49 protein-coding genes and 1 tRNA gene (1 of these 50 cut by a window edge) are annotated in these 56,761 nt (G+C 65.6%); 22 read left to right on the top strand and 28 right to left on the bottom strand.

Annotation, left to right across the window (positions count from 1 at the left end; genetic code table 11):
• The 3 genes in view from DSD28_RS06300 to cysN are tightly spaced (at most 46 nt apart) and all read left to right on the top strand, a layout consistent with a single transcriptional unit that may run on beyond the window.
• Positions 1–379: the 3' portion of a phosphoadenylyl-sulfate reductase gene (locus tag DSD28_RS06300; protein ID WP_119255530.1), read on the top strand. It extends 374 nt beyond the left edge of the window; 379 of the gene's 753 nt are visible here — the last part of the coding sequence; the start codon falls outside the window, past its left edge; it ends in the stop codon at positions 377–379.
• A 46-nt stretch (positions 380–425) separates the two neighbouring features.
• Positions 426–1,379: a sulfate adenylyltransferase subunit CysD gene (cysD, locus tag DSD28_RS06295; protein ID WP_119255529.1), complete on the top strand. Its 954-nt coding sequence runs from the start codon at positions 426–428 to the stop codon at positions 1,377–1,379.
• A 1-nt stretch (position 1,380) separates the two neighbouring features.
• A complete protein-coding gene (gene cysN / locus DSD28_RS06290) occupies positions 1,381–2,868 on the top strand; it encodes a sulfate adenylyltransferase subunit CysN (RefSeq protein WP_119255528.1) in 1,488 nt (495 codons plus the stop codon).
• Positions 2,869–3,179: 311 nt separating this feature from the next.
• Here cysN and DSD28_RS06285 read toward each other — a convergent pair whose 3' ends face one another.
• Positions 3,180–3,686, bottom strand: a complete 507-nt coding sequence (locus tag DSD28_RS06285; RefSeq protein WP_119255527.1) for an MgtC/SapB family protein — start codon at positions 3,684–3,686, stop codon at positions 3,180–3,182.
• Between the two features lie 159 nt (positions 3,687–3,845).
• Between DSD28_RS06285 and DSD28_RS06280 the strand changes: the two genes are divergently transcribed.
• Positions 3,846–3,922, top strand: a tRNA-Pro gene (locus DSD28_RS06280).
• 530 nt (positions 3,923–4,452) lie between these two features.
• On the opposite strand, the gene DSD28_RS06275 is transcribed toward DSD28_RS06280, so the two are convergent.
• The 11 genes from DSD28_RS06275 to DSD28_RS06225 form a co-directional block, all read right to left on the bottom strand.
• Complete coding sequence (locus DSD28_RS06275) at positions 4,453–5,001, bottom strand: phosphatase PAP2 family protein (RefSeq protein WP_119255930.1); 549 nt, start codon at positions 4,999–5,001, stop codon at positions 4,453–4,455.
• Positions 5,002–5,387: 386 nt separating this feature from the next.
• On the bottom strand, positions 5,388–6,392 hold the full coding sequence (gene doeB / locus DSD28_RS06270) for a N(2)-acetyl-L-2,4-diaminobutanoate deacetylase DoeB (RefSeq protein ID WP_119255526.1): 1,005 nt from the start codon (positions 6,390–6,392) through the stop codon (positions 5,388–5,390).
• 3 nt (positions 6,393–6,395) lie between these two features.
• Positions 6,396–7,577, bottom strand: coding sequence for an ectoine hydrolase DoeA (gene doeA / locus DSD28_RS06265; RefSeq protein WP_119255525.1), 1,182 nt, complete (start codon positions 7,575–7,577; stop codon positions 6,396–6,398).
• A gap of 34 nt (positions 7,578–7,611) precedes the next feature.
• The gene (gene eutC, locus DSD28_RS06260; protein ID WP_119255524.1) at positions 7,612–8,604 is read right to left on the bottom strand and encodes an ectoine utilization protein EutC; all 993 of its coding nucleotides are present in this window, start codon (positions 8,602–8,604) and stop codon (positions 7,612–7,614) included.
• On the bottom strand, positions 8,601–9,602 hold the full coding sequence (gene eutB / locus DSD28_RS06255; protein WP_119255523.1) for a hydroxyectoine utilization dehydratase EutB: 1,002 nt from the start codon (positions 9,600–9,602) through the stop codon (positions 8,601–8,603). Before eutB ends, eutC begins: the two co-directional genes overlap by 4 nt.
• Positions 9,599–10,381, bottom strand: a complete 783-nt coding sequence (gene eutA / locus DSD28_RS06250) for an ectoine utilization protein EutA (RefSeq protein ID WP_119255522.1) — start codon at positions 10,379–10,381, stop codon at positions 9,599–9,601. Before eutA ends, eutB begins: the two co-directional genes overlap by 4 nt.
• Positions 10,381–11,043 carry an ectoine/hydroxyectoine ABC transporter permease subunit EhuD gene (ehuD, locus tag DSD28_RS06245; protein ID WP_119255521.1) on the bottom strand — a complete coding sequence of 221 codons (663 nt, stop codon included), beginning with the start codon at positions 11,041–11,043 and terminating at the stop codon, positions 10,381–10,383. The genes eutA and ehuD overlap by 1 nt, the downstream gene beginning before the upstream one ends.
• 2 nt (positions 11,044–11,045) lie before the next feature.
• Positions 11,046–11,705, bottom strand: coding sequence for an ectoine/hydroxyectoine ABC transporter permease subunit EhuC (gene ehuC / locus DSD28_RS06240; RefSeq protein ID WP_119255520.1), 660 nt, complete (start codon positions 11,703–11,705; stop codon positions 11,046–11,048).
• 199 nt (positions 11,706–11,904) lie between these two features.
• Positions 11,905–12,750 carry an ectoine/hydroxyectoine ABC transporter substrate-binding protein EhuB gene (ehuB, locus tag DSD28_RS06235; RefSeq protein WP_162911303.1) on the bottom strand — a complete coding sequence of 282 codons (846 nt, stop codon included), beginning with the start codon at positions 12,748–12,750 and terminating at the stop codon, positions 11,905–11,907.
• Between the two features lie 73 nt (positions 12,751–12,823).
• On the bottom strand, positions 12,824–13,609 hold the full coding sequence (gene ehuA / locus DSD28_RS06230) for an ectoine/hydroxyectoine ABC transporter ATP-binding protein EhuA (protein ID WP_119255518.1): 786 nt from the start codon (positions 13,607–13,609) through the stop codon (positions 12,824–12,826).
• A 122-nt stretch (positions 13,610–13,731) separates the two neighbouring features.
• Entirely contained in the window at positions 13,732–15,153 is a 1,422-nt protein-coding gene (locus DSD28_RS06225) for a PLP-dependent aminotransferase family protein (RefSeq protein WP_245424775.1), read from the bottom strand.
• A gap of 66 nt (positions 15,154–15,219) precedes the next feature.
• On the opposite strand from DSD28_RS06225, the gene DSD28_RS06220 reads away from it, so the two are divergent.
• The 3 genes from DSD28_RS06220 (at position 15,220) to DSD28_RS06210 (ending at position 18,707) form a co-directional block, all read left to right on the top strand.
• Positions 15,220–15,708 carry an Lrp/AsnC family transcriptional regulator gene (locus DSD28_RS06220; RefSeq protein WP_119255516.1) on the top strand — a complete coding sequence of 163 codons (489 nt, stop codon included), beginning with the start codon at positions 15,220–15,222 and terminating at the stop codon, positions 15,706–15,708.
• Positions 15,709–15,825: 117 nt separating this feature from the next.
• Entirely contained in the window at positions 15,826–17,322 is a 1,497-nt protein-coding gene (locus DSD28_RS06215) for an NAD-dependent succinate-semialdehyde dehydrogenase (protein WP_119255515.1), read from the top strand.
• Positions 17,323–17,333: 11 nt separating this feature from the next.
• A complete protein-coding gene (locus DSD28_RS06210; RefSeq protein WP_119255514.1) occupies positions 17,334–18,707 on the top strand; it encodes an aspartate aminotransferase family protein in 1,374 nt (457 codons plus the stop codon).
• A gap of 93 nt (positions 18,708–18,800) precedes the next feature.
• Here the strand turns inward: DSD28_RS06210 and DSD28_RS06205 are convergent, their stop codons facing one another.
• Together DSD28_RS06205 and DSD28_RS06200 are read right to left on the bottom strand one after the other, a co-directional pair.
• Positions 18,801–20,117, bottom strand: a complete 1,317-nt coding sequence (locus DSD28_RS06205) for an MFS transporter (protein ID WP_119255513.1) — start codon at positions 20,115–20,117, stop codon at positions 18,801–18,803.
• A 132-nt stretch (positions 20,118–20,249) separates the two neighbouring features.
• On the bottom strand, positions 20,250–21,173 hold the full coding sequence (locus tag DSD28_RS06200) for a LysR family transcriptional regulator (protein WP_119255512.1): 924 nt from the start codon (positions 21,171–21,173) through the stop codon (positions 20,250–20,252).
• 144 nt (positions 21,174–21,317) lie between these two features.
• Between DSD28_RS06200 and DSD28_RS06195 the strand changes: the two genes are divergently transcribed.
• The 3 genes from DSD28_RS06195 to DSD28_RS06185 all read left to right on the top strand — a co-directional run bounded on the left by DSD28_RS06195 (position 21,318) and on the right by DSD28_RS06185 (position 26,655).
• On the top strand, positions 21,318–22,112 hold the full coding sequence (locus tag DSD28_RS06195) for an alpha/beta hydrolase fold domain-containing protein (RefSeq protein ID WP_119255511.1): 795 nt from the start codon (positions 21,318–21,320) through the stop codon (positions 22,110–22,112).
• Between the two features lie 51 nt (positions 22,113–22,163).
• On the top strand, positions 22,164–23,354 hold the full coding sequence (locus DSD28_RS06190; protein ID WP_119255510.1) for an efflux RND transporter periplasmic adaptor subunit: 1,191 nt from the start codon (positions 22,164–22,166) through the stop codon (positions 23,352–23,354).
• A 115-nt stretch (positions 23,355–23,469) separates the two neighbouring features.
• Positions 23,470–26,655 (top strand): efflux RND transporter permease subunit, encoded by a 3,186-nt coding sequence (locus DSD28_RS06185; RefSeq protein ID WP_119255509.1) that lies wholly within the window; start codon positions 23,470–23,472, stop codon positions 26,653–26,655.
• Between the two features lie 99 nt (positions 26,656–26,754).
• Here the strand turns inward: DSD28_RS06185 and DSD28_RS06180 are convergent, their stop codons facing one another.
• The gene (locus DSD28_RS06180) at positions 26,755–27,918 is read right to left on the bottom strand and encodes an MFS transporter (RefSeq protein ID WP_119255508.1); all 1,164 of its coding nucleotides are present in this window, start codon (positions 27,916–27,918) and stop codon (positions 26,755–26,757) included.
• Positions 27,919–28,172: 254 nt separating this feature from the next.
• Here DSD28_RS06180 and DSD28_RS06175 point away from each other — a divergent pair, with 254 nt between their 5' ends.
• Positions 28,173–28,487 carry a twin-arginine translocation signal domain-containing protein gene (locus DSD28_RS06175; RefSeq protein WP_119255507.1) on the top strand — a complete coding sequence of 105 codons (315 nt, stop codon included), beginning with the start codon at positions 28,173–28,175 and terminating at the stop codon, positions 28,485–28,487.
• An 83-nt stretch (positions 28,488–28,570) separates the two neighbouring features.
• Here the strand turns inward: DSD28_RS06175 and DSD28_RS06170 are convergent, their stop codons facing one another.
• The 4 genes from DSD28_RS06170 to DSD28_RS06155 all read right to left on the bottom strand — a co-directional run bounded on the left by DSD28_RS06170 (position 28,571) and on the right by DSD28_RS06155 (position 33,347).
• Positions 28,571–29,458, bottom strand: coding sequence for a branched-chain amino acid ABC transporter permease (locus DSD28_RS06170; RefSeq protein WP_205536178.1), 888 nt, complete (start codon positions 29,456–29,458; stop codon positions 28,571–28,573).
• Between the two features lie 22 nt (positions 29,459–29,480).
• Positions 29,481–30,215: an ABC transporter ATP-binding protein gene (locus DSD28_RS06165; protein WP_119255506.1), complete on the bottom strand. Its 735-nt coding sequence runs from the start codon at positions 30,213–30,215 to the stop codon at positions 29,481–29,483.
• 87 nt (positions 30,216–30,302) lie between these two features.
• Positions 30,303–31,457: an ABC transporter substrate-binding protein gene (locus DSD28_RS06160; RefSeq protein WP_119255505.1), complete on the bottom strand. Its 1,155-nt coding sequence runs from the start codon at positions 31,455–31,457 to the stop codon at positions 30,303–30,305.
• A gap of 18 nt (positions 31,458–31,475) precedes the next feature.
• Positions 31,476–33,347, bottom strand: coding sequence for a branched-chain amino acid ABC transporter ATP-binding protein/permease (locus DSD28_RS06155; protein ID WP_119255504.1), 1,872 nt, complete (start codon positions 33,345–33,347; stop codon positions 31,476–31,478).
• A gap of 167 nt (positions 33,348–33,514) precedes the next feature.
• Between DSD28_RS06155 and DSD28_RS06150 the strand changes: the two genes are divergently transcribed.
• The 5 genes from DSD28_RS06150 to DSD28_RS06130 are packed head-to-tail and all read left to right on the top strand — an operon-like array spanning position 33,515 to position 38,595.
• On the top strand, positions 33,515–34,396 hold the full coding sequence (locus DSD28_RS06150; protein ID WP_119255503.1) for a MurR/RpiR family transcriptional regulator: 882 nt from the start codon (positions 33,515–33,517) through the stop codon (positions 34,394–34,396).
• Between the two features lie 24 nt (positions 34,397–34,420).
• Entirely contained in the window at positions 34,421–35,083 is a 663-nt protein-coding gene (locus tag DSD28_RS06145; RefSeq protein ID WP_205536177.1) for an isochorismatase family cysteine hydrolase, read from the top strand.
• Between the two features lie 22 nt (positions 35,084–35,105).
• Complete coding sequence (locus tag DSD28_RS06140; protein ID WP_119255502.1) at positions 35,106–36,452, top strand: glutamine synthetase family protein; 1,347 nt, start codon at positions 35,106–35,108, stop codon at positions 36,450–36,452.
• Between the two features lie 14 nt (positions 36,453–36,466).
• Positions 36,467–37,288 (top strand): N-formylglutamate amidohydrolase, encoded by an 822-nt coding sequence (locus DSD28_RS06135; protein WP_119255501.1) that lies wholly within the window; start codon positions 36,467–36,469, stop codon positions 37,286–37,288.
• Complete coding sequence (locus DSD28_RS06130; protein WP_119255500.1) at positions 37,285–38,595, top strand: aspartate aminotransferase family protein; 1,311 nt, start codon at positions 37,285–37,287, stop codon at positions 38,593–38,595. The genes DSD28_RS06135 and DSD28_RS06130 overlap by 4 nt, the downstream gene beginning before the upstream one ends.
• Before the next feature lie 77 nt (positions 38,596–38,672).
• Here DSD28_RS06130 and DSD28_RS06125 read toward each other — a convergent pair whose 3' ends face one another.
• The 5 genes from DSD28_RS06125 to DSD28_RS06105 form a co-directional block, all read right to left on the bottom strand.
• Positions 38,673–39,458 carry a transporter substrate-binding domain-containing protein gene (locus DSD28_RS06125; protein WP_432430843.1) on the bottom strand — a complete coding sequence of 262 codons (786 nt, stop codon included), beginning with the start codon at positions 39,456–39,458 and terminating at the stop codon, positions 38,673–38,675.
• A 59-nt stretch (positions 39,459–39,517) separates the two neighbouring features.
• A complete protein-coding gene (locus DSD28_RS06120) occupies positions 39,518–41,161 on the bottom strand; it encodes an ABC transporter ATP-binding protein (RefSeq protein WP_119255499.1) in 1,644 nt (547 codons plus the stop codon).
• Entirely contained in the window at positions 41,151–42,044 is an 894-nt protein-coding gene (locus DSD28_RS06115) for an ABC transporter permease (protein WP_245424767.1), read from the bottom strand. Before DSD28_RS06115 ends, DSD28_RS06120 begins: the two co-directional genes overlap by 11 nt.
• Positions 42,045–42,052: 8 nt before the next feature.
• Complete coding sequence (locus tag DSD28_RS06110) at positions 42,053–43,024, bottom strand: ABC transporter permease (RefSeq protein WP_205536188.1); 972 nt, start codon at positions 43,022–43,024, stop codon at positions 42,053–42,055.
• A 96-nt stretch (positions 43,025–43,120) separates the two neighbouring features.
• Positions 43,121–44,710 (bottom strand): ABC transporter substrate-binding protein, encoded by a 1,590-nt coding sequence (locus tag DSD28_RS06105; RefSeq protein ID WP_119255497.1) that lies wholly within the window; start codon positions 44,708–44,710, stop codon positions 43,121–43,123.
• A 280-nt stretch (positions 44,711–44,990) separates the two neighbouring features.
• On the opposite strand from DSD28_RS06105, the gene DSD28_RS06100 reads away from it, so the two are divergent.
• The 6 genes from DSD28_RS06100 (at position 44,991) to DSD28_RS06075 (ending at position 53,197) form a co-directional block, all read left to right on the top strand.
• A complete protein-coding gene (locus DSD28_RS06100; protein WP_119255496.1) occupies positions 44,991–45,638 on the top strand; it encodes a TetR family transcriptional regulator C-terminal domain-containing protein in 648 nt (215 codons plus the stop codon).
• Positions 45,639–45,729: 91 nt separating this feature from the next.
• Positions 45,730–47,130, top strand: coding sequence for an aminotransferase (locus DSD28_RS06095; protein WP_119255495.1), 1,401 nt, complete (start codon positions 45,730–45,732; stop codon positions 47,128–47,130).
• Positions 47,131–47,198: 68 nt separating this feature from the next.
• Positions 47,199–49,259 carry an NADH:flavin oxidoreductase gene (locus DSD28_RS06090; RefSeq protein ID WP_119255494.1) on the top strand — a complete coding sequence of 687 codons (2,061 nt, stop codon included), beginning with the start codon at positions 47,199–47,201 and terminating at the stop codon, positions 49,257–49,259.
• Positions 49,259–50,794 (top strand): FAD-dependent oxidoreductase, encoded by a 1,536-nt coding sequence (locus DSD28_RS06085; RefSeq protein ID WP_119255493.1) that lies wholly within the window; start codon positions 49,259–49,261, stop codon positions 50,792–50,794. Before DSD28_RS06090 ends, DSD28_RS06085 begins: the two co-directional genes overlap by 1 nt.
• The gene (locus tag DSD28_RS06080) at positions 50,785–51,744 is read left to right on the top strand and encodes an ornithine cyclodeaminase family protein (protein WP_119255492.1); all 960 of its coding nucleotides are present in this window, start codon (positions 50,785–50,787) and stop codon (positions 51,742–51,744) included. Before DSD28_RS06085 ends, DSD28_RS06080 begins: the two co-directional genes overlap by 10 nt.
• A 22-nt stretch (positions 51,745–51,766) precedes the next feature.
• The gene (locus DSD28_RS06075; protein ID WP_119255491.1) at positions 51,767–53,197 is read left to right on the top strand and encodes an aldehyde dehydrogenase family protein; all 1,431 of its coding nucleotides are present in this window, start codon (positions 51,767–51,769) and stop codon (positions 53,195–53,197) included.
• Between the two features lie 199 nt (positions 53,198–53,396).
• Here the strand turns inward: DSD28_RS06075 and DSD28_RS06070 are convergent, their stop codons facing one another.
• The 4 genes from DSD28_RS06070 to DSD28_RS06055 form a co-directional block, all read right to left on the bottom strand.
• Positions 53,397–54,170, bottom strand: coding sequence for an ABC transporter ATP-binding protein (locus DSD28_RS06070; RefSeq protein ID WP_119255490.1), 774 nt, complete (start codon positions 54,168–54,170; stop codon positions 53,397–53,399).
• A gap of 8 nt (positions 54,171–54,178) precedes the next feature.
• A complete protein-coding gene (locus DSD28_RS06065) occupies positions 54,179–55,045 on the bottom strand; it encodes an ABC transporter permease (RefSeq protein ID WP_119255489.1) in 867 nt (288 codons plus the stop codon).
• Positions 55,046–55,056: 11 nt separating this feature from the next.
• Positions 55,057–56,031, bottom strand: coding sequence for an ABC transporter substrate-binding protein (locus DSD28_RS06060; RefSeq protein ID WP_162911274.1), 975 nt, complete (start codon positions 56,029–56,031; stop codon positions 55,057–55,059).
• A gap of 229 nt (positions 56,032–56,260) precedes the next feature.
• Positions 56,261–56,761, bottom strand: a 501-nt coding sequence (locus tag DSD28_RS06055) for a pyridoxal-phosphate dependent enzyme (RefSeq protein WP_119254303.1), incomplete at its 5' end; no start/stop codon positions are given.

Raw genomic sequence — 56,761 nt, 5'->3', positions numbered from 1 at the left:
CAAGCTGAAGCCGCTTGCGCGCGCGCTCGAAGGGGCATCCTTCTGGATCACCGGCCTTCGCCGCGGCCAGTCCGGCAACCGGGCGGACACGCCCTTCGCCGAGCATGACGCCGAGCGCAACCTCATCAAGATCAACCCGCTGGCCGACTGGGACATCGAGCGCATCAAGGCCTATGTGGCCGACAATGCCGTGCCGGTGAACCCGATGCACGGTCGCGGCTACCCGTCCATCGGCTGCGAGCCGTGTACACGCGCCATCAAACCGGGCGAGCCCGAGCGCGCCGGCCGCTGGTGGTGGGAGAACGACGAGAAGCGCGAATGCGGCCTGCACGTCACCGAGGCCGCCGCCTCCACCATCCCGGCCCCCAGCGCGGCCTGACCCGAACAGCCCTCCCAAGGCATCCCTATCCGGAGTGAAGAGTTTAATGTCCGATATCCGTAACGAGGCGGAAGCAAAGCCGAACGCCACGCCGAAGCCGCCGCTCGATCCGCACCTGAAGGCGCTGGAAAACGAAGCGATCCACATCTTCCGCGAAGTCGCCGCCGAATTCGAGCGTCCCGTCATGCTCTATTCGATCGGCAAGGACTCATCCGTCCTGCTGCATCTCGCGCGAAAAGCCTTCTATCCCGGCCGCGTCCCCTTCCCGCTGCTGCATGTCAACACGGGCTGGAAATTCGCCGAGATGATCGAATTCCGCGACAATATCGTCAAGGAATACGATCTCGACCTTATCGAGCACGTCAACCCGCGCGGCGCGGCGGAGAATGTCACGCCGTTCTCCCACGGCTCGGCGCTCTACACCGACATCATGAAGACGGAATCGCTGCGCCAGGCGCTCGACGCCGGCAAGTACGACGCGGCCTTCGGCGGCGCTCGCCGCGACGAGGAGGCCTCGCGCGCCAAGGAGCGCATCTACTCCTTCCGCACGCCGGATCATCGCTGGGACCCGCGCAACCAGCGCCCGGAACTGTGGAACGTCTATAACGGCATGATCCGCCAGGGCGAGAGCGTGCGCGCCTTCCCGCTCTCCAACTGGACCGAGGTCGATATCTGGCGCTACATCCAGGCCGAGGATATCCCGATCGTGCCGCTCTATTTCGCGAAGAAGCGCCCCTATGTGGAGCGCGACGGCATGATGATCATGGCCGAGGATCCGCGCCTGGAACTGCTTCCCGGCGAGGTGAAGCAGGAAGGCGTCATCCGCTTCCGCACGCTCGGCTGCTTCCCGCTGACCGGCGCCATCCGCTCCAATGCCGAAACGCTCGACGACATCATCGCCGAGCTGGAGACGGCCACCGTCTCCGAACGCCAGGGCCGCGCGATCGACCGCGACCAGTCCGGCTCCATGGAAAAGAAGAAACGCGAAGGGTATTTCTGAGATGACCGTTTCCGCCACCGCAACCGCCGAAATCCTCCCCCTTGAGGAACCGGCCCATGGTCAGGCCCGCGCGATCCGCGATTCCCGCCCGCTTCGCCTCATCACCTGCGGCTCGGTCGACGACGGCAAGTCGACGCTGATCGGCCGCCTGCTCTGGGACACCAAAGCCGTCAAGGAAGACCAGGCCGCCACGCTCCATCGCGACAGCGGCAAGCAGAACGACCTCGGCCTGCCCGATTTCGCGCTGCTGCTCGACGGCCTGCAGGCCGAGCGCGAACAGGGCATCACCATCGACGTCGCCTATCGCTATTTCTCGACGGACCGCCGCTCCTTCATCGTCGCCGATACGCCCGGCCACGAGCAGTATACCCGCAACATGGCGACCGGCGCCTCCACGGCGGACCTTGCCGTGCTGCTGGTCGATGCCCGCGCCGGTATCCTCGAACAGACGCGCCGCCACGCGACCATCGCCTCGCTGATGGGCATCCGCCAGTTCGTTCTCGCGGTCAACAAGATCGACCTGACGAACTACGACCGCGCCCGCTTCATCGAGATCGTGCACGACTTCAAGGAATTCGCGCTCACGCTCGGCGTCAAGCAGATCACGGCCATCCCGATCTCGGCGCTGAAGGGCGAGAACGTCGTCTATGACGGCCGCGCCTCCATGCCCTGGTATGACGGTCCGACGCTGGTCGAGACGCTGGAAAAGGCCACCACCCGCTCCAACCAGACGGTCGGCTTCCGCCTGCCGGTGCAGCGCGTCTCGCGCCCGGGCGAAAGTTTCCGCGGCTATCAGGGCACGGTGGCCGGCGGCTCGGTGAAGCCGGGCGATTCGGTCGTCGTCCTGCCCTCGGGCATGGTCGCGAACGTCACCAAGATCGTCACCTTCGACCTAGTGCGTAACGCGGCCGTGGCGGGCGACGCCATCACGCTCGTGCTCGACCGTCAGGTGGACGTTTCGCGCGGCGACATGATCGTCGCCATCGACAGCCAGCCGATGACCGGCCGCGGCTTCGACGCACAGCTCGTCGCCCTGCAGCCCGACGGCATCGAGCCGGGCAAGCGCTACTGGCTGAAGAGCGGCTCGCGCCGCCAGCGCGTCACCGTCGAGCCGGTGAGCCAGCTCGACCTGAAGTCTTCCAAATGGAACGCGGCGGACAATCTGGGCATGAATGCCATCGGCAAGGTGCACCTCACCTTCGACGAACAGGCGATCTTCGATACCTACGAGCAGAACCGCACGACCGGCGCCTTCATCCTGATCGACCCCGACACCAACAACACGGTGGCCGGTGGCATGATCACGGGCCGCCGCTCGGAACTCGGCGGCATCCACAAGGACGACCAGCGCGTGCTGCTCTCGCTGCCCGCCGACCTTGCGGAGAAGATCATGGCGACCGAGCTTTTCGCGGATCGCCGCCACGACGTCGACGTGCGCCACACCAGCGCGGGACGCGCCGCGGAAGTGCTTGCCGATCTGGACGAATAGTCTTTTTTCCTGAAGCTTATTGGAAAGCGGCGCCCTTGCGGCGCCGCTTTTCGTTTGAACTACCGCCAAAGGAAAGGCACCCTTTGCCGGAAGCAAAGAGTGCCCATTGCAGGGTATTCCACTTCATCTTCGACAGATCAGAAGAAGAAATACCAAAGCAGGAGAACAATGAAGAGCGGAACGCCCATCAACCAGAGAATCAATGCCCGAGCCATCGGTATTTTCCTTTCCATCATTGTGTCGAGCCGATAACGTCGCGTCCATCATATTGTTCCATCGGCACATCGCGACAGAGAAACGGAAGGCATCACTCAGCTCTGCTTATCCTCCTCTTCCTTCGAGCTTCCCACACCGAGGCGTGTCTCGAATTTTCCAAGGATGAACAGTACGATGAAGCAGGCAAGCGTCGCGAAGAACCCGATGAACCAATAGCCGAGACCGACGGAAACGCCGACGGCACCGGCAAGCCACATACCCGCTCCGGTCGTCAGCCCTCTCACCTCGCCGCGCGAGAAGACGATCATGCCGGCGGCAAGGAAGGCGACACCCGCCGTGACGGCCTCGACGACCCGGAGCGGATCGATACGGACCTGTTCATCGGAAAAGCTCGCCATATGCACGCTTTCCAGCGCCAGAAGAGCAAAGACGCAGGCCGCGAGCGCAACGAGGATATGGGTGCGAAGACCCGCCGCATGATCACGGTATTCCCGCTCCGCACCGATGACCGCACCGAAAAGAATCGCCCCCACCATCCGGGCAAGGATGACCGGATAGGGCACTTGCGTGTTCGGAAAAAGGTCTGCAACGATCTGTTCCATGGCTCGGCAAACGTCACACCCCGCCTCCGGTTCCCGACATTTCGGGCGTTTCAAAAAGTTTTCCTCGGCGTTCCGGGACTTTCCCCAACATCGCGGATTTTTTTGATATTTTGCGCTTGTCGAAACCGAAAGCCTGTTCTATAGGAGCGCCACTGGTCACGGAGTGTAGCGCAGTCTGGTAGCGCACCACGTTCGGGACGTGGGGGTCGAGTGTTCGAATCACTCCACTCCGACCAGTTGAAATCCTTCCGAGCAAGGATTCACGGCCATCCCGGGGGCCGACAAAGCTTCTCGTGAAACTGATAAGTCGGACTTGCGTGAGGAAGTGTCATTACTCCTTAGTCGGTCCCTTCGGCCAGAATTACAGACATTCCGGGTTTTCGAACTTCCGATGGCGGTGAGACGACGTGTTTCTCCAACGTCCTGCGAGATCTTCCTTCAAGAGTTCCCACGCGGGATTGGACACATCACCCGCCGCAACATAGTCAAGGCCGAAAGCGATCTTTCGGCGTACTCCTCACCACCGAGACGAGCCAGCGCGGCTTCGTGCGTCCTCCGCGATATCAACATCCGCCCGCCAGACGCTCAGAACGAGCGCGGGAAAGGCCCCTCGACCAGCCGGGACAAGGAAGGGATCGGCTGGTGCGCTCAGCCAGTTCAGCCCGCCCGCAAGAGTCCAGGGTGTCGGCGGGTGCCATTCTTTTGCACGCTAGCGCTCTTCGAGCCCGGACAGGCTGTCTTCCCATTGCAGCACGAAGGGTTCTTCTCAGAGGACGCCGGTAATGAAGCGGTCCAAGGCCGCCTGCGGCTTGTAAAGGCTTTTGATGAGAAAAGCTGCCAGCACACCCGTCAACGCCCCGCCCATGACATCGCTCACATAACGCGTTCCGACATAGACGCGCGAAATGGAAATGAGAAGGGCGGCTGCGAGAAAGGCGAGACCGCGTCTCGGCATGCTGTGCAGCAGAAGGCCGGCGGCGATGGCGAAGGCCGCCGTTGCATGGTCGGAGGGAAAGGAGGGATCGCCGCTTGGCGCGATCAGCAGATGGGTGATGCAGGCATCATAGGGACGGATGCGATCAATGAACAGGAGGATGATCTGGTTGATGCCGAGGCCGAGCAGGAAGGCGAGGCCGGTGGCGACGAGGGCGTGGCGTGTCTTGAGCCGGTCCGGGCCGCTCCACCAGTTGGCGGCAACCACAAGGACGAGCAGCGGAACACCATAGGCAGAGACGCAGACCATGATCCAGTCGGGAAAAGCGTCGCCGGCCAACGCATTGATCCAGCCCGTCAGGGTGGCATCGATCTCATACATGGACAGGTCCTCTGCGATCATCCCGGCGACACGCAATCGCTGTCGTTCCTGACACCGGCCTGAAGAAGTAGAACTGAAGGGGCGCCCCCTCAGGCTTTCCGATGGAAATCTATTCCGTAGTCGGAGGTGCGGACCTGGACCTACGGCGTATCGTCCCCCAGTTGCGCAGATGGCCGCATGAAGATGCCCTTCCTTTGGTGGGAAACAGGCACGGCTAAACCGGGCGGCAGCTTTTGCAAGCGGATTGCCAAGGCACCAAACCAATGGTCGATGACAATCGATGCCCCGCGTGCAACCCGTCAAGCCCATTGCTTCGCTGCGGCAAGGCAGAAGGGCTGAAGCGGCCCTTGGCCATCACGGTCTGTTATATATCGTCGTGACAATGGCTATTCGGTAATCCCGCTGATTACACCGGCAAGCACGCTGACGCAGTCGCCGGATTTGACGAGGCCGGGGAAATGGCGGGCGGCGAGGATGCCGTCCATTTTCGCCCTGACTTCCAGCGGCTGCACGCCGGTGCGGCCGACGGGATAGATCCGGGCGACGACGTCGCCGTTTTTTACCGCTTCGCCTAGGTCGAAGAGCGGTTCGATAAGGCCGCCGTCCTCCGCGAAGGAGAAGCAGTTGCCGTCGGGCATGTCGAGCCAGGTGGTCTCGGAGGCGTCCGCCGTCCCCTTCAGGATGCCCGCCGCCTTCAGCACGTTCCGGATGCCCCGTTTGGCGATGCCGGCACTTTTCGCGGTCGCCGTGCCGCCGCCGCCGAGCTCGGTGGTGATGAAGATCTTCCCCATTTCCTCCGCCGCCGTATCGTACATGCCGACCGCGTCGATCTCCAGCATCTTCATCGACCAGGGCGCGCCGAAGGCGCTGACGAGCTCGAAGGCTTTTGCCTCCTGCGCCTTGTCCGGCAAGATATGAGCGGCGCAGAAGGGCAGGAAATCCAAAGTTTTGCCACCCGAATGGAAGTCCAGCACGATATCGGCGAGCGGCAGCAGAACGCGCTGGAAATAGTCGGCGATCTTCTGGGTCACCGTACCGTCGGGCGCGCCCGGAAAGCTGCGGTTCATGTTGCCCCTGTCGATCGGCGAGGTGCGCGTGCCGGCCAGGAAGGCCGGGTAATTCATCGCGGGCACGATGATAATCCTGCCGGTGACTTCCTCCGCCTTCAAGGACCGGGCGAGATCGAAAAGCGCGATCGGCCCCTCATATTCGTCGCCATGGTTGCCGCCGGTCAGAAGGGCGGTCGGGCCCTCCCCGTTCTTCACCACCGTTATCGGGATCATTACCGAACCCCAGGCGGAATCGTCCCGGCTGTAGGGCAGGCGCAGGAAACCGTGCTGCACGCCCCCGGCCGAAAAATCGACCGTGGGGCTGATGGGAGATGCGCGCATGGCTCAATCCTTCACGAGAAGCTTGCGCGGCACATTGGCCAGGCACTCGACGCCGGTTTCGGTGATCAGGATGCTTTCCGTCGTCTCGAAGCCCATGTCTTCGAGCCAGAGCCCCGTCATGAAGTGGAACGTCATGCCCGGCTTCAGCTCGCTGCGGTCGCCGGGGCGCAGGCTCATCGTGCGCTCGCCCCAGTCCGGCGGATAGGAAACGCCGATGCCGTAGCCCGTGCGATTGTCCTTCACGATTCCGTATTTCTTGAGCACCGCGAAGAAGGCATTGGCGATGTCCTCGCAAGTATTGCCCGGCTTCGCCACTGCAAGGCCCGCCTCCATGCCTTCCAGCGTCGCCTTTTCCGCATCAAGGAAAGCCTGCGTCGGCTTGCCGAGAAAGACGGTGCGCGACAGCGGCACATGGTAGCGGTGATAGCAGCCGGCGATCTCGAAGAAGGTACCCTCGCCCGACTGCATCGGCCGGTCGTCCCAGGTGAGATGCGGCGCGGAAGCCTCGACACCGGAGGGCAAGAGCGGCACGATGGCCGGATAGTCGCCGCCGATGCCATCGACGCCGCGCGTGCCGGCATCGTAGATTTCTGCCACGAGATCGCATTTGCGCATGCCGACCTCGATCTTGTCGAAGATGCGCTCATGCATCTTCTCGACGATCCGCGCGGCATTGCGCATGTAGCGGATTTCCGTCTCGCTCTTGACGGCGCGCTGCCAGTTGACGAGCGCGGTGGCATCGACGAAGCGGGCATTCGGCAGGTGCTTCTGCAGCGAGGCGAAGGCCGCCGCCGAGAACCAGTAATTGTCCATCTCCACGCCGATGGTCAGCTTGTCGAGACCGCGCTCGGCGAGTTTCGCCGACAGATAGTCCATCGGGTGGCGCTCGGTGGACTGCACGTAATGGTCCGGATAGCCGATGATGTTCTCGTGCTTCAGATAGGCGGTGAGCTTCGCGCCGTTGGCGTCCTGCCCGCGGCCGTACCAGATCGGCTCGCCCGTCGGCGGCACGACGACGCACTGGTGCACGTAGAAGGACCAGCCGTCATAGCCCGTCAGCCAGTTCATGTTCGACGGATCGCTGCAGATCAGCACGTCGATGCCCTTGGCTTCCATGGCCTTGCGGGTTTTTTGCAGACGCGCTTCATACTCCGGAAGCGTGAACTTCAGGTTCGCTTGTTTCATCGGTTTTTCCTCTATACCCGGCGAAAAGCCGGTCTCAACTCTCGAAGACCGTGCCGGCGCCCGCCCCTGCCGCACGGGCTGCGGCAAGGGTTGCGATGGCCGTGTCCTGAATGCCCGTGCCGGTCAGGTCCGCCACGGTGATCTCGTCGGGGCCGCTGCGGCCCCGCTTGCGCCCGGCGATGATCTCGCCGAGTTCGGGGAAAAGCGCGCCCTCCGTCACGAGGCCCGCTTCGATGGCGTGGTGCAGCTCGCCGAGCCGGCGCGTCTGCCTGAGGCTGTCGGCGACATAGAGGCCGGCGCCGGTGATGACGGCCGGCTCGATCTCGTTCTTGTGCTCGGCATCCGAGCCCATGGCGGTGACATGCTGGCCGGGCTGGAGCCATTCGGCCATGAGGACGGGCCTTTCCGAGGGCGTGGTGGTGACGACGATATCCGCCCCGTCGACCGCGGCCCGGCCATCCGCCACGGCGCGGACTGGAAAGCCGAGTTTCGCCGTCAGCTCCAGCGCCGCCGTTTCGGCCTTCGCCGCATCGCGCGCCCAGATGCGCGCCTCGCGGATCGGCCGGACGAGGCTCAAGGCTTCGAGCTGCAATTTCGCCTGCATGCCGGCGCCGAAAATGGCGGCGACCGAGGCGTCCGGGCGCGAGAGATGGCGGGCCGCGACGGCGCCAGCCGCGGCGGTGCGCACATCCGTCAGGTAACCGTTGTCGAGCAGCACGGCCTGCACGAGGCCGGTCTTGGTGGAGAACAGCACCATCAGCCCGTTGGTGCTCGGCAGGCCGATCTTCGGATTGTCGAAGAAGCCGGGGCTGATCTTGATCGCGAAACCGTCGAGGCCGGGCACATAGGCCGTCTTCACATCCACCTCGCCGTTCTGCTCGGGCATGTCGAGCCGCAGGATCGGCGGCATGGCAACGGCCTTGGTGGCAAGCGCATGGAAGGCGTCCTCCACGCAGGCGATGGCTTCGAGATCGAGCGGAACGATGCGCCGCAACTCCGCCTCGGTGAGTATCTTCATCGTCGTCACGCCGCGTCCTCCCGCAACAGTCCAGCCTCTCCATTGAGGACCCGCAGATGCTGGCCCATATCCACGTTGCGGCCGGAGAGAACGACCGCCACCGGCCCCTCCAGCCGACCGAGCCGGCCGGCCAGCAGCGCCGCGATGCCGACGGCGCCGGCCCCTTCGATCACCTCGCGCTCCTCCCCATAGGCATGCCGCATGCCGGCGGCGATCTCGGTTTCGGAGAGGAGGATCACGTCGTCCAGCAATGCGCGGCACATCGCGAACGTCACGGCGTTGTCGAGCCCGATGCCGCCGCCCAGAGAATCCGCAAGGCTCGCGACTTCCTCGACCTGTACCGGCCGCCCCGCATCGAGACTCGCCTTCATCGCGGCGCCCCGCTCCATGGTGAGGCCGATGACGCGGGTCCCGGGTGAACGCCCCTTCACCGCCGCGGCGACGCCTGCCGCCAGTCCGCCGCCCGAAAGCGGCACCAGCACCGTCGCCACGTCTGGCATGGCCTCGACGATTTCCAGCCCGAGCGTGCCCTGCCCCGCCACCACGGCCGCATCGTCGAAGGGCGGCACCATGACGAGGCCGTCCTCGGCGACCAGCCGGTCGACCTCCAACTGCGCCTCGTCCTGCGAGCGGCCGACGATGCGGACATTCGCGCCGAGCCGGCGGATTTCCGCGACCTTATTGTCGGGCACGAGCCGCGACATGCAGATCGTCGCGACCGACCCTTCCGCCTTGGCGGCATGGGCGAGCGCGCGGCCGTGATTGCCCGTCGAGGCGGCGACGACGCCCCGCGCCCGCTCTTCCGGCGAGAGCGACAGCACCGCGTTCGTCGCGCCGCGCAGCTTGAAGCTGCCGGTCGTCTGGTGATGTTCGAGCTTGAGGCCGACGGGCACGCCGAAACGCTCGGAGAGCGAAGCGGAGAGCGCAAACGGCGTGCGCCGGATCCGGCCTTCGATGCGCCGGGCCGCCTGTTCGATATCCGCCAGGGTCACGGGAAGGGCCGTCATGCTCCGCGTCCCGAATAGGCGAGCGTCATCAGCCGGCCGAGCTCCGGCCGCGGCGCCTGGTCGCCGCAGAGGCGCAGGCATGCCCAGGCCGTCGCCAGGTTGCTGGTGACGACCGGCTTGCCGATGACCGTTTCGATCTCGGCCGCGACGCCTGCCGCCCGCACAGCCGTGCAGGAAATGAACAGCGCATCGCTGTCCGGCGCCATCGCCTCCCTGGCGAAGGCGACGATCTCGGCCGGGGAAATGCGCGCCATCTCGCGGTCGTCGGTCAGGCCGAGGCAGGTGAAACGGGCGATGTCGAAGCCGAGCCCCAGGAAATAATCGGCCATCGGCCTGCTGGTTTCCAGCGTATAGGGCGTCAGCACGGAAATGCGCCTCGCATCGAGCGCCCTGAGGCCGGCAACCGCCGCGGCCGTGGGCGTGACGACGGCCGCCCGGGGTTTTGCGGCCCGCACGGCGGCCTCCACCTCTGCATCGCCGATGACGACGGAGGCGGAGGTGCAGGAATACATGACGACATCCAGCGGCTCGTCCGGCAGGATGAGCGCGGCGCCCGCCGTCAGCGAGGGCTGCATGGCACGCAGGTTTTCCGGCGTCACCGGATTGGCATAGGGGATGCGCGTCGCATAGACGCAGATCCGCTCGCTTGCCACCATGCGCTGGAAATCCACTTCCGTCGTGTGGTCGGTCGCAAGGATGATCAGGCCGACGCGCTTGGCCAGCGGCCGGTCGTCGAGCCCTGGTGCGCGCGAGGCGAGGGTGAGGTCGGGCGTCCGCATCAGCGTTCCTCCAGCCGGGCGTAACGTTCTTCCAGCCAGCGCAGGAAGACGACGGAGATGAGGCTCATGATCAGGAAGAACACGCCGACCAGCGTCATCGGCTCGATATAGCGGTAGCTGCTGTTGGCGACGCTTTTCGCCTGGTTCATCAGCTCCAGCACGGTGATGGCCGAGAGCAGCGGCGTCTCCTTGAACATGGCGATGAGATAATTGGCGAGCGCGGGGATCATCGGCGGGATCGCCTGCGGCAGGATGACATGGATCCAGGTCTGGCGCTGCGTGAGGTTCGTCGCCTTCGCCGCCTCCCACTGGCCGCGCGGCACGTTCTCGATGCCGGCGCGGTAGACCTCCGCGGCATAGGTGCCGTAATGCAGGCCGAGCCCGATGACGCCGGCCAGCAGCGCCGGCAGGCGGATGCCAATATCCGGCAGCACATAGAAGATGAAGTAGAGTTGTACGAGCAGCGGCGTGCCGCGGATGAACTCCACGATGAAGCCTGTCGTTCTTGCGACCGGCTTCGGCGCGGTCATGCGCAGGATGGCGAAGACGAGGCCGACCACGGCGGCGACGGCGGCCCCGAGCACGGTCGCAAGGATCGTGATCTTCAGGCCCTCCAGGAGGGTCGGCATGATCTGCCAGACGAAATTCCAGTCCCACTCCATCGTCAGGTCCTCACACCATCGAGGCCGCGGGTGACCCGGCGCTCCAGCCAGCGCATGCCGTAGGAAATGGCGAGCGCCATCAGGAAATAGAGCACGAGGATGGTGGCGAAGGGGATCAGCGTGCTGCCCGTCTGCGCGCGCACCACCTGCGCCTGGAAGGTCATGTCGGTGAGCGAGATCAGCGAGACGACGGCCGTGCCCTTCAGGAGCTCGATGGCATTGTTACCGAAGGTCGGCAGCATCAGGGGCAACGCCTGCGGCAGGATGACGTGGCGCATCGCCTGGCCCCGCGAAAGGTTGAGCGCGATGCAGGCCTCCCGCTGCTCGCGGCCGATCGCCTTGACGGCGCCGCGCACCACCTCCGCCCCATAGGCGCCGACATTCAGCCCGAGCGCCAGGACGCCCGCCTGCAGCGGCGAGAGCGTGACGCCCGCGAAAGGCAGGACGAAATAGACCCAGAAGAGCTGCACGAAGATCGAGGTGCCACGGAAGAACTCGATATAGGTCGTGGCGAGCGCCCTCACCGCCATGAAACGGCTGACACGGCCGAGGCCCGCGAGAAATGCCATGATGACGGCAAGCGCCGAGCCCATGACAGTGAGCTCAAGCGTCACGAGCGCGCCTTGCAGGATCAGCCCTATATAGCCGGACCAGTCGGTCATGGTGTGTTCCAAGTTAGCTTCAACCGGGCAAAGCCCCTCATCCGCCTGCCGGCACCTTCTCCCCGCAAGCGGAGCGAAGGGCGAACCGGCATCGTTTTCCAGATCGTCAACGACGATGGGAAACCGGAGCCGCAAATCCCTTCTCCCCGTTCACGGGGAGAAGGTCGCGGCAGCGGGATGAGGGGCGAACCTGCCTCCATCACTTCGCCGCGCAAAGCTTCTCGCGCGTCGTCGACATCGCCGCCTTGGCGGAGAAGCCGTAGGGCTCGATGATCTTGGCGAATTCACCGCTTTCCTTCAGCTTGGCGAGCTCCACGTCGAAGGCATCGCGCAGGGCCTCGTCGCCCTTCCTGAACGCCGCACCGTCGCAATAGACCGGAGCGCCCTCCACGGGGGCGACCACCTCGATCCCGGGATCGTTCGCCTTGGCGACGAGATCGTTGATGGACAGGACCGGCAGCGAATAGGCATCGATACGGCCGTCCTGCAGCATCTTCAGGCCGCTCTGGCCATCCGGCACGACGATGACGCGGTCACGCGGCACGCCGGCTTCGAGCGCCAGCTTCTCTTCCGTGCCGCCGCCCGGTGCGCCGATCTTCGCATCCGGATTGTCGGCGATGTCCTTGTAGCTTTTCAAGCCGAGCGGATTGCCCTTCTTCAGCGCGAAGGCCTCGGCATCGCACAGGACCGGCTCGGAATAGGCGACGGCGGCACAGCGCTCCGGCTTCATGAAAAGGCCGGCGGTGATGACATCGTGGCGGCCTGCCTGCAGGCCGGGGATCATCGCGCCGTATTCGGAAATGGAGGCGACGATATCGGCGACCCCGAGGCGCTTGAAGACCTCCCGCGCCACATCCGGAGCCGCCCCCGAAACCTTGCCGTCGGCGGCGACCGCCGTGAACGGCGGCTCGTTGGCGATGGCGACGCGGGCAAAGCCCTGCGCCTTGAGCTGCTCAAGCTTGCTGTCATCGGCGGAAGCCGGCGCGGCTACCGCAAGCGCCATCAGCGCGCTCGCGCCGGCAGCCATTTTCAAAAACGTCCTCATGCTCATTGTTGCGAACTCCTCTGGATGTCTCTGGTTGTTGTTTGAGGCCTTGTTCCCGAGCGGCGACGGCCACTCAGACGCGGTGCCCGGCCGCGATGATCTTGCGCAGGAAAGTCTGCGTGCGTTCCTGCCTGGGATTGCGGAAAATCTCGGCCGGCTTGCCTTCCTCGACGATCTTTCCGCGGTCGAAGAAGAGGACGCGGTCGGCGAAATCGTGGGCAAAACCCATTTCATGGGTGACGAGCAGCATGGTCATGTCCGTCTCGGCGGCAAGCTTGCGCATGACGTTCAGCACCTCCTCGACGAGCTCCGGGTCAAGCGCCGAGGTTACCTCGTCGAACAGCATGATCTTGGGGGAAAGCGCCAGGGCGCGGGCGATGGCGACGCGCTGCTTCTGTCCGCCGGACAGTTGGGCGGGCATGTTCTTCGCCTTGTCGGCAAGGCCCACCATGTCGAGAAGCTCCATCGCCCGCTTTTCCGCCGCCGCCTTTACCACCCCCTTCGTCAGCATCGGGGCAAGCGTGACATTGTCGAGCACGCATTTGTGCGGGAAGAGATTGAAGTGCTGGAAGACCATGCCGATCTTCTCGCGCATCCTGTGCAGGTGCCGGTCGTCGGCCGGCACGAGGCTGCCGTTCTTCGGCATGTGGTAAAGCTGGTCGCCGTCGACCTCGATATGGCCGCCGCTGATGCTCTCCAGCGTCATCAGGATGCGCAGGATCGTCGTCTTGCCGGAGCCGGACGGACCGATAAGGGCCAGCTTCTCGCCCGGCAGCACCTCCATCGACAATCCGTCGAGCACGGTCAAGGGACCGTAGCGCTTCGTGATGTTGTCGATGCGGATGATGGGTGCGGCCATGCATGTCTCTCCCTGTTGAGACAAGTGATGGCCTAACGATGCGCAGCGATCGAAATCATGTCAATCCGAATAATAATATCAGTACAATTATTCTTGAACCGCCCAATTGGCGGGCATTATTCTCAAATCGCGAGCAACAGCGCCTCGGGGTTTCCACTGGCCAACGAGGCCAGAATGCCGAGGCCGGTGCGAAGTTCCCGCTCGGTGGTGGAACCGAGCGAGATGCGCACGGCCGGATGCCAGTGCTGGTCGCATGTGCGGAAGGAGGAGCCGGGCGCGATGGCGACGCCGCGCAGGCGGGCCTGGGAGACGAACCCCTCCTCCGCATGCCCTTCCGGCAGCGGTAGCCAGACATGCAGGCTTTGCGGATGGGCATGGTAGGGCAGGCCGGCGAAGACCTCCTCCGCGATGGCATGGCGCACCGCCAGCGCACCACGCTGCCAGTTGACGAGATCCATCGCCGTGCCGTCGCCTACCCAGCGCGTGGCAATCTCGGCGATCGACGGCGTCGCCATCCAGTTGGAGACGAGATGCCGGTTGGCGACGGCGGCGACATAGCGGTCGGGCGCGGCGAGATAGCCGATGCGCAGGCCCGGCACCGTGATCTTGGTGAAGCTCGTGACGTAGAGCGTGCGCTCCGGTGCATAGGCGGCAATCGGCGCCGGCCGGCCTTCGACCAGCGGTCCAAGAATATCGTTCTCGATGATGGCGATGTCGTGCCGCCGCGCGACTTCCGCCAGCGCCTGTCGGCGCTCCGCGCTCATCAGCGTCGCTGTCGGATTGATGACCGAAGGCTGCAGGAAGACGGCGCGGATCACGCCCTTGCGGCAGGCCTCGTCGAGCGCCGCCGGGATCATGCCGTCATGGTCGATCGGCAGGCCTTCGAGATGCAGGCCGAGATAGGAGGACAGTGGCACCAGCGTATGGTGGCTGATCGCCTCCGTCGCAACGGTCGCGCCGGGCGGCGCCACGCTCATCAGCGCCACCGTCATGCCCGAGGTCGCGCCATTGGTGATGCTGATGTTCAGCGGCGAAATGTCGAGCCCGCAGCGCGCCAGCCATTCGGCGGCAACGACCCGATGGCGCGGGAACACCATGTTGGGCCGGAAGGAAAGCGCCGAGCTCGACGGCAGGTTTTCCGCCAGCCAGCCGAAGGCTTCGCGCATGCGCTCCAGATGAAGCTGCTCGCAGACCGGCTTGAGGATGGAGAGGTCGACCAGCTCGCCGAGGCGTTCCGGCAGATAGGGCGGCTCCGGCTCCTTCGGCCGGGTCTGCACGAAGGAGCCGCGCCCGATCTCGCCCGAGATGAGGCCGCGGCGGATCAGCTCGTCATAGGCGCGGCTGACGGTCTGCACGGAGAGTTTGAGGTCGTCGGCGAGTTTGCGATGCGGCAGAAGGCGTGTACCGTTCGGCAGCAATCCTTCCTGGATGGCGCGGGCGATCTGTTCAGCAAGGGAAAGATAGGCCGGCCGGCGCAATTGGGATATATCGGGTCGCCAATTTGTCATGATTTCAACAGTGCTCAAATTCAGTTCAATTGACAATGTCAAAATGCCTTTCCATTGTGTTTTTCTCCGCTTTGACATGATCCCCGCCCGGAGGGCGCCCCGATGAAACTCGACGCCATCGACCTGCGTATCCTGGAGGCCATCCAGGAGAACGGGCGCATCACCAAGCTGGCGCTGGCGGAGAAGGCAGGCCTCTCCCCCACACCCTGCTGGCTGCGCCTTCGAAAGCTGGAGAAGGCCGGTATCGTTTCGGGCTATCATGCCCGTGTCGCCGTGCGCCGCGTGGCGCCGGTCGCCAGCGTCATGATGGAGGTGACGCTCGCCAACCACCGCCAGGCGGATTTCGAGCGGTTCGAGCGCGCGGTGGCGGCAACGCCGGAGATCGTCGCCTGCTGGTCGGTCGGCGGCGGCGTCGATTACATCCTGAAGATCATGGCCGCCGATATCGACGCCTACCAGCGTCTCGTCGACGGCCTGCTCGACCGAGAACTCGGGATCGACCGCTACTTCACCTACATCGTCACCAAGACGGTGAAGGAGGAAACGGTGCTGCCGCTGGCAACGCTGCTGCCCGTTCAGGGCCCCGAATAGAGAGATTGTCTATGGCGGCGGATATCTTTGGTCAAAGTCTCTGCCCCCGACCCCGGCAATAGACAATCTGTCGTTCCGCCTCGGGCAGACTCCTCCCGACAACCCGAGGAGGCCGCCATGACCGCCGTATTTGCCCGCACGACATTTCACGATGCGCTTGCCCGCCTCGCCGATCCGCATCTGCTGCGCGAGCTCTCCTATGCCGGCGGCCGCTGGACCGCCGGCCGGGACGGCGCGAGCTTCAAGGTGACGGATCCCGCATCGAACGCCACGCTGGCCTGGGTTGCGGAACTCGACGCCGGGCAGACCACGGAGGCGATTTCCGCCGCCAGCGACGCCTTCCCCGCCTGGCGGGACCTGCTGCCGCAGCAGCGCGGCAAAATTCTGCGCCAATGGGGCGAGCTGATGCTCCAGCATCGCGAGGATCTTGCCTTGCTGATGACGCTGGAACAGGGCAAGCCGCTGGCCGAATCCCGCGGCGAGATCGACTATGCGGCATCCTTCGTCGAATGGTATGCCGAGGAAGGAAAGCGCCTCAACGCCGAGAGCGTCACCAGCCATCTGCCCGGCGCGGAGATGATCGTGCGTCGCGAGGCGCTCGGCGTCGTCGGCATCGTGACACCGTGGAACTTCCCCTCCGCGATGATCACCCGCAAGGCCGCCGCGGCACTCGCCGCCGGCTGCACGGTCATCGCCCATCCCTCCAGCGAAACGCCGCTCTCGGCCCTCGCCCTTGCCGAACTCGGCGAGCGGGCGGGCCTTCCCGCCGGTGTCTTCAATGTCGTGACCGGGGATGCCGCCACCATCGTCGGCCGCATGAATGCCGATCCCCGCATCCGCGCCATGAGCTTCACCGGCTCGACGGAGATCGGCAGGCTGATCGCCGGCCAGTGCGCATCCACCATGAAGCGGCTCGTCATGGAACTGGGCGGCCATGCGCCGCTGATCGTCTTCGCCGATGCCGATATCGACAAGGCCGCCGACATCGCCGTCAACGCCAAGTTCGCGACCTCCGGCCAAGATTGCCTCGCCGCCAACCGCATCTATGTCGAGCACCCCGTGCTCGCCGCCTTTACGAAGGCCTTCAAGGCGCGCATCGAGGCGCTGAAGGTCGCCGGCGGATTGGAGCCGGACGCCGAGATCGGCCCGCTGATGCATGAACGCGCCATCGCCAAGGTGGAAGAGCAGGTGGCCGATGCGGTCAAGCGCGGCGCAAGGCTTCTCACCGGCGGCAAGCGCCACAAGGCCGGACCGCTGTTCTTCCAGCCGACGCTGCTGACCGACGTGCCCGACGACGCCGTAATCATGCGCGAGGAGACCTTCGGGCCGGTGGCCGCCGTCACCGCCTTCGACAGCGAAGCGGAGGTGATCGCGCGGGCCAACGACACCGAATACGGCCTCGTCGCCTATGTCGTCACGGAAAACGGCGCGCGCCAGATGCGCCTTGCCCGCGCGCTGGAATACGGCATGGTGGCGGTCAACCGCGTGAAGATCACCGGCGGCCCGATCCCCTTCGGCGGCTGGAAGCAATCCGGCCTCGGCCGCGAGGGCTCGCGCCACGGCATGGAGGCCTTCACCGAGCTCAAATATCTCTGCATCGACACCGCTGCCTGAAAGGAAAGACCATGGCCGACAGACGCAACGAACTCACCGCCTGGGACCGCGACCACTTCTTCCATCCCTCCACACATATGGGCATGCATGCCCGCGGCGAGACGCCGACGCGCGTCATCGGCGGCGGCGAAGGCGTCTACATCACCGACACCGGCGGCAAGACCAGCCTCGACGCCTTTGCCGGCCTCTATTGCGTCAATGTCGGCTACGGCCGCCAGAAAATCGCCGACGCCATCGCGGAGCAGGCCAAGAACCTCGCCTACTATCACGCCTATGTCGGTCACGGCACGGAAGCCTCGATCACGCTGTCCAAGATGATCATCGACCGCGCGCCCGAGGGCATGAGCCGGGTCTATTTCGGCCTCTCGGGCTCGGATGCCAACGAGACCAACATCAAGCTCATCTGGTACTACAACAACATTCTCGGCCGGCCGGAGAAGAAGAAGATCATCTCGCGCTGGCGCGGTTATCACGGCTCCGGCGTCATGACCGGCTCGCTGACCGGCCTCCACCTCTTCCACAACGCCTTCGACCTGCCGCGCGCGCCGATCCTGCACACGGAAGCGCCCTATTTCTTCCGCCGGCCGGACCGCTCGATGGACGAGGAGCAGTTCTCGCAATATTGCGCCGACAAGCTGGAGGAAATGATCCTCGCCGAGGGCCCGGAAACGGTCGCCGCGTTCATCGGGGAACCGATCCTCGGCACCGGCGGCATCGTGCCGCCGCCGAAGGGTTACTGGCAGAAGATCCAGGCCGTGCTCGACAAATACGACATCCTGCTCGTCGCCGACGAGGTCGTCACCGGCTTCGGCCGCCTCGGCACGATGTTCGGCTCGGATCATTACGGCATGAAGCCGGCGCTCATCACCATCGCCAAGGGCCTCACCTCCGCCTATGCGCCGCTCTCTGGCACCATCGTCTCCGACAAGGTCTGGGAGGTGCTGGTCAAGGGATCCGACGAACTCGGCGCCATCGGCCATGGCTGGACCTATTCCGCCCATCCGATCTGCGCCGCCGCCGGCGTCGCCAATCTGGAGCTGATCGACGAGCTCGGCCTTGTGGAAAATGCCGGCGCGACGGGCGCCTATTTCCGTAGCGAGCTCGCCAAGGCCGTCGGCGACCACAGGAATGTCGGCGAAGTGCGCGGCGATGGCCTGATGGCTGCCGTGGAGTTCGTCGAGGACCGGGACGATCGCACCTTCTTCGATCCTTCGCGGAAGATCGGCCCGCAGGTGGCGAGCGCCCTCCTCGAACGCGGCGTCATCGGCCGCGCCATGCCGCAAGGCGACATCCTCGGCTTCGCCCCGCCGCTGTGCCTCACCCGCGAGGAGGCCGATATCGTGGTGAAGGCGACGGCCGACGCGGTGAAGGCCGTTCTCGGCTGAGTTATGAAATGGCGGGGCAGCCAAGCTGCTGCCCCGTCGCATCCTGCCTGAAACGCCGACGACCGCCCGCCCGCACTGCGGCAGGGTGTTGAATTAAGCGAGCGACGCCTGTCGCGTCTCCGCATCGATCAGGAAAGCCGCGACGGCGGCGACGGCGAGAAGGCCAGCGAAGATGCCGATGGCGAGTCCGAAGCCGCGCTCCACCACGAGCGCCATCAGCGAGGGCGCAAGGAGGCCGCCGAGCCGCGCGACGGCCCCCGCCATGCCCATGCCCGTCGCGCGGGATGCGGTCGGGTAGAGTTCGGGCGTGAAGGCATAGAGCGCGCCCCAGGTGCCGAGCAGCGCGAAGCTCATGAGCAGCAGCGAGGTGCCGATCAGCGTCGTCGTTCCCGCGACGACGAACAGCAGGCAGCCGAGCCCCGACAGCAGGCAGAAGCCGATGAGCGTCGGACGGCGCCCCCATTTCTCCACGCCGTAGGCGGCGAGCGCATAGCCGGGGATCTGGGCGAGCGCCAGGAAGACGAGGAAGCCGTAGCCCCGCACGAAGCCGAAGCCGTCGCCCGCAAGCTTCGGCGGCAGCCAGGTGAAGACGCCGTAATAAGAGACCGAAACGAGGAACCAGATCAGGAGGATCATCAGGCTGCGCTGGCGAAGCGGCGCGGAAAAGATGCCGGCCGCGCCGGAATCTGCCGGCACTGCCAGCGACACGTCCGTTCCGAGCGCCGCCTTGCCGTTGACGGCGAGGATCCGGCCGAGGACGGCCTTGGCCTCTTCCGTCTTTCCGAGACGCAGCAGATAGAGCGGCGATTCCGGCACCAGGAAACGCAGGCCGACGCCGAGAAGCGCCGGGACAGCCGTCACCGCGAAGATGTAGCGCCAGCCGTCGGAAAGGCCGGCGAGGCTGACGGCCCAGGCGGCGAGCGCGACGACGAGCGTGCCAACCGCCCAGAACCCTTCGAGCATGACGAGCCAGCGACCGCGATTCCGGGCCGGCAGGAATTCGGCCATCATCGCATAGTCGACCGGCAGCGTGCCGCCCACGGCCATGCCGGTGAGGAATCTCAGGACGAGCAGGATCGTGAAGTCCGGCGCGAAGACGGAAAGCGTCCCGAAAACGGCGTCGCACGCGACCGTGACGATGAGCACCCGCCGCCGGCCGATCCGGTCCGCAAGCCGGCCGAAGCCCGCCGCGCCCACCAGCATGCCGAGGAAGAAGAGCGTCCCCGTCTGCAGGGCCTGCGGGACGGTGAGATCGAACGTCGCAGCGATCGACGCGGCCGTGAAGCCGACGGCAAGCACCTGCATCGCATCGGCGGTCCACACCAGGCCGAAGATCGCGAGAAGCCGCCGCTGATAGGTCCCCGCCCCTGCCCGGTCCAGCACATCGTCCACCGTGATTGTCGTCGCCATCCAGCCGCCTCCGCTCCGTCATCTTGCGCAATGCGCGGCACCTTATCCGCATGCCGGCGCGGGCGAAATCAGTGAACGCGAAAATTCCACGCTCTTCCTCGATCAGATGCGCGGGCTGACGCCTGAACAGCCTCAGGCCTTCGTCACGCGGGCTGCCAATTGCGTGCGCGCAAGCAGAGGCACGAGCCAATCGACGAAGACACGCACCTTGTTGCTGAGGTGGCGGTTCGGCGGATAGACGACATAGAGGGGAATCGGCCCGGCGCGCCAGCCCGGCAGGATGGGAACGAGCTGGCCGCTGGAGAGGGCGTCGTGCGCCATGAAGCACGGCATCGGCGCGACGCCGAGGCCGGCAAGCGCCGCGGCAAGGTAGCTGCGGGCATCGTTGACCGAGAGAATATAGCGGCCGGTGATCTCGACCGTCTCGCCGTCCCGCTCGAATTCGAAGGGAGTGACCCGGTTGGTCTGCGCGAGAAAATAGTTCACGCAATGATGCGCCGCTTCCAGTTCCGACGGATGACCCGGCGCGCCGAAGGTTTCGAGATAGCGCGGCGCGGCGCAGACGACCATGTCCATCTCCCCGACGCGGCGGGCGATCAGCGATACATTGCCCGGAGAGCCGGCGCGCAGCGCGCAGTCCACATTCTCGGCAAGATAGTCCACCGTCCGGTCCCCCACGCCGAGGTCGATATGGATATCGGGATAGCGTTCATGGAAATCGTTGAGCTCGGGGATGACGAGGAGATCGGCGAAGACGCCTGACATCTCCACGCGCAGGCGCCCGCTCGGATTGGTGCGCGAATGGGTGAGGCTGCCATCCAGCTCGTCGAGCTCGCTGACGATCTGGTTCGCCCTTTCATAGTAGAGTGCCCCGTCGGTCGTCACCATGACCCGGCGCGTGGTGCGGTTGAGGAGCTTGGTCTGGAGATGGGTCTCGAGATTCTGGATGAGGTTGCTGACGGTCGCCTTGGGCATGCCAAGCGCCGCAGACGCCCGCGTGAAATTGCCCATCTCCACCACACGGAGGAAGGCGCGCATCGCAGAAAGCTGATCCATGGAACATTCCCACGCAGGAAGGTATGATTGTTCGAAATATTGGACAGTGAAATCGGTTTTACAACACTTATCTGGGGCAAAATGACGAACGATATAAATGGTGAGGGCCCAGCTTATTTCCAGACGGGCCGCAGGACAAAATCGATGCCCGTAGAGATCAAGGACATGACATTCGACAAGGTGGCCTCCGGCCCCGTGTCGGTGCGCGTCTATCAGGGCGCCGAATATGCCAAGGGCGCGCCCGTCCTGCTCTATTTCCACGGCGGAGCCTTCCGGGAGACCGGGCTCAGGCATTGCCCGCTTGCCGAATGCATCGCCGGCACCGGCGCCATCGTCGCCGTACCGGATTACAACGCATCGGGAAGCGCCTTCCCCGAACCACTCGAGGTCGGCTTCTCGATCTTCTCCTATCTCGCCAAGAAGCGCGCGGGCCTCGGCGACCGCAAGTCGCCGCTGCTCGTCGGCGGCGAGGAAGCCGGCGGCAATATCGCGGCCGGCGTCGCGCTCAAGGCGCGCGACCACTTCGCCGACGAACTGGACGGCCAGGTGCTGCTCTCGCCGCTGCTCGACCCGTTCATGGCGACGCAATCCTTCAGCAAGGCCGATGGCATCGGCATGCGCGAGCGCTGGTCGGACGGCTGGAGCCACTATCTCAGCGCCGGCGTCTGCCATCCCTATGCCGCACCTTCGCTCTGCTCGCGCCTTGCAAGCCTTGCACCGGCACTGGTTCTTTCATCGGCAGACGATCCGCTGCTCGACGAAACGCTCGGCTATGCCGCCCGCCTCACCGAAGCGGGCGTTACCGTTCGCCAGCATGTCCTTCCCGCGGGAACAGGCTGGCCGGGAATTTACGGCGGGACACTCAACGGGGCCGGGCCCTGGGCGGATACCCTCTCCGACCAGTTCTGCGGCTTCGTTCACGATATTAGCATTCACTGATTTTATATGAAAACAACGCATAGCGTGGCCTGAGGCCACAAGGAGAAAACAATGATGTCGAAGCGCAAGCGCTGGGCCCTCACGGGCGCCGGCCTGGGTCTGGCCGTGTCCGTTTCTGCCGCGGCCCTGATGTTTCAACTGCCGGGCACTGCCGCCCAGGCCGAGGCCGTCGCGGCAGCCGAAGTGCCCGCCGTGCCGGTGACAATCGCCGTGGTCGAGAACCGCGACGTCGTGACATGGCAGGAGTTTTCCGGCCGGCTGGAGGCGATCGACCGCGTGCAGGTCCGCTCGCGCGTCGCCGGCGCCATCCAGTCGGTCGACTTCCGCGAAGGCGCGCTCGTGAAGGCGGGCGATCTTCTCTTCACCATCGATCCCGAGCCCTACAGGACGGCGGTGACGCAGGCCGAAGGCCAGCTCGCCTCGGCCGAGGCGCGGGTGACGCTGGCGAAGATCCAGCTCGAGCGCGGCGAGCGCCTCGCCCAAAGCAACAGCGTCTCGCAGAGCGAGGTCGACCAGCGCCAGAACGCGCTGGCCGAGGCCAACGCCGCCCTCAAGACCGCGCAGGCGGCCCTGCATGCCGCCCAGCTCGAACTCGACTACACCAATGTCCGCGCCCCCGTTTCCGGCCGCGCCGGCAAGGTGGAAATCACCGTGGGCAACCTCGTTGCAGCGGGCTCCGCCTCGCCGGCACTGACGACGCTCGTTTCCGTCGACCCGATCTATGCGGGCTTCAATGTCAGCGAGGAAACGGTCGCGAAGGCGCTCGCAGCCCTGCCCGCCTCCGACAGCGCGCTCCGGCCGATCGAGCAGATCCCGGTCGAGGTCGGCACGCTCGCCGACGAGGGCACGCCGATCCGCGGCAAGCTCCAGCTCATAGGCAACGAGGTGGATGCGGCGAGCGGCACCATCGCCGTGCGCGCCGTCTTCGACAATCCGGGCGGCAGGCTGATCCCCGGCCAGTTCGTGCGCATCCGCATGGGCGAGCCGCGGGCCGAAAGCAAGATCCTCGTCAGCGAGAAGGCGGTGGGCACCGACCAAGACAAGAAGTTCGTCTTCGTCGTCGACAAGGACAACAAGGTGGCCTACCGGCCCATCGTTCTCGGCAGCCTTTCCGACGGCGAGCGCGTGGTCGAAAGCGGCCTTGCAGCCGGCGACAAGGTCGTCGTCAACGGCCTGCAGCGCATCCGCCCCGGCGCCGTCGTCGACCCGCAGGTGCAGGAAAACGTCGCCTCCGTGAAGTAACGAAGGCCGGCAGGGCGCACACCGCGCCCTGCCTCCAACCACAGAAATCCCATGCCTGCCGGCGGAGCCTTGCCCGCCGGACGGGTCCGTTCGTCCCTGGAGAGGGGTTCTTGACATGAATATTTCGCGTTTCTTCGTGGATCGCCCGGTCTTTGCCGGTGTGCTGTCGATCCTCATCGTGGTGGCAGGCCTCATCGGCATGCGCGCCCTGCCGATTTCCGAATATCCGGAGGTCGTGCCGCCATCCATCGTTGTGCGCGCCGTCTATCCCGGCGCAAACCCCGTCGTCATTTCCGAAACCGTCGCCACGCCCCTCGAAGAGCAGATCAACGGCGTGGAGGACATGCTCTACATGAACAGCCAGGCGACGTCCGACGGCGTCCTGACGCTGACCGTTACCTTCAAGCTCGGCACGGACCCGGACAAGGCGCAGCAGCTCGTGCAGAACCGCGTGGCGCAGGCCGAGCCCCGCCTGCCGGCGGAAGTGCGCGCGCTCGGCGTCACCACCGTCAAGAGCTCGCCCGACTTCATCATGGTGGTCAACCTCGTCTCGACGACGGACCGCTACGACGTCACGTATCTGCGCAACTACGCGACGCTGAACATCAAGGACCGCCTCGCCCGCATCGAGGGCGTCGGGCAGGTGCAGGTCTTCGGCGCGGGCGACTATGCGATGCGCGTGTGGATCGACCCGCAGAAGGCGGCCGAGCATGCGCTTGCCGCAAGCGACATCACCAACGCGATCCGCGAGCAGAACGTGCAGGCCGCCGCCGGCATCATCGGCGCCTCGCCGACGCCTTCCGACGTGAACCTCCAGCTCAACGTCAACGCGCAGGGCCGCCTGCGCACGCCGGAGGAATTCGGCAACATCATCGTCAAGGCCGGCGCGGAAGGGCAGATCACCCGCCTCCGGGACGTCGCCCGCATCGAGATGGGCGCGGCCGACTATACGCTGCGCTCCCTCCTCGACGGCCAGCCGGCCGTCGCCATCGCCGTGCTCCAGGCGCCTGGCTCCAACGCCATCGAGATCGCCGACAATGTGCGCGCGACCATGGACCAGCTCCAGCTCGCCATGCCGGACGGCGTGAAATACGAGATCGTCTACGATACGACGGAGTTCGTCCGCGCCTCCATCGACAAGGTCGTCGACACGCTGCTGGAGGCGGTGGCGCTCGTCGTGCTCGTCGTCATCCTGTTCCTGCAGACCTGGCGCGCCTCGATCATCCCGCTACTCGCCGTCCCGGTCTCCATCATCGGCACCTTCGCGGTGATGTATGCCTTCGGCTTCTCGGTGAACGCGCTGACGCTCTTCGGCCTCGTGCTCGCCATCGGCATCGTGGTGGACGACGCGATCGTCGTCGTCGAGAATGTCGAGCGCAATATCGAGAACGGCCTTTCCCCACGCGAGGCGACCTACCGGGCGATGCGCGAGGTCTCGGGACCGATCGTCGCCATCGCGCTCGTGCTCGTCGCCGTCTTCGTGCCGCTCGCCTTCATCAGCGGCCTGTCCGGCCAGTTCTACCGGCAGTTCGCGCTGACCATCGCCATCTCGACGGTGATTTCCGCGATCAACTCGCTGACGCTCTCGCCGGCGCTGGCCGCCCTTCTCCTGAAGGACCATCATGCACCCAAGGACTGGCTGACCCGCGCCATGGACCGGCTGTTCGGCTGGTTCTTCCGCGGCTTCAACCGGGTCTTCGGCGCGGCCTCGAACGGCTACGGGCGCAGCGTCGGCGGGCTCGTCTCGCGCAAGTCGGTAGTCATGGCGCTCTATCTGGTGCTGGTCGGGGCAACCTATGCGGTGTTCAACGCCGTGCCCGGCGGCTTCGTGCCGGCGCAGGACAAGCAGTACCTCATCGGCTTTGCCCAGCTTCCGGACGGCGCCACGCTCGACCGCACGGAGGAGGTGATCAAGAAGATGAGCAAGATCGCGCTGGAACAGCCGGGCGTCTCCCACGCCATCGCCTTCCCGGGCCTGTCGATCAACGGCTTCACCATCGGCTCCAATTCGGGCATCGTCTTCGCCACGCTGGACGATTTCGACAAGCGCACGACGCCGGAGCTTTCCGGCGGGGCGATCGCCATGCAGCTCAACCAGAAATTCGCGAGCATCCAGGACGCCTTCATCGCCATCTTCCCGCCGCCGCCGGTCAACGGCCTCGGCTCGACGGGCGGCTTCAAGCTGCAGATCGAGGACCGCGCGGGCCTCGGCTACCAGGCGCTCGACGAGGCGACGAAGGCCTTCCTTGCGAAGGCCTACCAGACGCCGGAACTGGCAGGCCTGTTCTCCAGCTTCCAGATCAACGTGCCGCAACTCTACGCCGACCTCGACCGGGCCAAGGCCCAGCAGCTCGGCGTCCGGGTGACGGACGTGTTCGAGACGTTGCAGATCTATCTCGGCTCGCTCTATGTCAACGACTTCAACGCCTTCGGGCGGACCTACAGCGTGCGCGTGCAGGCCGATTCCGCCTTCCGCGCGGAGCCGGAGGATATCGGCCACCTGAAGGTGCGCTCGCAATCCGGCGAGATGATCCCGCTCGCCGCCCTCCTCAAGGTGGATGCCACGACCGGACCGGAGCGCACCACGCGCTACAACGGCTTCCTCGCCGCCGACATCAACGGCGGGCCGGCGCCGGGCTTTTCCTCGGGACAGGCGCAGGAGGCCATCGAGAAGATCGCCGCGGAGACCCTGCCGGCAGGCATCGACTTCGAATGGACGGACCTCACCTACCAGCAGATCCTTGCCGGCAATTCGAGCATCGTCGTCTTCCCGCTCGCGCTGCTGCTCGTCTATCTCGTGCTCGCCGCGCAATATGAGAGCCTGACGCTGCCCATCGCGATCATCATGATCGTGCCGATGGGCGTGCTCGCGGCGCTGGCCGGGGTCTGGTACACGGGCGGAGACAACAACATCTTCACCCAGATCGGCCTCGTGGTGCTGGTGGGCCTTTCGGCGAAAAATGCGATCCTCATCGTCGAGTTCGCGCGCGAGCTGGAATTCGAGGGGAGGACGCCCGTGAAGGCCGCGATCGAGGCAAGCCGCCTTCGCCTGCGCCCGATCCTCATGACCTCCATGGCCTTCATCATGGGTGTCGTGCCGCTGGTGCTGTCGACCGGGGCAGGTGCCGAAATGCGCGCCGCCATGGGCCTTGCCGTCTTCTCCGGCATGCTCGGCGTCACCTTCTTCGGCATCTTCATGACGCCGGTGTTCTACGTCCTGCTCCGCTGGCTGGCCGGCAACCGTCCGCTCGTCCAGCACGGTCGCTCGACGATGGCGGGCGAGCCGGCACCGCAGCATTGACGAAAAGGACGACCGGGGCACTGCCCCGGTCACGCCGTCTTGTCGCCGGCTGGCGAAACACTTGCAACGGAACACCGACGTCCCTTGCCCGCTCCATCCCTATGTCGTTGCCATACGGGACTTTCGGATATTCAACGCCCATATTGCGTAGCAACTCGCAAATACGGCAAGCAGGGCTATGAACGCGCCGGTCCAAGGCAGCGCACGGATCGAAAACTCTTCAAGGGTTATGCCGCCAACCGCGGTTCCAAGCCCCACGCCTATATGCATTGCCGAGAAATTCAGGCTGATCCCCGCCTCGGCCGTCTTCGGCCCCGACCAGATCAGGAAATTTTGCACGACGGGTGAAATCATCCAGCTGATGCACGCCCAGACCATCATGACGGCGAACATCGGCCATGGATTGCTTTCCAGCAGCGGGATCGCTGCGAGCGCCACCAGATAGGCCGATGGCGCCAACAGAAGTGCGGCACGCGGAGAAAGCCTGTCTGAAAGCCAGCCTCCGAAATACCCCCCGCTCACGCCCGCAACCCCGAGAGCGGCGAATGCGAGAGCGACATTCCCCTCTGCGAATCCGGCGACCTGCACAAAGTAGGGGGCGAGGAAGGCGAAGAGAACGAAGTGTCCGCCAATCATCAGGATGGAGACGAACTGGCCGGCGGCGAGAGGGGCTTCGCGAAGATGGGCCATATATTTGGGCAGGGCCGTCCTGCGCAGCCCCGAGACCGGAACGCACCGATAACTCACCAGCCATACTGCGGCCGCGAGCGTGGCGAGCGCAACAAAGACGCCTCTCCACCCCACCAGATCCGAAACCACCATGCCCGCCGGCACGCCGAACACCAGCGATCCGCTGATCCCCATAAAGATGATGCCGATCGCCCGTCCCCGCATCGTTTCATCGACGAGTTCCGTCGCCAGCATCGTTGCCAGCAAGCAGACGGTGGCGCTCGCCATGGCCATCCCGACGCGGGCCACGAGCATGACGGTGAAGTTCGGGCTTGCTGCCGCGGCAAGGTTGCTGACGACGAAGAGGCCCAGAGCGCAAAGAAACAGGCGCCTGCGCTCGATCCGGGTCGTCAGGACGAGCGCAAGCGGTGCCGTCACGGCAAAGACGACGGAGAAGACGGCGGTCAGCTGCCCGGCGAGCGCCGGCGAGACATCAAGGCCGTCGGCGACCTCAAGGAGGATGCCGACAATGATGTTCTCGGCTGTCCCCGTGGCAAAAGTCGCGAAAGCGAGCAAAACGATGATCGGATTCATGCGCGTCATCCTCCTGGCATGATGATCCATGCAGGTGCGGACGAACGACCACCCCGACATGGAAAAACCTGTCGGGTTTCGCGGCAAAGCTTCGGTTATCCCTCGATATGTGACTAGCACGCCGTCAGGGCAACTTGAAGCCGGATTGAACCGGTCTTCGTTGCCGTGAGCGCCGAACCGATGTCAGCGCCATTCAGGAACCATTCAGGCTCGCGCCTGTTCAATCCTCGACGTCGCGCAAATAGGAGGAAAGCATGGATCGACGATCATTTCTAACTGGATTGCTCGGATTGGCCGGCGCTGCGGCCCTGGCTTCGGTGGTCAAACCGGAAAGCGTGCAGGCCGGCATCATCAACCCCGGCGACATCGGCTCCGGAAGCGGCATTCTGGACGAGCTGGAAACCTCAGAGCCGGATGTGGTCGATGTCAGCCATCGGCGGGGGCATTGGCCTCGGCACCATCGCCCGCATCGCCATCATCGCCGGAGAGTATGGCGCCGCGTGTGCCGCCGCGTACGTCATCACGGCCGCTGGCACCGTCGTTGCTGGCGGGAGCGCGTCTGGATCTGAACCCAGAGGTTTGGACCAGAGCATTCGATATCCTTCCGAGAGGCTCCGGTATGACCGGAGCCTCTTTCTGTCTCCGGCCGTGCTCAGAGCTTTACGATCGTCTTGCGGGCCAGCAAGCCTTGCGGTGCGAACAGCAGAACCGCGATGACGAGAAGGATGGTGAAGGCGTCGCGGTAGCTCAGCAGGCTTTCCGGCAGGTAGGCCTGCAGGAAGACCTCGATGAAGCCGAGCAGGAAGCCGCCGGCGACGGCGCCCGACAGGCTGCCGAGACCGCCGATGATGGCGGCGATGAAGGCTTTCAGCACCGGCAGGAAGCCCATCAGCGGATCGACGCTGCCGCGCTGGGCGACCCACAGGATGCCAGCGACGCCCGCCAGGAGGCCGGAAATCGCAAAGGCCGTGGCGACGACCGCGTTGGCGCGAATGCCCATCAGGCGCACGATGGCGAAATCCTCGGAGGCGGCGCGCATGGCGCGGCCGAGCACGGTCGTGCGCAGGAAGAGGTTGAGCCCGACCAGCATGATCACCGTCACGAGGATGGAGATTGCCTGGATGACGCCGATATGGAGGCCACCGATCTCGATCGTGCCGGAAAGGCTCATCGGCATCGGCACGGGCTTGGGCCGGGCCGAGATGAAATTCTGGAACAGCACGCGCAGGATGGCGCTGACGGCGAAGCTCGTCAGAAGCAGCGTCGTGCCGCTCGCCCCGCGCACCGGCCGGAAGGCGACGCGTTCCATCAGGAGCACGAGGGCGATGGCGACCGCCAGTGCGACGATGATCGCGAAGCCGAAAGGCAGGCCGAAGATCAGCGCGAAGCAGAGGCCGTAGCCGGCCGCCGTCATCAGTTCCCCATGCGCGAAGTTGATGAGGCCCATGATCGAGAAGACGACGGCAAGGCCAAGCGCCAGCAGCGCATAGGTGCCGCCGAGGCTGAGCGCGTTGACGAGCTGTTGCAGGAACATGTCCATGGATGGTTTTCCTTCTCGCCGGTCACGCGCCCAGATAGGCGCCCTGGATTTCGGTGGAGTTGCGCAGCTCGGTCGCCGGGCCGGACAGCACGATGCGGCCGTTCGCCATGACATAGCCGGCATCGGCGATCTCCAGCGAGAGCGCGACGTTCTGCTCGACGAGGAGGATCGTCAGGCCCCGCTCGCGCAGGCCCGCTATCAGCTCGAATATCTGGTCGACGATCTGCGGCGCAAGGCCGAGCGACGGCTCGTCGAGGAGTAGCAGCTCGGGCGAGGACATCATGGAACGGGCGATGGCCAGCATCTGCTGCTCGCCGCCCGAGAGCGAGCCCGCCTTCTGGTGCAGGCGCTCCTTGAGGATGGGGAAACGCGACAGCATGTCCTCGCGCACCGCGTCGATTTCGCCGCGGCGCTTGTGCATTGCACCGCCGAGGAGGAGATGCTCGTCGACCGTCAGCGTCGGAAAGATACGTCGACCTTCCGGCGTCAGCGTCATGCCCATGCGCACGATCATTTCCGGCGGCAGCGCGGAGATGTCCCGGCCGGCGAAGGTCACCCGGCCGGCCTTCTTGGCGGCGAGGCCGACGAGCGAATTGAGCGTCGAGCTCTTGCCCGCGCCGTTCGCGCCGAGAAGGGTGACGATCTGGCCGCGGTGGACCGTGAGGTCCACGCCCTTCAGCGCCTCGACCGGTCCATAGGCGACCTTGAGGCCGCTGACCTCCAGCAGGGGGGTCTCATCGTGCTTGTCATGCGTCATCGGGCAAATCCTCGCCGCGGCACTTAGCCCCGGCCACACAGCAGGTAGGAACGCCCTCCGGCCGCGCCGGAGGGCGTCGCTTGCAGATTACGGCGCCGGAACGTCCTCGGCGGCCGGGACGCCCTGGCTGACCAGCGAGCGGTTGCCGCCCTCGATGCGCACCAGAGAGACGGAACGCAGCGGCATGCCCTGCGTGCCGGCATAGCTGATCTTGCCGGTAACGCCCTCGACATTCTCCAGCCCGGCGATGGCCTCGCGGATCGCCGTCGGCTCGACGCTGTCGGCCTTGGTGACGGCCGCCTCGATGACCTTGCCGAGATCGTAGCCGTTGGCGATGTAGATGGTGTCCGGGTCCTGGCCGAACTTGGCCTTGTACTTCTCGTTGAAGGCAGCGAGCGGGCTACCCTCGACGGCGAAGCCCGCCGTGGTGAAGACGACGCCGTCGACCAGCGGGCCGAGGCCGAAGGTCGTCGGGGAATCGATGCCGTCGCTGCCGAGGATCGGCGTCGTGACGCCCGCGCCGCGAAGCTGGCGGATGAAGGCCGGGAAATCAGGCTCGTAGGCAGCCGTCATGATGACGTCGGGCGCCGGGTTCAGCGCCTTGATCTTGGTGACCTCGGCGCTGAAATCCTGCTGGCCCATGCTGTAGGTGCCCTCGCCGACCACTTCGCCGCCCTTGCCCTTGAAGCTGGTGGCGAAATATTCCGGCAGCTTCAGCGTATAGGCGGTGTCCGGCGACTTCAGCACATAGGCCGTCTTGAAGCCCTTCTCCTTGGCGTAGTTCGCCAGCACCGCTGCCTGAACGTTGTCGGCCGGATAGTTGCCGAACATGTAGTCGCCAACGGCGAGCGGCATCGTCGGCGTCGTGGCGCAGAAGGAGAAGGCCGGGATCTGCGCGGCCTGCGTGATCTGGCCAGCGGCGATCGACGGGTCGGCATCACAGGGCGTGACGAGGATCTTGATGCCCTCATCGACCAGTTCCTGCGCGACGAGCGCGGTCTGGGCGGCATCCGAGCGGGTATCCTTGGCGACGAGCTTGATCGGGAACTTGCCGGCGATGCCGCCGGCCGCGTTGATCTCGTCGACCGCCATCTGGAGGCCCTTCAGCGAGGGCTGGTCATAGGGCGCAAGACTGCCGGTCTGCGCGGTGGCGAGCCCGACCACGAGGTCTTCGGCAAGTGCCGGAAGGGCGAGCGCGCCGAGCGCGGTGGACAGGAAAAGAACCTTCAATGTCGCTTTCATTCTATGCTCCTCTGGTGGTTATGCGGGCTTGCCGGCGGCATGCGGATCGAAACCCGGCACGTCGGCTTCGATGACGGACTGCGTGCGCGGTGCGGCCGAGCGGCGACGGCCGATATAGGCTTCGATGACGGCCGGGTTCGCCTGGATCTCGGCCGGCGTGCCGACGGCGATCTGCTGGCCCTTGTTGAGCACGACGACGATGTCGCAGAGCCGCATGATGAGCTTGAGGTCGTGCTCCACCACCAGAAGGCCGAGGCGGTGCTTGGTGCGGATGCGGTCGAGCACCGTCATAAGCTCCTGCGTCTCGGCCGGGTTCATGCCGGCGGCAGGCTCGTCGAGCAGCAGGTAGCGTGGTTTCAGCGCCAGCGCGCGGGCAATCTCCAAGCGTCGCTGCGCGCCGTAGGAGAGCGTGCCAGCGAGCTGGCCGGCGACGTCGCCGAGACCGACCTCGGTGAGCGCCGCGCGGGCAAGATCCACCGGATCGCGATCCTTCGCCACCGCGCTTGCGGCGACGGTGACGTTTTCCAGCACGGTAAGGTTCTTGAAGAGGCGGATGTTCTGGAAGGTGCGGGCAAGGCCCGCGACCGGCACCCGATGGACGGGGAGCGAGGCGACGTCCGTCCCGTCGATCATCACCCGCCCCGTCGAGGGCGGCACGACGCCGGAAACGCTGTTGATGAGGGTGGACTTGCCGGCGCCGTTCGGGCCGATCAGACCAGTGACGAGGCCGGGGCGAATGTCGAAATCGGCATTTTCCAGCGCGACGAGGCCGGAGAAGCGCTTACCGACCTTTTCGACGCGCAGCGTGCCGGCTTCGGAGACCGGCGCGGACACCGTCGCCGCCACGGGCTTCGCGCCGCCGGCCACAAGGCGCTTGAGGAACGGAACCTGCTCGTCGAGTTCGCGCACGCCGAGAAGACCGTCCTGCAGGCGGTACATGACGAGGAGGATGGCAAGGCCGATGCCGATATCGGTGAGACCGAAGACCGTCGGCAGCGAGAGGAAGCCGAGATCGACGCCGCCTTCGAGCTTTCGCAGCAGTTCCACGATGACCATGATCACCGCCGTGCCGACGACCGCGCCCGAAACGGTGGTGATGCCGCCGAGGATCAGCATGGCGAGCAGCATGAACGTGAGATTGAAATAGAAGTCCTTCGGCGAGAAGGCGCCGATGAAATGGGCGTAGAGCACGCCCGCCGCGCCGGAAAGGATCGCACCCAGCACCCAGGCGAGGAAGCGGTGGAGCCGCACGTCGACACCGACCGCGATGGAGGCAATCTCGTCCTCGCGGGAGGCGCGCAGCTTCATGCCGGCCGCGCTGTCGCGATAGATGCGGGCGATGGCGACGGCAAGGATCGCGAAGGGCAGCGCGACCCAGAGGTTCACCGCGCGCGGAATACCGAAGAAGGTCTGGCTGCCGCGGGTGAAATCGCTGGAGGCGACAAGCACGACATGGACGATGACGAGGAAGCCGAGCGTGCAGATCGAGGCTGACGAGCCGCCGAGCCTTGCCACCGGAATGCCGATGACGACCGCCACCAGCGCCACGACGACGAGCGCAACGAGCAGCGCAGGCAGGAACGGCGCGCCCCAGCCCATCAGCCATTCCGGCAGGTGCGGCAGCGCCGTCTTCTGTACGATGGGATTGATGGTCAGGAGGCCCGAGGCATAGGCGCCGATCGCCATGAAGCCGACATTGCCGAAGGAGATGATGCCGGAATTGCCGCTGTAGACGCCGATGCCGATGACGGCGACGACATTGATCAGGAACAGCGTCACCAGCCGCTGCCCCGCCCCCGGAAAGAGGCCAGCCGCCACAACGGCGGCGACCACCAGGGGAAGCGCCGTCGCAACGATACCGACGACGGTCCCGCGCCTTATGCGCCCCATCAGCATTCTCCCGATTTATGGCTCCGTTTGCCGGACCCGTTCCCGCAACAAACGTTAATCGAGAAAACGCATATGTCAATCTTGTTTCATTTTTTATTGTCTGCTAGCAAGAATGTAACAAAATTAAAATCGAGCCACGACGCCGATCACGAGGGGGAGGCAGGACAATGGCCATTCGAGATCGCCTGACGGACGGGGAGATCGCCTTCACGCGGGCGGAGCTGAAGATCGTGCGCCAGCTCCTGTCGAACTATCCGGCGGCCGGCCTCGCCACGGTCGCGCATCTCGCCGCCGCCGCCGGCGTCAGCAACCCGACGGTCGTGCGCTTTGCAAGCAAGCTCGGCTACGAGGGCTATCCGGAATTCCAGGCCGCCCTGCTCGGCGAGGTGCAGGAGCGCATGAGCTCGCCGCTCTCCATGCTCGACACGCGCAAGCCCTCGCTGGAGCAGGAGAACTTCTACCAATACTTCCTGCGCGCCAGCATCCATGCGCTGGAATCCTCGATGCAGATGCTGCCCCCCGACGATTTCGAGGCGGCCATCGACGCGGCCGCGGATCTCAATCTGCGCGTCCACTGCCTCGGCGGCCGGTTCAGCGGTTTCCTCGCCGGGCTGCTCTGGGCGCATATGAAGCAGCTTCGCGCCGAGACGCGCTGGATCAACGGCACGCAGGCCGACCAGGTCGACCAGCTCGTCGATCTCGGCAAGCGCGACGTGCTCTTCGTCTACGATTATCGCCGCTACCAGATCGATACGATCCGCTTCGCCCGGCAGGCCGCCAAGCAGGGCGCGAAGATCGTGCTTTTCACCGACCGCTGGGTCTCGCCCATCGCCGAATTCGCCGCCGTCACGCTGATGGCGCCGGTCGACACGGTGTCGCCCTATGACACGATGGTGCCCGCTATCGCGCAGACAGAGGCACTGGTCGCCGCCCTCACCGCGCGCCTCGCCACCCAGTCGCGCGGGCGCATCGAGCGGATGGAGGAGCTGCGCCGCAGCTACGGCATCACCGAGGACGCCTATGGCACGCCCGTCGAGGGCGGCGCCTGAACGATCACGAATTGGAGGACAGACATGACTGCGATTGAAGTGCAATACGGCAAAGACCTGCTGCGGCGCGACAGCGCCTATGAGCCCGGCATGACAGCCCTGCTCTATGTCGACATGCAGCGCATCTGGTGCGAGCCGAACCTCGACCCGACCCATCCGCAGGACGCTGACAGCTACTACCACCGGCGCCTGCGCGAGATGGTCATCCCGAACCAGGTTCGCATTCTCGAAGCGGGCCGCAAGGCCGGCTGCAACGTGCTGCACACCATCATCGAGAGCCTGACACTGGACGGCCGCGACCGCTCGCTCGACCATAAGCTTTCCGACATGCATGTGCCGAAGGGTTCGCCCGAAGGCCAGGTGATCCCGGCGCTCGCGCCCGTCGACAACGAGATCGTGCTGCCGAAGACCTCCTCCGGCGTCTTCAATTCGACCAACATCGACTACGTGCTGCGCAACCTCAACACGCGCTACCTGATCATCGCCGGCGTCATCACCGACCAGTGCGTCGACATGGCCGTGCGCGATGCCGCCGACCGCGGTTATCTGGTGACCGTGGTGGATGACGCCTGCGCCACCTACAGCCAGGAGCGCCACGAAGCCGCGCTGCGCGCCTATTCCGGCTATTGCTGGATCACCGACACCGCCACCGTCGTCAGCCGCCTCGAAGGGCTCGGCCGGGCCTGACCGCTTCAAGAAGGGGAACAGCATGAACGACAGCAGCAACGGCAAGGCGCTCTCCGACCTCACGGAACTGGCGACCTTCGTCACCACGGACATTGCCGGCATCACGCGCGGGCGCAGCTTCGCCGCCACCGAGATCGAAGACTATCTGCGCAAGGGCGTCGGCTGGGTGCCGGCGAACCTGGCGCTGACGCCCTTCGACCTCATCGCCGACCCGAACCCCTGGGGTTCGGCCGGTGACCTTCGCCTCATGGCAGACCCCGCCAGCAAGGCGCGCGTCACCTGCCTGCCGGACGAGACGCCGCTGCATTTCTACCATGCCGACATCACCGACCTGAAGGGCGATCCGTGGGAGTGCTGCGTGCGCGGCTTCCTGAAGAAGACACTCGCCGATTTCGAGAAGGAGGCCGGGCTCAGGGTCGTCAGCGCCGTCGAGCAGGAATTCCAGATCATAGGCGCCGACTGGCCCGCCGCCCCCTCCTTCGGCCTTCGCGCCCAGCGCCGCGCCGAGCCCTTCGGCTCGCTGCTGATGACGGCGCTCAAGGAAGCCGGTGCGGAGCCGGAAATGTTCCTGCCGGAATACGGCAAGGACCAGTTCGAGGTGACCTGCCGCCCTGCCCCGGCGCTCGTCGCCGCCGACCGCGGCGCGACGATCCGCGCCGTCACAAGGGAGGTCGCCGCCCTCTTCGGCTGGCATGCCAGCTTCGCGCCGAAGACCGAAGCCGACGGGGTCGGCAACGGCGTGCACCTGCATGTCAGCTTCACCGACCTCGACGGCAAACCCGTGACCTTCGACGCCGCGCGCCCCGGCCGGCTTTCCAAGGTTGCCGGCTCTTTCGCGGCCGGCGTCATCAAGCACCTGCCGGCGCTCGTCGCCTTCACCGCGCCCTCGGTTCTGTCCTACATGCGCCTCGTGCCGCATCACTGGAGCGCGGCCTATACCTGCCTTGGCGAGAAGAACCGCGAGGCGACGTTGCGCATCTGCCCGACGCTGGACCTGCCCGGCAGCAACCCGGCAAAGCAGTTCAACATGGAATACCGCGCCGCCGACGCCTGTGCGAGCCCGCATCTGTCGCTCGCCGTCGTGCTGCGCGCCGGCCTCGAGGGCATCCGGCAGGGGCTCGAGCAGCCACCGCTGATCAATTCGGACCCGTCCGACTTCCCGCCGGAGGAACAGGAAAGGCTCGGCATCCGCCGCCTGCCGTCGAGCCTTGCCGAAGCGCTCGACACGCTCGCCGCCGACAAGGTGGTGACCGGCTGGTTCCCGAAGGATTTCCTCGACTGCTACTTCGCCATGAAGCGCAAGGAGATCGAGATCGTCGAGGGGCTTTCGCCCGAAGCGCTCTGCGCGCGCTACGCGGCCGTCTATTGAACGGTGGACAGATCATGACATCGACCAAGGTCATCCCCCGGCAGGAGAGCCGATTGCGGCACGATCCCGCCCTGCCGCTGCTCGCCATCGACGAGCCGCCGCCCTATGCCGTGCTCAATCCGGACGGGACCTCGCCCTATCTCCTGCTCTGCGAGCACGCGTCCAACCGCATCCCGCGGGCGCTCGGCGACCTCGGCCTGCCCGAGGCCGAGCGGCGGCGCCATATCGCCTGGGATATCGGCGTCAGCGCATTGTCGCAGCATCTCAGCCGCACGCTGGACGCGCCGCTGTTCATGACCAACTACTCCCGTCTCGTCATCGACTGCAACCGCCCGCTTCACGTGTCCTCGGCGATCCCCGCAGTGAGCGAGACGACGGAGATCCCCGGCAACCGCGACCTGACGGATGCCGAAAGGCAGCAGCGCATCGACACGCTGTTCGCCCCCTACGCCGAGGCCGTCGCGCGCCGGCTGGACCGCATGCAGGCGGCGGGCAAGTATCCCGTCGTCGTCGGCATCCATTCCTTCACGCCGGTCTATTTCGGCAGGCAGCGGCCGTGGCATGCCGGCATCCTCTACGGCAAGGCGACGGATTTAGGCCGGACGCTGATCGACGGATTGCAGACCGATGCCGCACTGACCATCGGCGACAACGAGCCCTACAACATCCATCCCGACGAGGACTACACGGTCCCCGTCCATGCGGACGCCCGCGGTCTTGCCGGCGCGCTCATCGAGGTGCGGCACGACCTGATCGACACGCTCGCCGGTGTCCAGGAGTGGGGCGAACGCCTCACCCGCTGCCTTGCCGGAGCACTGAAGGAGCACGCTGGATGACGAAGGCGCTTTACGATCGCGACGGTGCGGCCATCGGCAGCCTGCAGAAGCTGCGCTTCTTCCCGCTTGCCATCTCGGGCGGCCGAGGCACCCGCCTTGTCGAAGAGAGCGGGCGTGAGCTGATCGACCTTTCCGGCGCCTGGGGGGCGGCGAGCCTCGGCTACGGCCACCCGGCCATCGTCGCCGCGGTTTCCGCCGCAGCCGCCAATCCGGCCGGCGCAAGCATCCTTTCGGCGTCCAACGCACCGGCCGTGACCCTGGCCGAAAGGCTGCTGGCCAGTTTTCCCGGCGCGGGAACGCACAAGGTCTGGTTCGGCCATTCCGGCTCTGATGCCAACGAAGCCGCCTATCGGGCGATCGTGAAGGCAACCGGCCGCAGCGGCGTCATCGCCTTCGCCGGCGCCTATCACGGCTGCACGGTCGGTTCGATGGCCTTTTCCGGCCACAGCGTTCAGGCCGACGCGGCCAAAGCGGACGGGCTGATCCTTCTGCCCTACCCCGATCCCTATCGCCCCTATCGGAACGATCCGACGGGCGATGCCATCCTCACGCTTCTCAAGGAAAAGCTGGCTGCGGTTCCGGCCGGCTCGATCGGTGCGGCCTTTATCGAACCGATCCAGTCGGACGGCGGGCTGATCGTTCCGCCTGACGGCTTTCTGCGCAAGTTCGCCGATATCTGCCGCGCCCATGGCATTCTCGTCGTCTGCGACGAGGTGAAGGTGGGCCTTGCCCGCAGCGGCCGCCTGCACTGCTTCGAGCATGAGGGCTTCGTTCCCGATATCCTGGTGCTGGGCAAAGGGCTTGGCGGCGGGTTGCCGCTCTCGGCGGTCATCGCACCGGCCGAGATCCTCGACTGCGCGAGCGCATTTGCCATGCAGACCTTGCACGGCAACCCGATCTCCGCCGCTGCCGGCCTTGCCGTGCTGGAAACGATCGACCGGGACGACCTCCCCGCTATGGCCGAGCGGAAGGGCAGGCTCCTGCGTGATGGTCTGTCGGAACTCGCAAAACGTCATCCGCTGATCGGCGACATCCGCGGCCGCGGACTTGCCTGCGGCGTGGAACTCGTATGCGACCGGCAGAGCCGCGAACCGGCGAGAGCCGAAACGGCAAAGCTCATCTACCGCGCCTACCAGCTCGGTCTCGTCGTCTATTATGTCGGCATGAACGGCAATGTGCTGGAGTTCACACCGCCCCTGACGATAACGGAAACCGACATCCATAAGGCGCTTGACCTCCTGGACAGGGCTTTCAGTGAACTTTCTGCCGTTTCGAACGAGGAAATCGCGCAGTTCGCTGGCTGGTAAAACGTTCCAACACGGAGTAGCCACGGACAGCCGCCACGAGCAAGGTGGCGGCCCGATATCCGGGATGCTCCGCCCGCTCAGTAGATGTCGAAATCGAAATATTTCGCGACGATGGTCTTGTAGGTGCCGTTCGCGACGATGGCGTCCATCGCGGCGTCGAATTTCTGCTTCAGCGCCTTGTCCTCCTTGCGCAGGCCGACGCCGATCTCGGTCTGGCCCTCGGCAAGGTCGCCGACGAGCTTGCAGCAGCCGTTGCCGTTGGTTTTCATCCAGGCGGCGAGGTAGAACTTGTCGGCGACGATCCCGTCCAGCCGGCCGTTCACGAGGTCCATATCAGCCTCGTCCTGCGACGGGTAGAGCTTCACCGTGGCGCCATGCTTGCCGAACAGTGCTTCGGCCTGCTCGGCCTGCGGCGTGGAGGACTGGGCGCCGATCGTCTTGCCCTCGAAGCTTTCCGGCCTGATGTCCTCTATCCCGCTGTCGGCCTTGGTCATGACGGAGAGCTTGGAGCTGTAGTATTTTTTGGAGAAGTCGATTTCCTTCAGCCGCTCCTCCGTGATCGACATGGAGGCGACGATGGCGTCGAATTTCCTCGCCTTCAGCCCGGGAATGATGCCGTCCCAGTCCTGCGCGAGGATGGTGCATGTCGCCTTCATCTCGGCGCAGAGCGCATTGGCGATATCGACGTCGAGGCCCTGAAGCTTGCCGGCGGAATCGACGAAGTTGAAGGGCGGATAGGCGCCTTCCGTCGCGATGTGGATTTCCTTCCAGTCGGAATCCTGCGCGGCGGCCGGCCCAACGGCCTGAAGGCCGATGGCCAGCGCGGCGCAAACGAGGGCGGCGGTGAGAGTCTTCATTTTCATTCCCCTTTTTTCATTGTGGATTTCCGGCGAGGTGCGCCTCGTTCCTGCCCGTGCCGCCGCTAGCGGCCGTTCGCCGCCCGGCTGCCGGCGATGGCGGCGTCGAGCCATCCCGCGTCCATCTGCGGCACCGCGGAGAGGAGCTGGCGCGTATAGGGATGATCGGGAGCGGACATGACCGAGGCCTTCGGCCCCTGCTGCACGATCCGGCCCCGGTGCATCACCACGACATGATCCGCGATGGCATTCACGGTGGCGATGTCATGGGTGATGAAGAGGTAGGACTTGTTCATCTCCTTCTGGAGCTTGAGGATCAGCTTGAGGATCTGCTCCTGCACCAGCTGGTCGAGCGCCGAGGTGATCTCGTCGCAGATGAACACGTCGGGATCGGCCGCAATCGCCCGGGCGATGGAGACGCGCTGCTTCTGCCCGCCCGAAAGCTCGGAGGGAAAGCTGACGATATGGCGGTCGGACAATTCGACCATGTCGAGCAGCTCGGCGACGCGAAGGTCCCGGGCGCGCCCGCGCAGGCCGAGGTGGAACGCCAGCGGCCGGCCGACGAGGTCGAGCACGGTCTGCCGCGGATTGAGCGAGGTATCGGCCGACTGGTAGATCATCTGGATGCGGCGCAGCTGGTCGCGGCTGCGCTGCTTGAGGGAAGGCGCAAGCGCGGTTCCGTTCAGGCTCACGCTGCCCGCGGTCTGCGGGAGCAGGCCCGCGATGACGCGGGCGAGCGTCGATTTCCCCGAGCCCGATTCCCCGACGACGGCGACGGTCCGGCCGGCCGGCAGCGTGACGGAGATGTCGTCGAGCACCTTGAACGCGCCGTAATGGGCCTCGATGCCGGATATCTCGAGCATCGGCGCGGCGGGCGGCTCCGCCTGCTTTTCCATGGTGCGCACAGCCCAGAGCGAGCGCGTATAGGGCTGCTTCGGCGCCGAGAGCATGGTTTGCGTATCCGCTTCTTCCACCAGTTCGCCATGGCGCAGCACCATGATCCGGTGCGCCATCTGCGCCACGACGGCAAGGTCGTGGGTGATGTAGAGGGCGGCTGTGTGGTGCTCCTCGACGATCCGGCGGATCGAGGCGAGGACCTCCACCTGCGTCGTCACGTCGAGCGCCGTCGTCGGCTCGTCGAAGACGATGAGGTCCGGCCGACAGGTCATCGCCATGGCGGTCATCGCGCGCTGCAGCTGGCCGCCGGAAACCTGGTGCGGGAAGCGCGCGCCGATGCTGTCCGGGTCCGGAAGCTGCATCTGCGCATAGAGGTCCTTCGCATTGCCGATGGCGGCGGCGCGCGAGGTCAGCCCCTCCCGCATCGCGCATTCGATCGTCTGGTCGATCAGCCTGTGCGCCGGGTTGAAGGAGGCGGCCGCGCTTTGCGCCACATAGGCGATCCGGTTGCCGCGAAGCTGCCGGCGGTATTCCTCGCTCTCCTTGAGGAGGTCGCGCCCGTCGAAGACGACGCTGCCGGCAGAAAAGCGGCAGCCGGCCCGCGCGAAGCCGAGGGCGGAGAGCCCGAGCGTCGATTTTCCGGCGCCCGATTCCCCGATGATGCCGAGCACCTCGCCGCGCTTGAGGCTGAGGCTGATGTCGCGGACGATCGGCTGCCATGCCCCGTCGCGCTCGGCCTCTATGGTGAGATTGCGGATATCCAGCAGGGTCTCGCCGCTGCGGCGGCCGTCGGCGGCGGGGCTATTGGTCATTGCGCAGTCCGCTTGCTATGTCGAGGAACCAGTCGACGACGAAATTGATGCTGATCGTCAGCAGGGCGATGGCCGCCGCCGGCAGGAGCGGCGTGATGTCGCCGTAGCTGATGAAGGTCGCGCTTTCCCGGACCATCGTGCCCCAGTCGGCCGAGGGCGGCTGGATGCCGAGGCCAAGGAAGGAAAGCGCCGAGATGGTGAGGAAGACGAAGCAGAAGCGAAGCCCGAATTCGGCGATCAGCATGGGAAGGATGTTCGGCAGGATCTCGCGGACGATGACCCAGGCCGTCCCTTCGCCGCGAAGGCTGGCGACCTCGATGAACTCCATGGCCGCGACATTGCGGGCCGAGGAGCGCGCGAGGCGGAAGATCTGCGTGGCGTTCAGGACGGCGATGATCAGGATGATGCTCGGGATGGACGAGCCGAACAGCGCCAGCAGGATGAGCGCGAAGATGAGCTGCGGAATGGCCATCAGCGTATCGGCAAGGCCGGACAGGAGATGATCGAGCCAGGCCGGCGATATGGCAGACAGGATGCCGAGCGTCCCGCCGAGCAGGAAGGCGATGGCGGTGGTGACGAAGGCGATGCCGACGGAGTTGCGCGCGCCGTAGATGAGGCGGCTCAGCACGTCGCGGCCGAGCTGGTCGGTGCCGAGCGGAAACGCCAGGCTCCAGACCGAAAAGGGCTCGTTCGACACGACGTCCGCCTCGCCATAGGGCGCAAGCAGCGGCGCGAAGATCGCAAGGACGGCATAGAGCAGGATGACGGCAAGGCCGAGCCAGGTGGTCCAGGACGCCTTCTTCAGCCCGGCGCGCAGCCATTCCATGCGGGAGCGCCGGTAGCGGACGATGCGGACGGGCGGGGATGTTTGGCTTGTCTGCATCGGGTCCCTCATCGCGGATGCGCCAGCCGGGGATTGGTCGCGATCGCGATGATGTCGGCCAGGAGATTGAGCAGGATGTAGGAGGCCGCGAAGATCAGGGCGCAGCCCTGCACCACGGGGATGTCGCGCGTGCGCACGGCATCGACCATCGCCTGGCCTATGCCGGGATAGACGAAGACGACCTCGACCACGACGACGCCGACGATGAGATAGGCGAGGTTGAACGCCACGACCGCCGCGATCGGCGCCCAGGCGTTGGGCAGCGCGTGCCGCAGCACGATACGCCACGGCGGAACGCCCTTGAGCTTCGCCATCTCGATATAGGGATGGGCGAGCAGGCCGATGATGGCGGCCCGCGTCATGCGCATCATGTGGGCGATGATGCCGAAGCTGAGCGTGAGGACCGGCAGCGCGATGCGTTGGAATATCTCGACCGCGCCCATGTCGGGCGTGATGCGGGCGAGCGAGTAGAAGACGGGGATCTTGACGGCCAGAAGCAGCATCAGGACATAGGCGACGAAGAATTCCGGAAAGGAGATGCTGGCAAGCGTCGCCGCGTTGAGCGCCTTGTCCAGCCAGCTGTTGCGCCGGATGGCCGCGACGATGCCGAGCGTCAGCGCGATGGGTACGGCGAAGAGTGCGGTGATGCCGGCAAGGAACAGGGTGTTTTCCAGGCGTGGGCCGATGATGCCCGTCACGGTGCGCGGCGTTCCGCTTCCCGAGGAGAACGACAGGCCGAGATCGCCGGTGACCGCCCCGCCGATCCAGGTCGCGTAGCGCTGGATGGCCGGCTGGTCGAGCCCCAGCTCCTTCTGGAAATTCGCGACCGTTTCCGGTGTCGCGGCGCGCCCGAGCGTCGTCTTCGCGAAATCGCCGGGCAGGACGGCGATGGCGGCGAAAATGATGAGCGACACGACGAACAGCGTCACGAAACCCGAGCCAAGCCGGGCGAGGATCGTTCTGAACAGTGGGTTTGACAGGATGCCTGGATGCAATGGACGACCTTCCGGTGAAGCTGCGCGTCACCGCCCCCGAAAGGGCGGCGACCGACGATGGTCAGGGCATGCCGGACGGCCTCAGGCCAGCCACCACCTTTCGGCCATCCGGAAGTTGTCGCATTGCAGCATGTTGCCGATCGGCCCGTGGCCGATCTTCTTCGATATGGCGTCGATGAACAGCGCATAGGCGATGACGAGCGCACCGCCGTCGTCGTGCAGCAATTGCTGCATCTCGGCATAGATCGCCTGGCGCTTGGCCGTGTCCGGCTCGGCCCGCCCGAGCACCAGTAGCTCGTCGAAGCGCGCGTTCTTCCAGGCCGTGTCGTTCCACGGCGCATTGCTGGCATAGGTGGTCGTGAAGAGGGAATCGCAGGTCGGCTTGCCCAGCCAGTCCACGCCGACGAAGGGCTTGTGCTGCCAGACATTGTCCCAGTAGCCGTCGTCGGCCTCGCGGATGACGTTGATCTCGATGCCGGCCTTGGCCGCGTGCTCCTTGAAGAGGAGGGCGGCGTCGATGGCGTTGGGGAACGCCGTCTCGGCGACGGAGAGGTCGAGCGTGAGGCTGGTCAGGCCGGCCTTCGCCAGATGCTCCTTCGCCTTCTCGATATTGTAGCTGTGCACCGGTTCCGGATTGACGGCGAAGGCGATCTGCGGGGCGACGGGATTGTCGTTCGCCACCTTGGCATTGCCGAGGAAGGCCTTGTTGATAATGTCCTCGCGGTCGATCGCGTATTTGATCGCCATCCGCACGTCGGGATTGTCGAAGGGGGCGACCGAGGTGTTCATGCTGAAGCTGAAGTGCCTGAGGCCGCTGACCTTCGAGATTTCGATCTCCGCATTGCGCTCCAGAAGCTTCAGCGTCTTGATGTCGGCATCGACCATATAGTCGATTTCACCCGTCAGGAGAGCGTTGGTGCGCGCCGCGACATCGATGATGTTGACGAATTCGACGGTGTCGAAATAGGGCTGGCCGGGCTTGTGGTAGTTCGGGTTGCGCTTCATCCGGACGCTGACGCCCGGCTGGGAATCCTCGATGATATAGGGGCCCGTCGCGACGCCGCGCGCCCAGTCCAGCCCGCCGCCGTCCTTGGCCGGCAGGACGACGAGGTGGCAGTCGGAGACGAGGTAGGGGAAATCCGCATTCCCGCCGGTGAGGGTGAAGACGATCGTATTGTCGCCGCCGTCCTTGATGTCGGCGATCCCCTCGACGAGCGCCTTCGCCGCCGAGCTCGACGACGGCCCCATGTGATGGCGGAAGGATTGGATCACGTCGTTCGCCGTGACCGGCTTGCCGTCGTGGAACTGCAGGTTCTGCCGCAGCTTGAAGGTCCAGACCTTGAGGTCGTCGGATGCTGAGAAGCTCTCCGCGAGGTCGGGCGTCGCCGTTCCGTCGGCGGCAAGCTCGGTCAGCGCGTTGCAAAGCGTGCCGCCGAAGACGACCTGCGTGAACGAGTTCTGCCAGGTGGCAGGATCGAGCGAGTCCGTCTGCGCGCCGTCGTTGATGGCGAAGCGCACCGATCCGCCCTGCTTCGGCGCGGCATGAGCGGCGCGCATGCCCACCGGCAGCAATGACGCGCCGAGGACCAGGGCGCCGACCCCGCCGATGAATTGACGGCGCGTGGCCGACGGAAAGCCGGCCTGCTGCGGAAGGTCTTTCTTGTCCTGCATCTCGTTCCCCTTTTTTCTGACGATAAGCCTGATGCGGCAATGCGGCGGACGACCTCGATGCCAGGCATCGGGCGTCGGTATTTTTCGGCCTGGGCCGGGCAAGCTGCCGATGCCGCCAATCTCCGCACTCCCTTGCGAAGGAAACGCCGGCTGACCGCTCCATCCGAGGCCACTATTATTGCACTAGATTGATTGGTCAATAAGATTTTGATCGGTCAATCAATTTTATGATTCAAAAAACTATTTGACGACAGTTGGTTAGGCGATTAAGAAAAAATGCATGGCAAAAAAAATAAAAGAGATATCAAGTCAAAGTTCGGTGCGGCGCCAGCAGCTTCTGGATGCGGCGCTCAGTGTCGTGGCGCGCCGGGGGCTCTCGGGCATCACGGTCAACGACATCGCCGACGAGGCCGGATGCAGCTACGGGGTGATCGCGTTTCACTTCAAGACGAAGGAGCGCCTTCTCCTTGCCGTGCTGGATCTGCTGGCCAGCAACTACGAAAAGATCTGGCTCGACGCGATGGCCTCCGCGGCGGCCTCGCCGGCCGAAAGGCTGCGGCTCCTCATCGATGTGGATTTCGATCCGCGCGTCGCCAAGACCAAGCACCTTGCCGTCTGGATGGCGTTCTGGGCGGAGGCGCCCCGCGTTCCCGCCTACAAGAAGCGGTGCAGCGAGCTGAAGTACCGCTCGCTCGACACGATGGTGACCCTGGTCACCGAGCTTGCCGCCGAGCGCGCGGTCACGGTCGATGCCATGGCGATCGCCCGGGGGCTCTATGCCATTACGGACGGCTGCTGGATCTTCAGCCACGTGACCGGCGAGAACAGCCCGCAGATGCGCGAGCGCTCGCGGCAGGTCTGCCTCACCTTCCTTTCCGCGTTCTTCCCGTCCGACTTCGCCGAGGCCGGGCAGGCCGTTCCGGCCTAGGCGCGCCGCGCCGGGGCACGACGACAAGCAAAGACGAAGCCAGCGGCCGCGCACCATCATGCCGGCCCGAACTATCGAATAGGAAAACATCATGTATGCCGAGACCGGATCGCAGTGGAACGTCGCCGAACTCGAAGATGCGGCGCATCGTCATCTGATCAGTCCCGCCGAGGAGATGTCGAAGCTGGGCACGTCCGGCGGCCGGCCGCTCTTCACCTCGGCCGATGGCATCTATATCCGCGACAGCCACGGCCGCACGCTGATCGACGGCCCCGGCGGCATGTGGTGCACGCAGGTCGGCTACAACAGCCAGCCGATCGCCGACGCCATCGCCGCCCAAGCCCTGCGCATCTGCTACAATTCCCCCTGGTATTCGATCAACGGCCCGGCATCGGAGCTCGCGCGGCGGATCGCCGCCTTCGCGCCGGGCGATCTCGACCATGTGTTCTTCACCACCGGCGGCTCGTCGGCGGTGGATTCGGCCCTGCGCTTCATGCAGTTCTACAACAACGTGCTCGGCCGCCCGGACAAGAAGGCCATCATCTGCCGCATCGACGGCTATCACGGCAGCACGCACCTGACGGCGGCCTGCTCGGGCCGGGCCGGCAACCGGCCAAACTTCGACCTCGCGCTCGACAACGTCTCCTTCATCTCCGCGCCCAACGTCTTCCGCCGTCCGCGCGGCATGAGCGAAGAGGCCTTCCTCGACATGCTGGTGGCGGAATTCGAGGAGCGGGTCGAGACGCTCGGCCCGGAAAATGTCGGCGCGTTCCTGGCCGAACCGCTGCTGGCGTCCGGCGGCATCCTCATTCCGCCGAAGGGCTACCACCGCCGCATCCTCGAGATCTGCCGCAGGCACGACATCCTCTACATCTCGGACGAGGTGGTGACGGGCTTCGGACGCTGCGGCCACTGGTTTGCCTCCGAGGAGGTGTTCGACATCGTGCCCGATATCATCACCTTCGCGAAGGGCGTCACCTCGGGCTATGTCCCGCTCGGCGGCTTCGTCATCTCCGACGCCGTGCTCGCCCGCGTCAGCGGCGAGAATGCCAGGGGCAGCTTCTACACCAACGGCTATACCTATAGCGGCCATCCGGTGAGCTGCGCGGCGGCGCTGGCCAATATCGACATCATCGAGGAGAAGGGCCTTCTCGCCCATGTCCGCGAGATCGCGCCCTATTTCCAGGAAGAGATCCGCAAGCTCGGCGAGCTTCCCCTGATCGGCGATGCCCGCGGCACGGGCCTCGTCGCCTGCGTCGAATGTGTCACGGACCCCGATGCGGAGGAGGCGACGGACTTCGACAAGGAGGTGGCGCTGCGCGTCGACCGCTACTGCTACGAAGGCGGCCTCATCGTCCGGCCCATCGGCAGCATGTGCGTCCTGTCGCCGGCGCTGATCATCACGCGCGAGCAGATCGACGACATGATGGCCATCCTGCGCGGCAGCATCGTCCGCGTGCAGGACGAGCTCAAGGCGGAAGGGCGCTGGTAGGGCGCTCGCCGCATGCAGTCGCGCCGGGCGCCCGCCCGGCGCCCTCGTTCCTTTTCGGGGATATTCCAATGGCCGTAACCCACGCCTCGCCCGCAGCCGCTACCGCCAGCAAGGACCCGCTGCTCCAGCCGCTGCGCATCAAGGGGCTCACCCTGCGCAACCGCATCATGAGCACCAGCCACGCGTCCTTCCTCGACGATGGCGGAATGCCGATGGAGCGCTACCAGCGCTATCATGAGGAGAAGGCCAAGGGCGGACTTGCGCTGACCAGTTTCGGCGGTTCCTCGATGGTGGACGTGGATTCGAGCTGGGGCAATGGCGGCCAGCTCAACCTCGCGACGGACGCGGTGATCCCCCACCTCCAGGCGTTCTCGCAGCGCATCCATGCACATGGCGCCGCGCTGATGTGCCAGATCTCGCATCTCGGCCGCCGGGCGGATGCCACCACCCTCAACTGGCTGCCGGCGCTCGCTCCCTCCCGCTCGCGCGAAACGCAGCACCGGGCGTTCTCGCGCGAGATGGACGAGCACGACATCCAGCGGATTGTCAAGGCCTATGGCGCGGCCGCCGAGCGATGCCGCGAGGGCGGCCTCGACGGCGTCGAGACGCTGACCGGCGGCCACCTCATCGGCCAGTTCTTTTCCCCGCGCACCAATTTCCGCTCCGACCGCTTCGGCGGCTCGGTGGAGAACCGCGTGCGCTTCGGCCTCATGGTCCACGAGGAGATCCGGCGCCGGCTCGGCGACGAGATGATCGTCAGCATGCGCTTCGTCATAGACGAGGCCAGCGAGGACGGCCTCAGCTTCGAGGACTGTCTGGAGATCGCGGCGATCTTCGAGCGCGAGGGACTGGTGGACGTCTTCAACTGCATCTTCGGCCGGATGGATACCGTCATCGCGCTCGCCGAGCACAACATGCCAGGCATGTCCCAGCCGCTGGCGCCGTTCCTGTCGCGGGTCGGCGCCTTCCGCCAGCATACGAAGCTGCCGGTTTTCCACGCCGCGCGCATCACGGATATCGCCACCGCGCGCCACGCGATCCGCGACGGCCTGCTCGACATGGTGGCGATGACCCGCGCGCACATGGCCGATCCCCAGATCGTCAACAAGATCATGCGCGGCGAGGAGGACCGGATACGGCCCTGCGTCGGCGCGTCCTATTGCATGCACAAGAAGGTGAACTGCATCCATAATCCCGCCTCCGGGCGGGAGACCACGATGCCGCAGATCATCGCTCCCGCCGCGCGAAAGCGCCGGGTAGTGATCGTCGGCGGCGGGCCGGCGGGGCTGGAGGCGGCGCGCGTCTCGGCCGAGCGCGGCCACGAGGTCCTGCTGTTCGAGGCCGGAAGCCAGCCGGGCGGGCAACTGCTCCTTGCCTGCCGCGCCCGCCAGCGCCGCGACCTCATCGGCATCATCGACTGGCGGACCGCCGAACTCGCCCGGCTCGGCGTGGAGATGCGCTGCGACACCTATGCGACCGCGGAGGACGTGCTCGCCGAAAACCCGGACGTCGTCATCGTCGCGACGGGCGGCCTGCCGGATGTCGACTGGCTCGATGGCGCGGAGCATTGCCAGACCGTCTGGGACGTCCTCAGCGCGACGACCGAGCGCTCGGGCGACATCATCGTCTATGACGGCACCGGCCGGCACGAGGGCATTTCCACGACGCTGCACCTGAAGGAACAGGGCTGCAACGTGCATCTCGTGACCATCGACGACAGCCTAGCGCAGGAGGTCGAATATTCGACGCGCGCCGTCTATCGCAAGCAGTTCCACGAGAGCGGTATCACCGCGACGATGGATCATCACCTCGTCAGGGTGAGCCGCAACGGCGCCAATGCGCTGACCGCCACCTTCCGCCACGAGCTGACGGGCGACCTTCTCGACATGACCGCCTCGCAGGTGGTCGTCGAGCGGGGCACCATGCCGCTCGACGAGGTGTTCCACGACCTCAAGGATCAATCGGTCAACGAAGGCGTGACGGACCTCGAAGCGTTGCTCGCCGGCACGCCGCAGCCGCGGCAGGGCGGCGCCGGCACCTTCGAGCTGCACCGGATCGGCGACGCCGTCGCCAGCCGGAACGTCCATGCCTCGATCTACGACGCGATGCGTCTCTGCATGGTGCTGTGATGGGCGGGCCGCAAGCCGTGCCGTTCGACGTCGCGGTCATCGGCGGCGGCATCACCGGGGCGAGCGCCGCGAACCATCTCGCCGCCGCGGGCTTCTCCACGGTCCTGCTCGAACGCGCGGATTTCGCCGGGGGAACGTCGAGCCGTTCCAGCCGGCTCCAGCATTGCGGGCTGACCTATTTCTCGCCGGGGCGGTCGATCTGGAATTTCCTGCGAAACCCCCGCATGGCCATCGAGCATATGGAGCTGGCGCGGCGCGCGATGCGCGACCGCTCCGGCTTCGTCAGGGCAACGCCCGCGCGGGCGAGGGCGATCGGCTTCTACATGCCGCTCTACAGGCGCGAGGGCATTCCGCTCTGGAAGGCCCGTATCGGCTTCGCCCTGCTGCGCGCGCTCGATCCCGGCGGCGTGCCGCTCGATTTCAAGCCGATGTCGGCGCGGGAGATCGCGGCAATGCCGGCGCTTTCGCATCTGCGCGACCGGCAGGACCTTTCCGGCGTCATCCGTTTCACCGAATACCAGTTCGACTGGCCCGAGCGCATATGCGTCGATACCGTGCTGAATGCCCGCGACCTCGGCGCCGTCACCCGCAACTATACCGAGGTCACGTCCGTTCGTCGCCAGCCGGACGGCCGCTGGCGGCTGGAGCTTCTGGACAGGCGCACGCAGGCGCGCGAGACGCTGGAGGCGCGCACCGTCGCCAATGCCGCCGGGGCCTGGGTCGATGGCATCGCCGCGGCCTCTGGCCTGCCGGTGCCGAAAATCAACCAGGGCCTCAAGGGAACGAATGTCGTGGTCCGCCTGCCGCCGGAATTCCGCGGCATCGCCATCGAGACGGCATTGCCGAACGGCGATCCCTTCTATGTCATTCCCTGGCGGGACCTCCACTATTTCGGCCCGCGCGACGAGCCGCATGAGCCCGAAGCCGCCGGCTTCAGGGCCGACGAGGCAACCATCCGGGGACTCCTCGACGATTTCAACTCGGTCTTCCCGGACATCGCGCTGAGCCGCAAGGACGTGCTCTACAGCTGGGCCGGGGTGCGCCCGCGCACGGCCCGCGCCGGCCACCCGGACGGCTGCGAGGCGGTGCTGCTGCACGACATGGCGCAACACGGCGCGCCCGGCTATTTCGTCTATACCGGCGGGCTCATCATGACGCACCGCCATGCCGGTGCGAGCATCGCGAAGGCGCTCTCCGGCCGGATGGCGCCGAGCGGCCCCGCGCGGGCGATCTCCCATGCCGCCCGGCAGTTCCCGCAGGCGGCCGGCGCCGGCATCTCCACAGGCGGAGAGGCGATCCCTCTGGATCACCTGCGGTTCTCCGCCGCGCACGAACAGGTCGTCAATCTCGACGACCTGATGTTCCGCCGCTTTCCCATCGGCTGGTCGGAGGGCATGGGGCTCGATGTTGCCGAGGCGGTGGCCGAGGGCGTCAGCGACGTCATGGGCTGGTCGCCCGCAGAGGTCGGCGCGCAGGTCCAGCGCTACCGCGCGCAGGTCGCGCATGATTTCGGAGTGGGGGAGCCATGCGCCTAGTCGACGGTCACGACGTTCATCGCCTTCTCGATTATCCATCGCTCGTCGCGGCGCTTCGCAAGGCCCATGGCGGCGCCATGCCCGATGCCGGCGAGCTCTATATGGGCGAACCCGGCGCGCCGGCCGGCGGCCGCGGGCTCATCATGCTGCCGGCCTGGAGCCGCGGGGAAATGCTGGGGGCCAAGCTCGTCAGCATCTTCCCCGGCAATCCGCAGGCGACGCCGCCGCATCCCGCCAACCAGGGCCTCTATGTCGCCTTCGACGGCGTGACCGGCGCGCCGGCCCTGGTCGCCGACGGAACCGCGCTGACGCTGCGCAAGACCGCCGCCGATTCCGCCCTCGGTGTGGACCTCCTCGCAAGGCCGGACGCCGCCACGCTCCTCGTCTTCGGCGCGGGCGCGCTCGTTCCCCATGTCGTCGAAGCCATTGTCAGCGTGCGCCCGGCGATCCGGCACGTCTGGATCTGGAACCGCACCGCCGACAAGGCCCGGCAGGTCGCGGCCGGCATGCGCATGGACGGCGTGCAGATAGAGGCCGTGGATGATCCCGATGCCGTCCTCCCGCTGGCCGACATCGTCTCGAGCGCCACCATGGCGACGACGCCGCTCGTCAAGGGCGCGCTCCTGAAGGAGGGATGCCATGTCGACCTCATCGGCGGCTGGCGGCCCGACATGCGCGAATCCGACGACGACGTCATTCGCCGCGCCACGCTCTTTGCCGATACGCGCGATCTCTGCCGCGATTGCGGCGACTTCCTCCAGCCGGTCGAAAAGGGCCTGATGACCTGGGCGAGCATCCGGGCGGACCTGTTCGACCTGTGCCGCGGCTCGCACGAGGGGAGGCGGTCCGCCGGCGAGATCACGCTGTTCAAGAATGCGGGCGGTGCCCATCTCGACCTCTTCACCGCGCAGGAACTCCTGCGTAGGGTGCGGTCGGAACCCGAATATTGATGCCACACGAAGGACGCAGGCCATGATCGACAGGACGGATTTCTACATCGACGGCAAATGGGTGGCGCCCGAGGCGGCAAGGCCGCTGCCGGTGATCAACCCCGCGACGGAGGAAGCCTATGCCACGATCTCGGCCGGCTCCGCCGCCGATATCGACAAGGCGGTCGCGGCGGCCCGCAGGGCCTTCGAGACCTGGAGCCGCACGACGCGGGAGGAACGCCTTTCCGCGATCGAGAGGATCGTCTCGATCTACCGGGCGCGCAGCGAGGAAATGGCCGAGACCATCTCGAAGGAGATGGGCGCTCCGATCCGGCTGGCGCGCGATGCGCAGGCCGCGGCAGGCCTCTTCCATATGGAGGCGTTCGTCAGGACGCTGCGGTCCTTCGCCTTCGAGCATCCGCTCGACGAGGCGAACCCGCAGGAAAGGATCGTCTACGAGCCCATCGGCGTCTGCGGGTTGATCACGCCATGGAACTGGCCGATGAACCAGATCGCCCTGAAGGTGATCCCGGCGATTGCCGCCGGCTGCACCGTCATCCTGAAGCCGTCCGAGATCGCCCCGATGTCGGCCATGCTGTTCGCGCAGATCGTCGACGAGGCGGGGCTGCCGGCCGGCGTCTTCAACCTCGTGAATGGCGAGGGCCATGTCGTCGGCGAGGCGCTTTCCGCCCATCCCGGCGTGGACATGATGTCGTTCACCGGGTCGACGCGCGCCGGCACGGCCGTGTCGCGGGCGGCGGCGGCCAACATCAAGCGGGTCTCGCTGGAGCTCGGCGGCAAGTCCCCCAACCTCGTCTTCGCCGATGCCGACCTTAAGGACGCCATCGGCCGCGGCCTTGCCCATTGCTTCCAGAACACCGGCCAGTCCTGCAACGCGCCGACGCGCATGCTCGTGGAGCGCCCGGTCTATGACGAGGCGGTGAGGCTCGCGGCCGGGATCGCCGAAGGCTATGCCGTCGACGATCCCGCGAAGGACGGCAGCCATATCGGCCCGCTCGTCTCCGAGGCGCAGTTCCACAAGGTGCAGACGCTGATCGAAGCCGGCATCGCCGAGGGTGCGAGGCTCGTGGCCGGCGGGCTCGGCCGGCCGGAAGGGCTGGAGCGCGGCTATTTCGTCCGTCCGACGGTCTTCGCCGACGTCCATAACGGGATGACGATCGCCCAGGAGGAGATCTTCGGGCCGGTGCTGGTCATGATCCCCTTCGACAGCGAGGACGAGGCCATCGGCATCGCCAACGACACGCCCTATGGCCTGTCCGGCTACGTCCAGACGGGCGACCCGGAAAAGGCCCGGCGTGTCGCCCGCCGCATCCGCGCCGGCATGGTGCAGATCAACGGCCGGAGCCGCCCCGCCGGAAGCCCCTTCGGCGGCTTCAAGCAGTCCGGCAATGGCCGGGAAGGCGGCAAATGGGGGCTGGAGGACTTCCTGGAGGTCAAGGCGATCAGCGGCTAGCGCCCGTCCGTAATCAGTGAATCGATTGCGATCACCTATCTTGAAGGCTGCGGGCGAAGGGTATCGCCCGCTTGCCCCTCTTGCCTATTTGAGCGTGACCCGCCGAAGCCCGGCGCTCGGGTGATACATCACTCGTTTGAAAATGCGGGTGGATCACGCCCGAATGGCAAAGATGGTCAAGGGCAGGGACAACCAACGATCAAGCTGCCCGCTTCGCCATCGCAAACAGCAATTTTCGCAACCGATGGCGCAGATGCGTGAAATCCTCGCGCTCGGTCTGCTCGATGCTGCGCGGGTGTGGAATATCCACGTCGATGATCTCCGCGATCCGTCCCGGATGCGGCGAGAAGACGACGATGCGGTCGGCAAGCAGCATCGCCTCGTCGATATCGTGCGTCACGAAGACCACGGTCTTCCTGTCCTCGGCGCACAGGTCGAGAAGCAGCGTCTGCATCTCCACCCGCGTCAGGGCGTCGAGCGCCCCGAAGGGCTCGTCCATCAGGAGGATGCGCGGATCGACCGCAAGGGCCCTTGCGATCGCGACACGCTGCTGCATGCCGCCCGACAGCTGCGAGGGATAGGACCCGGCGAACTTGCCGAGTGATACCTTCTCGAGCATCGTCGCCACCTTCTCGTCCCGCCGCGCCTTGCCCGCCTTCGCAAGATCGAGGCCGAAGCCGATATTCTCCGCGACGCTCAGCCAGGGAAAGGACGTATAGGACTGGAACACCATGCCGACGGACGGATCGCGTCCCTCCACCGGCCGCCCGCCGACGCTGATGCCCCCTTCGCTCACCGCGCTGAGGCCGGCGATCATGCGCAGGAGCGTGGACTTGCCGCAGCCGGAAGGGCCGAGGAAGACGACGAATTCGCCGTCCCGGATCGTCAGGGAGACCTTTTCGAGGGCGGTGACCATGGTCGCGCCCTCCCCGAAGGTCTTGGTCACCTGATGGATGTCGATGGCATTCGGCATGTCGGACCTCAGCTTCTTGCGCGCTGGAGATAGGGGAAGAGATAGCGGGCGCCCAGATTGAACAGCAGGTCGCTGATCAGGCCGATGCAGCCGATCGACAGGATGCCGACGAAGATCGTGGCGGTATCCATGAAGCGGGAGGCATTGAGGATGACATAGCCGACGCCGCTGGAGGCCGCGACGATTTCCGCGATCACGATATAGGTCCAGGCCCAGCCGAGCACGATCCTGAGATCGTTGAAGATCGATGGCTTGGCGGCCGGCAGGATCACCTTGAAGATGAGCTGGCCGGGCCTCGCGCCGAGCATGATCGCCGCCTCGATGAGCGCGATGGGAACCGACAGCGTGCTGACCATGACCATCAGGCACAGGGTGAAGAAGGTGCCGACGAAGATTACCGAGAACTTCTGCGTGTCGTCGATCCCAAGCCAGAGCACGAGGAGCGGAATGAAGGCCGTGGCGGGCATGTAGCGCGTGAACGCCAGGCACGGCTCCAGCAGCGAGCGGAAGAACTGCACCGAGCCCATCAGCAGGCCGAGCGGAACCGCGATGGCGGCGGCCAGGCAAAAGCCGACGAGCACGCGGTATATGCTGACGGCGATGTCCCACAGGAAGCCGTTGTGGACATACATCGCCCATGCGGTCGCAAGGACCTGCATCGGCTGCGGCAGGAAGAAATCGCTCACCCATCCCGTGCCGGATATGAGCGCCCAGACCGCCAGGATCAGGAGAAAGAAGGCGACGGAGAGGCTTGTCGTCGTCCGGGCCGCAAGCGGCTTGCGGATGGCGAAATATCTCTGCCGCTTCGGCCGGGCGGCGGCGGTCCGGGCTGCTGCGAGCCCGGCCGCCGGTGCGGTGTCGTTGAGCGCGTTCATGCTCTTGCGCCTCACTGCCCGAGCGCCGCGTCGAGCGGGCCGACGTCGACGACGCCGCTTGCGGCGAAATCGTCCTTCAGGAGGCCGGCCTGCTTGTAGAAGGCGATGCCGCGTTCGGTGACGTCGACCACCTGCCCCGCCTTGGCCGCAGAACCGATATAATCCCGGTTCTTCTCCCGGGAGACGAATTCGAGCCCGGCCAGCGAGGCGTTGAATTCATCGGCACCGATGCCGAGCGCCTTCGCCATCACGGCATTCGCCTCGTCGGGAGACGACTTCCAGTAGTCGTAGGCTTCGAAATAAGCCTTGATGAAGTTCTTGATGTCGTCCGGCCGCTCCTTGATCACATCCGAACGGAAGGCCACGGTATCGACGATCAGGCCCGGCTTGTCGGCCGTGCTGGCGAGAATATGGCCGCCTCGTTCCTTGGCCTTCGACAGCCACGGATCCCAGGTGGCGGCGGCATCCAGCCGGCCGGCCGCGAAGGCCGCGCCGGCATCCCCCGCGCGCATGGACTGGAGGTTGACGTCCTTCGTCGTCATGCCGTTGTCGGCCAGCATGTTGAGCATGAAGAAATAGGTGCTGGACCCCTCCTCCGCGCCGAGCTTGCGCCCCTTGAGGTCCGCGACGGTCTTCACGTCGCCGGCCGCGACGATGCCCTCCCCGCCCTTCGAGAAATCGACCGCCAGCACCTGTTTGATGCCGAGCTTGTCCGCATTGTAGAAGATGAACGTATCGACCGTCGTCGCCCAGCCGTCGAGGCGGCCGGTGGCGATGGCCGCCGCCGTCGAAGGCTTGTCCTGAACAGTCAGCAGCGAGACGTCGACGCCATTCTCCTTGAAGAACCCCTTCTGGTCCGCAAGGTGGAGCAGGCCATAGCCCACCCAGGTCGTCATGCCGACATTGAGCGGCTTGGTCTCGGCCGACGCCATCGACGCCGTCAGACATGAAAATACCAGCATCGTGCTTGCGATGAGCGTGCGCATTCGTGATCCCCTTGGCGAGCTTTTGCTTCTGGTTGGAAAGCTGTGTTTCAGCACGAGGATCGGACCACAGCCCGGCGCGAACTTTAAGCGAATGTTCGTCATCGATTTATGCAGGATGTCGTTTAATCCGCCGTGCAACGCCGCTCTTCTTCGACATTCGGCATGAATGCGAAACGGCCGCCCGGAAACCGGGCAGCCGCTTCGGATTGTCTGGAATGGGTCGCCCGCCTCAGGGCGCTTGGAGGACCCCGGTATCGAGGAACGTCTCGATGGCCCTGCACCACGGGGCGATGTCGATACCGTTCTGCGCCAGCCAGTCCGCGTTGAAATACGTCCCGGAATAGCGGTCGCCGCTGTCGCAGATCAGCGTGACGAGCGAACCCTCGCGGCCTTCCTTCATCATGCTGTCGGCAATCGAGATGAGGCCGAAGAAGTTCGTGCCCGTCGAGGCGCCGACGCGGCGGAACAGCCGGTCGGACAGCACATGCGCGGCGGCGATGGAGGCCGCGTCCGGCACCTTGATCATATGGTCGATGACCGTCGGGATGAAGGACGGCTCGACGCGCGGCCGGCCGACCCCCTCGATGCGCGACGGCGTCGTGCAGGTCGTTTCCATGTCGCCGCTCTTCCAGGCGTCGTAGAACACCGAGTTCTCGACATCCGTCACGCAGAGCCGCGTGGCGAGGTTGCGGTAGCGGATATAGCGCCCGATGGTCGCCGAGGTGCCGCC

The organism is Shinella zoogloeoides (assembly GCF_003574625.1).
GTDB classification, from domain to species: Bacteria; Pseudomonadota; Alphaproteobacteria; order Rhizobiales; family Rhizobiaceae; genus Shinella; species Shinella zoogloeoides_A.
The sequence above is the reverse complement of the archived record's forward strand: the minus strand, read 5'-3'. Positions and strand labels throughout refer to the sequence as shown.

Bases quoted from the DNA above. Each gene is read 5' to 3' on its own strand.
- ehuC (WP_119255520.1), bottom strand. From the start codon at position 11,705: ATGACCGACTGGTCCGGCTATATAGGGCTGATCCTGCAAGGCGCGCTC.
- DSD28_RS06075 (WP_119255491.1), top strand. From the start codon at position 51,767: ATGATCGACAGGACGGATTTCTACATCGACGGCAAATGGGTGGCGCCC.
- cysN (WP_119255528.1), top strand. From the start codon at position 1,381: ATGACCGTTTCCGCCACCGCAACCGCCGAAATCCTCCCCCTTGAGGAA.
- DSD28_RS06205 (WP_119255513.1), bottom strand. From the start codon at position 20,117: ATGGCGACGACAATCACGGTGGACGATGTGCTGGACCGGGCAGGGGCG.
- DSD28_RS06160 (WP_119255505.1), bottom strand. From the start codon at position 31,457: ATGAAAGCGACATTGAAGGTTCTTTTCCTGTCCACCGCGCTCGGCGCG.
- DSD28_RS06150 (WP_119255503.1), top strand. From the start codon at position 33,515: ATGGCCATTCGAGATCGCCTGACGGACGGGGAGATCGCCTTCACGCGG.
- ehuA (WP_119255518.1), bottom strand. From the start codon at position 13,609: ATGGCCGCACCCATCATCCGCATCGACAACATCACGAAGCGCTACGGT.
- doeB (WP_119255526.1), bottom strand. From the start codon at position 6,392: ATGCGCGCATCTCCCATCAGCCCCACGGTCGATTTTTCGGCCGGGGGC.
- cysD (WP_119255529.1), top strand. From the start codon at position 426: ATGTCCGATATCCGTAACGAGGCGGAAGCAAAGCCGAACGCCACGCCG.
- DSD28_RS06170 (WP_205536178.1), bottom strand. From the start codon at position 29,458: ATGGACATGTTCCTGCAACAGCTCGTCAACGCGCTCAGCCTCGGCGGC.
- DSD28_RS06200 (WP_119255512.1), bottom strand. From the start codon at position 21,173: ATGGATCAGCTTTCTGCGATGCGCGCCTTCCTCCGTGTGGTGGAGATG.
- DSD28_RS06080 (WP_119255492.1), top strand. From the start codon at position 50,785: ATGCGCCTAGTCGACGGTCACGACGTTCATCGCCTTCTCGATTATCCA.
- DSD28_RS06165 (WP_119255506.1), bottom strand. From the start codon at position 30,215: ATGACGCATGACAAGCACGATGAGACCCCCCTGCTGGAGGTCAGCGGC.
- DSD28_RS06195 (WP_119255511.1), top strand. From the start codon at position 21,318: ATGCCCGTAGAGATCAAGGACATGACATTCGACAAGGTGGCCTCCGGC.
- DSD28_RS06090 (WP_119255494.1), top strand. From the start codon at position 47,199: ATGGCCGTAACCCACGCCTCGCCCGCAGCCGCTACCGCCAGCAAGGAC.
- DSD28_RS06285 (WP_119255527.1), bottom strand. From the start codon at position 3,686: ATGGAACAGATCGTTGCAGACCTTTTTCCGAACACGCAAGTGCCCTAT.
- eutB (WP_119255523.1), bottom strand. From the start codon at position 9,602: ATGACGGCCCTTCCCGTGACCCTGGCGGATATCGAACAGGCGGCCCGG.
- DSD28_RS06105 (WP_119255497.1), bottom strand. From the start codon at position 44,710: ATGCAGGACAAGAAAGACCTTCCGCAGCAGGCCGGCTTTCCGTCGGCC.
- DSD28_RS06220 (WP_119255516.1), top strand. From the start codon at position 15,220: ATGAAACTCGACGCCATCGACCTGCGTATCCTGGAGGCCATCCAGGAG.
- DSD28_RS06115 (WP_245424767.1), bottom strand. From the start codon at position 42,044: ATGCAGACAAGCCAAACATCCCCGCCCGTCCGCATCGTCCGCTACCGG.
- ehuD (WP_119255521.1), bottom strand. From the start codon at position 11,043: ATGGAGTGGGACTGGAATTTCGTCTGGCAGATCATGCCGACCCTCCTG.
- DSD28_RS06210 (WP_119255514.1), top strand. From the start codon at position 17,334: ATGGCCGACAGACGCAACGAACTCACCGCCTGGGACCGCGACCACTTC.
- DSD28_RS06130 (WP_119255500.1), top strand. From the start codon at position 37,285: ATGACGAAGGCGCTTTACGATCGCGACGGTGCGGCCATCGGCAGCCTG.
- DSD28_RS06175 (WP_119255507.1), top strand. From the start codon at position 28,173: ATGGATCGACGATCATTTCTAACTGGATTGCTCGGATTGGCCGGCGCT.
- DSD28_RS06060 (WP_162911274.1), bottom strand. From the start codon at position 56,031: ATGCGCACGCTCATCGCAAGCACGATGCTGGTATTTTCATGTCTGACG.
- DSD28_RS06190 (WP_119255510.1), top strand. From the start codon at position 22,164: ATGATGTCGAAGCGCAAGCGCTGGGCCCTCACGGGCGCCGGCCTGGGT.
- doeA (WP_119255525.1), bottom strand. From the start codon at position 7,577: ATGAAACAAGCGAACCTGAAGTTCACGCTTCCGGAGTATGAAGCGCGT.
- DSD28_RS06185 (WP_119255509.1), top strand. From the start codon at position 23,470: ATGAATATTTCGCGTTTCTTCGTGGATCGCCCGGTCTTTGCCGGTGTG.
- DSD28_RS06215 (WP_119255515.1), top strand. From the start codon at position 15,826: ATGACCGCCGTATTTGCCCGCACGACATTTCACGATGCGCTTGCCCGC.
- DSD28_RS06140 (WP_119255502.1), top strand. From the start codon at position 35,106: ATGAACGACAGCAGCAACGGCAAGGCGCTCTCCGACCTCACGGAACTG.
- DSD28_RS06120 (WP_119255499.1), bottom strand. From the start codon at position 41,161: ATGACCAATAGCCCCGCCGCCGACGGCCGCCGCAGCGGCGAGACCCTG.
- DSD28_RS06095 (WP_119255495.1), top strand. From the start codon at position 45,730: ATGTATGCCGAGACCGGATCGCAGTGGAACGTCGCCGAACTCGAAGAT.
- DSD28_RS06135 (WP_119255501.1), top strand. From the start codon at position 36,467: ATGACATCGACCAAGGTCATCCCCCGGCAGGAGAGCCGATTGCGGCAC.
- DSD28_RS06065 (WP_119255489.1), bottom strand. From the start codon at position 55,045: ATGAACGCGCTCAACGACACCGCACCGGCGGCCGGGCTCGCAGCAGCC.
- DSD28_RS06145 (WP_205536177.1), top strand. From the start codon at position 34,421: ATGACTGCGATTGAAGTGCAATACGGCAAAGACCTGCTGCGGCGCGAC.
- eutA (WP_119255522.1), bottom strand. From the start codon at position 10,381: ATGCGGACGCCCGACCTCACCCTCGCCTCGCGCGCACCAGGGCTCGAC.
- DSD28_RS06085 (WP_119255493.1), top strand. From the start codon at position 49,259: ATGGGCGGGCCGCAAGCCGTGCCGTTCGACGTCGCGGTCATCGGCGGC.
- ehuB (WP_162911303.1), bottom strand. From the start codon at position 12,750: ATGAGGACGTTTTTGAAAATGGCTGCCGGCGCGAGCGCGCTGATGGCG.
- DSD28_RS06180 (WP_119255508.1), bottom strand. From the start codon at position 27,918: ATGAATCCGATCATCGTTTTGCTCGCTTTCGCGACTTTTGCCACGGGG.
- DSD28_RS06070 (WP_119255490.1), bottom strand. From the start codon at position 54,170: ATGCCGAATGCCATCGACATCCATCAGGTGACCAAGACCTTCGGGGAG.
- DSD28_RS06125 (WP_432430843.1), bottom strand. From the start codon at position 39,458: ATGAAAATGAAGACTCTCACCGCCGCCCTCGTTTGCGCCGCGCTGGCC.
- DSD28_RS06100 (WP_119255496.1), top strand. From the start codon at position 44,991: ATGGCAAAAAAAATAAAAGAGATATCAAGTCAAAGTTCGGTGCGGCGC.
- DSD28_RS06275 (WP_119255930.1), bottom strand. From the start codon at position 5,001: ATGTATGAGATCGATGCCACCCTGACGGGCTGGATCAATGCGTTGGCC.
- DSD28_RS06155 (WP_119255504.1), bottom strand. From the start codon at position 33,347: ATGGGGCGCATAAGGCGCGGGACCGTCGTCGGTATCGTTGCGACGGCG.